The 56,798-nt window shown below is 60.2% G+C and carries 52 protein-coding genes and 2 pseudogenes (1 of these 54 running past the window's edge); 24 read left to right on the plus strand and 30 right to left on the minus strand.

Annotation, left to right across the window (positions count from 1 at the left end):
* Nucleotides 1–98: 98 nt before the first annotated feature.
* The gene (locus ACQRAX_RS12125) at nt 99–1,028 is read left to right on the plus strand and encodes an AraC family transcriptional regulator (RefSeq protein ID WP_412039718.1); all 930 of its coding nucleotides are present in this window, start codon (nt 99–101) and stop codon (nt 1,026–1,028) included.
* Between the two features lie 75 nt (nt 1,029–1,103).
* On the opposite strand, the gene ACQRAX_RS12130 is transcribed toward ACQRAX_RS12125, so the two are convergent.
* Nucleotides 1,104–2,543, minus strand: a complete 1,440-nt coding sequence (locus ACQRAX_RS12130) for an aldehyde dehydrogenase family protein (protein ID WP_412039719.1) — start codon at nt 2,541–2,543, stop codon at nt 1,104–1,106.
* On the minus strand, nt 2,540–4,177 hold the full coding sequence (locus ACQRAX_RS12135; RefSeq protein WP_412039720.1) for a 5-guanidino-2-oxopentanoate decarboxylase: 1,638 nt from the start codon (nt 4,175–4,177) through the stop codon (nt 2,540–2,542). The genes ACQRAX_RS12130 and ACQRAX_RS12135 overlap by 4 nt, the downstream gene beginning before the upstream one ends.
* 114 nt (nt 4,178–4,291) lie before the next feature.
* Between ACQRAX_RS12135 and ACQRAX_RS12140 the strand changes: the two genes are divergently transcribed.
* Entirely contained in the window at nt 4,292–5,179 is an 888-nt protein-coding gene (locus tag ACQRAX_RS12140) for a LysR substrate-binding domain-containing protein (protein WP_412039721.1), read from the plus strand.
* Here ACQRAX_RS12140 and ACQRAX_RS12145 read toward each other — a convergent pair.
* Entirely contained in the window at nt 5,173–5,787 is a 615-nt protein-coding gene (locus ACQRAX_RS12145) for an NAD(P)-dependent oxidoreductase (protein WP_045185544.1), read from the minus strand. The genes ACQRAX_RS12140 and ACQRAX_RS12145 overlap by 7 nt on opposite strands.
* Before the next feature lie 30 nt (nt 5,788–5,817).
* Complete coding sequence (locus ACQRAX_RS12150; RefSeq protein WP_412039722.1) at nt 5,818–6,702, minus strand: MBL fold metallo-hydrolase; 885 nt, start codon at nt 6,700–6,702, stop codon at nt 5,818–5,820.
* A 105-nt stretch (nt 6,703–6,807) separates the two neighbouring features.
* Here ACQRAX_RS12150 and ACQRAX_RS12155 point away from each other — a divergent pair, with 105 nt between their 5' ends.
* Together ACQRAX_RS12155 and ACQRAX_RS12160 are read left to right on the plus strand one after the other, a co-directional pair.
* Nucleotides 6,808–7,716: a LysR family transcriptional regulator gene (locus ACQRAX_RS12155; protein ID WP_412039723.1), complete on the plus strand. Its 909-nt coding sequence runs from the start codon at nt 6,808–6,810 to the stop codon at nt 7,714–7,716.
* Between the two features lie 366 nt (nt 7,717–8,082).
* Entirely contained in the window at nt 8,083–9,537 is a 1,455-nt protein-coding gene (locus tag ACQRAX_RS12160) for an MDR family MFS transporter (RefSeq protein WP_412039724.1), read from the plus strand.
* Nucleotides 9,538–9,590: 53 nt separating this feature from the next.
* Here the strand turns inward: ACQRAX_RS12160 and ACQRAX_RS12165 are convergent, their stop codons facing one another.
* On the minus strand, nt 9,591–10,223 hold the full coding sequence (locus tag ACQRAX_RS12165; protein ID WP_412039725.1) for a TetR family transcriptional regulator: 633 nt from the start codon (nt 10,221–10,223) through the stop codon (nt 9,591–9,593).
* A 261-nt stretch (nt 10,224–10,484) separates the two neighbouring features.
* Here ACQRAX_RS12165 and ACQRAX_RS12170 point away from each other — a divergent pair, with 261 nt between their 5' ends.
* The 5 genes from ACQRAX_RS12170 to ACQRAX_RS12190 all read left to right on the plus strand — a co-directional run bounded on the left by ACQRAX_RS12170 (nt 10,485) and on the right by ACQRAX_RS12190 (nt 18,393).
* Nucleotides 10,485–11,636, plus strand: coding sequence for an efflux RND transporter periplasmic adaptor subunit (locus ACQRAX_RS12170; RefSeq protein WP_412039726.1), 1,152 nt, complete (start codon nt 10,485–10,487; stop codon nt 11,634–11,636).
* Between the two features lie 3 nt (nt 11,637–11,639).
* Nucleotides 11,640–14,795, plus strand: a complete 3,156-nt coding sequence (locus ACQRAX_RS12175) for an efflux RND transporter permease subunit (protein ID WP_412039727.1) — start codon at nt 11,640–11,642, stop codon at nt 14,793–14,795.
* On the plus strand, nt 14,792–16,246 hold the full coding sequence (locus ACQRAX_RS12180) for an AdeC/AdeK/OprM family multidrug efflux complex outer membrane factor (RefSeq protein WP_412039728.1): 1,455 nt from the start codon (nt 14,792–14,794) through the stop codon (nt 16,244–16,246). Before ACQRAX_RS12175 ends, ACQRAX_RS12180 begins: the two co-directional genes overlap by 4 nt.
* Nucleotides 16,247–16,515: 269 nt before the next feature.
* Nucleotides 16,516–17,763, plus strand: coding sequence for an OprD family porin (locus ACQRAX_RS12185; protein ID WP_412039729.1), 1,248 nt, complete (start codon nt 16,516–16,518; stop codon nt 17,761–17,763).
* 111 nt (nt 17,764–17,874) lie between these two features.
* Nucleotides 17,875–18,393: a DUF962 domain-containing protein gene (locus ACQRAX_RS12190; RefSeq protein ID WP_412039730.1), complete on the plus strand. Its 519-nt coding sequence runs from the start codon at nt 17,875–17,877 to the stop codon at nt 18,391–18,393.
* Nucleotides 18,394–18,432: 39 nt separating this feature from the next.
* On the opposite strand, the gene pcaC is transcribed toward ACQRAX_RS12190, so the two are convergent.
* The 9 genes from pcaC to pcaR form a co-directional block, all read right to left on the minus strand.
* On the minus strand, nt 18,433–18,825 hold the full coding sequence (gene pcaC, locus ACQRAX_RS12195) for a 4-carboxymuconolactone decarboxylase (protein ID WP_412039731.1): 393 nt from the start codon (nt 18,823–18,825) through the stop codon (nt 18,433–18,435).
* Nucleotides 18,826–18,835: 10 nt separating this feature from the next.
* Nucleotides 18,836–19,627: a 3-oxoadipate enol-lactonase gene (gene pcaD, locus ACQRAX_RS12200; protein WP_412039732.1), complete on the minus strand. Its 792-nt coding sequence runs from the start codon at nt 19,625–19,627 to the stop codon at nt 18,836–18,838.
* A gap of 10 nt (nt 19,628–19,637) precedes the next feature.
* Entirely contained in the window at nt 19,638–21,002 is a 1,365-nt protein-coding gene (locus tag ACQRAX_RS12205) for a 3-carboxy-cis,cis-muconate cycloisomerase (RefSeq protein ID WP_412039733.1), read from the minus strand.
* Between the two features lie 19 nt (nt 21,003–21,021).
* Nucleotides 21,022–22,311: an MFS family transporter gene (locus tag ACQRAX_RS12210; RefSeq protein WP_412039734.1), complete on the minus strand. Its 1,290-nt coding sequence runs from the start codon at nt 22,309–22,311 to the stop codon at nt 21,022–21,024.
* A gap of 119 nt (nt 22,312–22,430) precedes the next feature.
* A complete protein-coding gene (gene pcaF / locus ACQRAX_RS12215; RefSeq protein WP_412039907.1) occupies nt 22,431–23,636 on the minus strand; it encodes a 3-oxoadipyl-CoA thiolase in 1,206 nt (401 codons plus the stop codon).
* Nucleotides 23,633–24,412 carry a CoA-transferase subunit beta gene (locus tag ACQRAX_RS12220; protein WP_412039735.1) on the minus strand — a complete coding sequence of 260 codons (780 nt, stop codon included), beginning with the start codon at nt 24,410–24,412 and terminating at the stop codon, nt 23,633–23,635. Before ACQRAX_RS12220 ends, pcaF begins: the two co-directional genes overlap by 4 nt.
* Entirely contained in the window at nt 24,409–25,269 is an 861-nt protein-coding gene (locus ACQRAX_RS12225; protein WP_412039736.1) for a CoA transferase subunit A, read from the minus strand. Before ACQRAX_RS12225 ends, ACQRAX_RS12220 begins: the two co-directional genes overlap by 4 nt.
* Nucleotides 25,270–25,462: 193 nt before the next feature.
* On the minus strand, nt 25,463–26,812 hold the full coding sequence (locus ACQRAX_RS12230; RefSeq protein WP_412039737.1) for an MFS transporter: 1,350 nt from the start codon (nt 26,810–26,812) through the stop codon (nt 25,463–25,465).
* Between the two features lie 168 nt (nt 26,813–26,980).
* Nucleotides 26,981–27,856, minus strand: coding sequence for a pca regulon transcriptional regulator PcaR (pcaR, locus tag ACQRAX_RS12235; RefSeq protein ID WP_412039738.1), 876 nt, complete (start codon nt 27,854–27,856; stop codon nt 26,981–26,983).
* A gap of 581 nt (nt 27,857–28,437) precedes the next feature.
* Here pcaR and ACQRAX_RS12240 point away from each other — a divergent pair.
* Nucleotides 28,438–28,638, plus strand: a complete 201-nt coding sequence (locus ACQRAX_RS12240; protein ID WP_045185495.1) for a hypothetical protein — start codon at nt 28,438–28,440, stop codon at nt 28,636–28,638.
* Between the two features lie 326 nt (nt 28,639–28,964).
* Nucleotides 28,965–30,437, plus strand: a complete 1,473-nt coding sequence (locus ACQRAX_RS12245; protein ID WP_412039739.1) for an inorganic phosphate transporter — start codon at nt 28,965–28,967, stop codon at nt 30,435–30,437.
* A gap of 64 nt (nt 30,438–30,501) precedes the next feature.
* Here the strand turns inward: ACQRAX_RS12245 and ACQRAX_RS12250 are convergent, their stop codons facing one another.
* Nucleotides 30,502–31,986: a helicase HerA-like domain-containing protein gene (locus ACQRAX_RS12250; protein ID WP_412039740.1), complete on the minus strand. Its 1,485-nt coding sequence runs from the start codon at nt 31,984–31,986 to the stop codon at nt 30,502–30,504.
* A 312-nt stretch (nt 31,987–32,298) separates the two neighbouring features.
* On the opposite strand from ACQRAX_RS12250, the pseudogene ACQRAX_RS12255 reads away from it, so the two are divergent.
* The 5 genes and pseudogenes from ACQRAX_RS12255 to ACQRAX_RS12275 form a co-directional block, all read left to right on the plus strand.
* A pseudogene (locus ACQRAX_RS12255) lies at nt 32,299–33,177 on the plus strand (HAMP domain-containing protein); the annotation flags it as partial.
* 261 nt (nt 33,178–33,438) lie between these two features.
* Nucleotides 33,439–34,035 (plus strand): annotated as a pseudogene (locus ACQRAX_RS12260) (methyl-accepting chemotaxis protein); the annotation flags it as partial.
* A 193-nt stretch (nt 34,036–34,228) separates the two neighbouring features.
* A complete protein-coding gene (locus ACQRAX_RS12265; RefSeq protein ID WP_412039741.1) occupies nt 34,229–35,350 on the plus strand; it encodes a glycosyltransferase family 4 protein in 1,122 nt (373 codons plus the stop codon).
* A complete protein-coding gene (locus tag ACQRAX_RS12270; protein ID WP_412039742.1) occupies nt 35,343–36,116 on the plus strand; it encodes a DUF2334 domain-containing protein in 774 nt (257 codons plus the stop codon). The genes ACQRAX_RS12265 and ACQRAX_RS12270 overlap by 8 nt, the downstream gene beginning before the upstream one ends.
* Nucleotides 36,113–37,117 (plus strand): lysylphosphatidylglycerol synthase transmembrane domain-containing protein, encoded by a 1,005-nt coding sequence (locus ACQRAX_RS12275; protein WP_412039743.1) that lies wholly within the window; start codon nt 36,113–36,115, stop codon nt 37,115–37,117. Before ACQRAX_RS12270 ends, ACQRAX_RS12275 begins: the two co-directional genes overlap by 4 nt.
* Here the strand turns inward: ACQRAX_RS12275 and ACQRAX_RS12280 are convergent.
* Nucleotides 37,092–37,265 (minus strand): hypothetical protein, encoded by a 174-nt coding sequence (locus tag ACQRAX_RS12280; RefSeq protein WP_412039744.1) that lies wholly within the window; start codon nt 37,263–37,265, stop codon nt 37,092–37,094. The two genes, ACQRAX_RS12275 and ACQRAX_RS12280, sit on opposite strands and share 26 nt — an antisense overlap.
* 24 nt (nt 37,266–37,289) lie before the next feature.
* A complete protein-coding gene (gene purU, locus ACQRAX_RS12285; RefSeq protein ID WP_412039745.1) occupies nt 37,290–38,141 on the minus strand; it encodes a formyltetrahydrofolate deformylase in 852 nt (283 codons plus the stop codon).
* Between the two features lie 314 nt (nt 38,142–38,455).
* On the opposite strand from purU, the gene mvaT reads away from it, so the two are divergent.
* Nucleotides 38,456–38,833, plus strand: coding sequence for a histone-like nucleoid-structuring protein MvaT (mvaT, locus tag ACQRAX_RS12290; protein WP_412039746.1), 378 nt, complete (start codon nt 38,456–38,458; stop codon nt 38,831–38,833).
* A 71-nt stretch (nt 38,834–38,904) separates the two neighbouring features.
* Here mvaT and sbcB read toward each other — a convergent pair whose 3' ends face one another.
* The 3 genes from sbcB to ACQRAX_RS12305 form a co-directional block, all read right to left on the minus strand.
* A complete protein-coding gene (gene sbcB / locus ACQRAX_RS12295) occupies nt 38,905–40,335 on the minus strand; it encodes an exodeoxyribonuclease I (protein WP_412039747.1) in 1,431 nt (476 codons plus the stop codon).
* A 61-nt stretch (nt 40,336–40,396) separates the two neighbouring features.
* The gene (locus ACQRAX_RS12300; protein WP_412039748.1) at nt 40,397–40,756 is read right to left on the minus strand and encodes a PilZ domain-containing protein; all 360 of its coding nucleotides are present in this window, start codon (nt 40,754–40,756) and stop codon (nt 40,397–40,399) included.
* Between the two features lie 125 nt (nt 40,757–40,881).
* A complete protein-coding gene (locus tag ACQRAX_RS12305) occupies nt 40,882–41,268 on the minus strand; it encodes a tetratricopeptide repeat protein (protein ID WP_412039749.1) in 387 nt (128 codons plus the stop codon).
* 204 nt (nt 41,269–41,472) lie between these two features.
* On the opposite strand from ACQRAX_RS12305, the gene pyk reads away from it, so the two are divergent.
* Nucleotides 41,473–42,924 (plus strand): pyruvate kinase, encoded by a 1,452-nt coding sequence (pyk, locus tag ACQRAX_RS12310; RefSeq protein ID WP_412039750.1) that lies wholly within the window; start codon nt 41,473–41,475, stop codon nt 42,922–42,924.
* 43 nt (nt 42,925–42,967) lie between these two features.
* Here the strand turns inward: pyk and ACQRAX_RS12315 are convergent, their stop codons facing one another.
* Nucleotides 42,968–43,906: an iron-sulfur-binding ferredoxin reductase gene (locus ACQRAX_RS12315; RefSeq protein WP_412039751.1), complete on the minus strand. Its 939-nt coding sequence runs from the start codon at nt 43,904–43,906 to the stop codon at nt 42,968–42,970.
* 268 nt (nt 43,907–44,174) lie between these two features.
* On the opposite strand from ACQRAX_RS12315, the gene ACQRAX_RS12320 reads away from it, so the two are divergent.
* Entirely contained in the window at nt 44,175–45,698 is a 1,524-nt protein-coding gene (locus tag ACQRAX_RS12320; RefSeq protein ID WP_412039752.1) for a fumarate hydratase, read from the plus strand.
* A 72-nt stretch (nt 45,699–45,770) separates the two neighbouring features.
* On the opposite strand, the gene ACQRAX_RS12325 is transcribed toward ACQRAX_RS12320, so the two are convergent.
* From ACQRAX_RS12325 to ACQRAX_RS12350, 6 genes are all read right to left on the minus strand, one after another.
* Nucleotides 45,771–46,352: a DJ-1/PfpI family protein gene (locus ACQRAX_RS12325; protein WP_354364730.1), complete on the minus strand. Its 582-nt coding sequence runs from the start codon at nt 46,350–46,352 to the stop codon at nt 45,771–45,773.
* 66 nt (nt 46,353–46,418) lie between these two features.
* On the minus strand, nt 46,419–47,576 hold the full coding sequence (locus tag ACQRAX_RS12330; RefSeq protein WP_412039753.1) for a phospholipase D-like domain-containing protein: 1,158 nt from the start codon (nt 47,574–47,576) through the stop codon (nt 46,419–46,421).
* Nucleotide 47,577: 1 nt separating this feature from the next.
* The gene (locus ACQRAX_RS12335; RefSeq protein ID WP_412039754.1) at nt 47,578–48,159 is read right to left on the minus strand and encodes a YceI family protein; all 582 of its coding nucleotides are present in this window, start codon (nt 48,157–48,159) and stop codon (nt 47,578–47,580) included.
* 45 nt (nt 48,160–48,204) lie between these two features.
* The gene (locus tag ACQRAX_RS12340) at nt 48,205–48,495 is read right to left on the minus strand and encodes an amidase (RefSeq protein WP_412039755.1); all 291 of its coding nucleotides are present in this window, start codon (nt 48,493–48,495) and stop codon (nt 48,205–48,207) included.
* Entirely contained in the window at nt 48,492–49,592 is a 1,101-nt protein-coding gene (locus ACQRAX_RS12345; protein WP_412039756.1) for a serine hydrolase domain-containing protein, read from the minus strand. The genes ACQRAX_RS12340 and ACQRAX_RS12345 overlap by 4 nt, the downstream gene beginning before the upstream one ends.
* Before the next feature lie 43 nt (nt 49,593–49,635).
* Nucleotides 49,636–50,523: an acyl-CoA dehydrogenase gene (locus tag ACQRAX_RS12350; RefSeq protein ID WP_412039757.1), complete on the minus strand. Its 888-nt coding sequence runs from the start codon at nt 50,521–50,523 to the stop codon at nt 49,636–49,638.
* 133 nt (nt 50,524–50,656) lie between these two features.
* Between ACQRAX_RS12350 and olsB the strand changes: the two genes are divergently transcribed.
* A complete protein-coding gene (gene olsB, locus ACQRAX_RS12355; protein WP_412039758.1) occupies nt 50,657–51,412 on the plus strand; it encodes an L-ornithine N(alpha)-acyltransferase in 756 nt (251 codons plus the stop codon).
* Entirely contained in the window at nt 51,412–52,200 is a 789-nt protein-coding gene (locus ACQRAX_RS12360; RefSeq protein ID WP_412039759.1) for a lysophospholipid acyltransferase family protein, read from the plus strand. Before olsB ends, ACQRAX_RS12360 begins: the two co-directional genes overlap by 1 nt.
* Here ACQRAX_RS12360 and ACQRAX_RS12365 read toward each other — a convergent pair.
* Complete coding sequence (locus tag ACQRAX_RS12365; protein WP_412039760.1) at nt 52,197–52,778, minus strand: ACP phosphodiesterase; 582 nt, start codon at nt 52,776–52,778, stop codon at nt 52,197–52,199. The genes ACQRAX_RS12360 and ACQRAX_RS12365 overlap by 4 nt on opposite strands.
* Nucleotides 52,779–52,931: 153 nt before the next feature.
* On the opposite strand from ACQRAX_RS12365, the gene ACQRAX_RS12370 reads away from it, so the two are divergent.
* From ACQRAX_RS12370 to ACQRAX_RS12380, 3 genes are read left to right on the plus strand one after another with little or no spacing between them, the layout of a single operon-like run.
* The gene (locus ACQRAX_RS12370) at nt 52,932–53,234 is read left to right on the plus strand and encodes an ArsR/SmtB family transcription factor (protein WP_412039761.1); all 303 of its coding nucleotides are present in this window, start codon (nt 52,932–52,934) and stop codon (nt 53,232–53,234) included.
* Between the two features lie 13 nt (nt 53,235–53,247).
* Nucleotides 53,248–54,417: an MFS transporter gene (locus tag ACQRAX_RS12375; protein WP_412039762.1), complete on the plus strand. Its 1,170-nt coding sequence runs from the start codon at nt 53,248–53,250 to the stop codon at nt 54,415–54,417.
* Between the two features lie 17 nt (nt 54,418–54,434).
* Complete coding sequence (locus tag ACQRAX_RS12380; RefSeq protein WP_412039763.1) at nt 54,435–55,484, plus strand: alkene reductase; 1,050 nt, start codon at nt 54,435–54,437, stop codon at nt 55,482–55,484.
* 42 nt (nt 55,485–55,526) lie between these two features.
* Here ACQRAX_RS12380 and ACQRAX_RS12385 read toward each other — a convergent pair whose 3' ends face one another.
* Nucleotides 55,527–56,369, minus strand: a complete 843-nt coding sequence (locus ACQRAX_RS12385; RefSeq protein WP_412039764.1) for an ATPase — start codon at nt 56,367–56,369, stop codon at nt 55,527–55,529.
* 88 nt (nt 56,370–56,457) lie between these two features.
* On the minus strand, nt 56,458–56,798 hold the 3' end of the coding sequence (locus ACQRAX_RS12390; RefSeq protein WP_412039765.1) for an NAD-dependent epimerase/dehydratase family protein. Its footprint extends 655 nt past the window's final position; the window shows 341 of its 996 coding nt (coding positions 656–996); its start codon lies beyond the right edge, outside the window; the stop codon is at nt 56,458–56,460.

Genomic DNA, 56,798 nt, shown 5'->3' on the forward strand with positions numbered 1-56,798 from the left:
GGGGGGTTGCTGGATCAGGCAAGCGGGCGACAGTATTCTGCTAGCGCCACTGCTTGCACAAACCTATGCTGCACAGGTCCTTGTCTGGAAGTACCGCGATGTCTATCCCCACCTGCGATCGGCAGATTCTCGATCCCGCCCTGGAGCAGCAGCGCCTGGAGCTGGCCGACCTAGTGCGTCGTCATGCGCCACACAGCAGCAATGTCGAGTCGGCTATCGAAGACCTGTTCGTGGTCAGTTACCAGGAAAGCGTGCGCTCAATGCCAGCGCTGGCTCAACCGGCCTTGTGCATCCTCGCCCACGGCAGCAAGGAAATCTGTCTGGGGGATGAACGTTACATCTATGACCCGTTGCACTACATGGTGCTCTCGGTGGCCTTGCCGATCAGTGGCGTGTTGCTTGAGGCAAGCCCGGAGAACCCGAGCCTAGGGGTGCGAATGAACATTGACCCGGCGCAGATCAATAGCTTGATTGCCGAAGCCGGGCCGATGGGCGTTCCGGCGCAGCCTTCGGGTCGCGGGCTGTATGTCGAGCGCACAGATCCGCTGTTGCTCGATGCCTTGCTGCGTTTGATCCGCCTGCTCGACACACCGAAAGACATCGCGGTGTTAGCGCCGTTGATTCGTCGGGAAATACTCTACCGCTTGCTGCGGGGGCCGCAAGGCTATCGGTTCTACGAAATTGCCATGTCCAGCAGCCAGACCCATCGGGTTTGCCAGGCGATTGAATGGCTCAACCAGCACTTCCATCGCCCGCTGCGTATCGATGACCTGGCCCGTGAAGTGAACCTCAGCAGCTCGACCCTGCATCACCGCTTCAAGGCGGTGACTTCGATGAGCCCGTTGCAGTACCAGAAGCAGTTGCGTCTGCAGGAAGCGCGACGGCTGATGCTCAATGATGGGCTCGAAGCTGCAGTGGCCGGGTATCGGGTGGGCTATGAGAGCCCATCGCAATTCAGCCGTGAGTACAGTCGACTGTATGGCGCGCCGCCCGCGCGGGATCTAGCGCGGTTGCGCAGTGCACTGTAGACCGGCACCGACAAAGACGCCCTCCTGTGGGAGCCGGACTTGCCGGCGATGGGCTGCAAAGCAGCCCCGAATACACTACCGCGCTGTCACCACATGCTTGATTTCCTGAAAGGCACTCAACCCCCAAGGCCCAAGTTCGCGGCCAATACTGCTCTGCTTATAGCCACCCCAGGCCGTCTGCGGAAAAATCACCTGGGGTGCGTTGACCCACACCAAGCCTGCCTCAAGTGCGTTGGCCACCCGCTGCGCTGCGCCCAAATCCCGGCTTATGACGCTGGCAACCAAGCCAAACTCACTGTCATTGGCCAGGGCCACCGCCTCGGCCTCGCTGGCCACCGAGCGTACACACAACACAGGACCAAAGATTTCCTCACGCCACAGCGCACTGTCCAACGGCACCTCGGTAAACACCGTAGGGCTGATGAAGTACCCGCACGGCAGTTCAGCCGGGCGTGAACCACCGCAAAGCAATTGCGCGCCAGCGTCCAGCCCGGCAGCAATGTGTTTGTGCACACGCTGATACTGCGCGTGGTTCACCAGTGGGCCCATGTCACTTTCGCCGGCAAGCGGATCACCCAGTCGAATCGACTCGGCCTGGGTCTTGAGCCGGACGATAAAGTCCGCATACAAGGCCTCCGCCACCAACACCCGACTGGTGGCCGAGCACATTTGCCCGGCATTGAAAAAGCCGCCCAGGCAGGCCAGTTCCACCGCCAATTCGAGGTCCGCTTCCTCCAGCACCAACAAAGAGGATTTGCCGCCCAATTCCAGGCTCACGCCCTTGATCGTCTCGGCGGCACGCTGCATGACCTGCACGCCAACCGTATTGCTCCCGGTGAAGGAAATCTTGGCGATTCGTGGATCTGCCGCCAGCGCCGCACCTACCGCAATCCCGGTGCCGCAGACCAGGTTGAACACTCCGTCCGGCAAACCGGCCTCAGCAATCACCGCGACCAGTTCCAGCTCTGCCAGTGGCGTGACTTCAGACGGTTTCAACACTACGCAGCAACCGGCAGCCAAGGCCGGCGCGAGTTTCCATGCGGTGGTGACCATGGGGAAGTTCCACGGCACAATCAACCCGACTACACCGCATGGCTCGCGCCGTAACCGTGCTACAAAATCGTCAGTGGGCAACGCCACCGCACAGTCCTGTCCGGCGTCGAAACCGTCGGCAAGGTCGGCGTAATAGCAGAAGGTGGCAATGACATCGTCCACATCCAGCTGCGCTTCGGCCAACGGCTTGCCGTTGTTGCTGGCCTGCAAAGTGACCAGACGCTCGCGACGTGCCTCGACCCCCTCGGCAATCGTGCGCAGCACCTTCGCCCGCTCACTACCGGTACTGCTCGACCAGCCGCTGAACGCCTTGCGCGCGGCCAGGGTCGCACGCGCCACCGCTGCGCCGTCGCCGCCGGCCACTTCAGCCAACTGTTGTTCGTTGCTTGGGTTTATCACGCTAAGCGGGCACGGGCCGTGCTGCCAGACACCTTCGATATAAACACCGGCAAGCTTCATCATGCGGGTACCGCCTGCTGCCATTGGTTCTGGTCGATTTCAATCAGGCTCGGCCCCCTGCGGTCGCAGGCTTGACGTAGCGCTTCACGTAGCTGCTCCACATCGCCTACGGCTTGGGCTGCACAGCCCAAGGCCTTGGCCACGCCGATAAAGTCCGGGGTGTAAATGTCCACACCCACCGGCTCGATGGCGCGGTTGACCATGTATTTCTTGATTTCCTCGTAGCCCTGGTTGTTCCACAACAGCACGATCAGCGGTACCTGCGCCTCGGTGGCACTGGCCAGCTCCGGCAAGGTGAACTGCAGGCCGCCGTCACCGATCAGGCAGATGACCGGCGGGCGCGCTTCGATTGCTTGAGCACTGCCCAACCAGGCGCCCATCGCCGCCGGCAAGGCGTAACCGAGCGTGCCGTAGCCGGTGGAGGCATTGAACCAGCGCCGTGGCTGGTCCATGTCCAGGGTCAGGTTGCCGGTGTAGACCGGTTGGGTCGAGTCGCCCACCAGCACCGCGTTCGGCAGGGTCTCGAGCAAGGTTTTGAGCATGCGCGTCTGGCTGTGCATCGGCAGGTCCCAGTCGGCCAGCAACCGCTCGCGCAAGCAAGCTGCGCGGCTGGCGCCCCACTCGGTACTGCGTACCGGTGCCAGTTGATCAGCCAACGCGACCAACAGGGCATCGGTGGCCACTGTGGCGTCTGCTACCAAGGCAATTTCCGGCGGATAGTTACGTACGGTCTGGTCTGGATCGATGTCGATGCGCAGCAAGCGACCTGGGATCTCGAAGCCACCTTTGAAGGTCACGTCATAGTCGGTTTCGGCAAGTTCGGTACCAATCGCCAAGACCACATCCGCTTCGGCCACCAGCTCACGGGTTGCCACCAGCGACTGGGTGGAACCGATCTGCAGTGGATGGTTGGCGGGCAATACCCCCTTGGCGTTGATGGTCAGTGCCACGGGTGCCTGCAGGTATTCCGCCAGGCGGGTCAGCGCCGCACTGGCAGCAATCGAACCACCACCGGCGAGAATCAACGGACGCCGGGCGCTGGCCAACAGGGCCGCCATCTGCGCCACTGGCGCCGGTGCGGCGCCAGCACGGGCAATTCGTACCGGGGTGCTGGCCAGCAGATGGTCAGCGTCCTCGACCAGTACATCCAGGGGAATCTCGATGTGCACGGGACGTGGGCGGGCCCCCTCGAACACGGCGAAGGCGCGAGCCAACACCACTGGCAGGTCATCAGCGCTCATTAATGTGTGAGAGAACGCCGCGACGCCGGCAACCAGGCCACCCTGGGCCGGCAGCTCGTGCAGTTTGCCGCGCCCGCCCCCCAATTGATTGCGCGACTGGACGCTGGAGATCACCAGCATCGGAATCGAGTCAGCGTAAGCCTGGCCCATGGCGGTAGTGATGTTGGTCATGCCTGGGCCGGTGATGATAAAGCAGACGCCCGGTTTGCCACGGGTACGCGCATAGCCGTCAGCCATGAAGCCGGCACCTTGCTCGTGGCGTGGGGTAATGTGGCGGATAGAAGAACGTGCCAGCCCGCGGTAGAGCTCGACGGTATGTACGCCAGGAATGCCGAAGACATGGTCAACACCATAGCCTTCAAGGAGTTTGACCAGTACTTCGCCACAAGTTGCCATGTTCGCCTGCCTGTTATTGTGCTGAAACCAGGCGTTATTGGACCGCTGCCTCGCTACCGGCACAATGCAAAAAAGCTCATACTAGCCATGTCCTCAGATCATGGCTTATACCCGATGAAACGCCTGCCGCCGTTGCCCGCCCTGCATACCTTTCTGGTCACGGCCCAATGCTGCAACTTCACTCGCGCCGCGCAATTGCTGCACATCACCCAAGGCGCAGTCAGTCGTCAGATTGCCGGGCTTGAAGAGCACCTGGGTTATGCGTTGTTCCTGCGCCAGGCCCGTGGCCTGAGCCTGACCCGCGAAGGCCAGGACTGGTTGCCACGGGTGCAGCAGGTGTTCGCGTTGATCGAGGAAGGCGTGCAGCACGTCGGTGCACGCAGTGCCATCTTGCAACTCAAGGCGCCGACCTGCGTGATGCGCTGGCTGTTGCCACGGCTGATGGAGTGGCAGGCGCTGCGCCCGGAAGTGCCAGTGGAACTGACAACTACGGTGCAGCACGGCGTGGACTTTCGTCGGGAAGTATTCGATGCAGCAGTGGTCTATGGCGCCGCGCCCCAAAATGGATTGCACACGCTAAAGTTGTTCGATGAGCAACTGACTCCGGTGTGTGCCCCGCAGCTACTGGCAGGCCCTGTGCCTTTGCGGCTGTTAGCGGACCTTGAGCAACACATGCTGCTGCACCCGACCCGCGACCAGCACGACTGGAACGTCTGGCTGAATGCGGCCGGCGCGGCCCTGCCCCGGCACGGCAAGGCCCAACATTTCGAGACCTTGGACATGGCCATGTCCATGGCCTCTCAGGGTACCGGAGTGGCGATAGGCGACTGGTCGCTGATCGGAGATGACCTCAGTTGCGGGCGCCTGGTAGCACCCTTCCCGCTCAAGGTCAGCACCGGTCAGGCCTACTACCTAGTCCGCCCGCAGGGAGCATCGTCAACAGCCCTGACCGAGTTGCTCGACTGGCTGTGCGATCAGGCCACAGGTGCCAGGGCTCAGTAACCGACCGTAAAACGCTGACGCGAATGGGCAGGCTTTTCCACTTCGTCGAGCATAGCAATTGCGTAGTCGGCAAAGCTGATCCAGCTCTTGCCATCGTCACCGATCAGCAAGTGATCCTTACCGAGGTGATAACGGCCGGTACGCGCGCCTTCAACGAACTCGGCCGACGGTGACAGGAAGGTCCAGTCCAGTTCCTTCTCCTGACGCAAGGTATCGAGGTAATGCCCACCGGCAGTGGCCTCGGCTTTATACGCTTCGGGAAAGTCCGGGCTATCGATCACTTTGTGCCCCGAAGGCAGTTGCAGGCTGCCCGCCCCTCCGACCACCAGCAGTCGCTTGACCCCGGCTTTCTTCGCCGGCTCGATAATGGCCTGTGGCTTGATGCCGGAGAAGTGTGCAGCACTAAGCACCACATCATGTCCGCTCAACGCCAGTTCCAATGCAGCGCCATCGTTGACATCCAAGGCTACGGTAGTCACGCCGTCACGCCCCTGCAGCGTGGCCGGATTGCGTGCGATGGCGGTGACGCGGTGGCCACGGCGCAGGGCCTCTTCCAGCAACTGGCTACCGGCACGGCCGGTTGCCCCGATGATTGCGATCTTGCTCATAGCAATGCTCCTGTCAGGATTGAACAACACTTACCACTTCATTTCGCCCTTGGCGACCTTGGCACTGAGCGCCAGCGAGCTCTCTTCGCCGAGGTTCGGGTAACGCTTTTTCATCGCTGCGATCAGTTCGGCGGCGTTGTCAGCCTTGGCGGTTTCCTCGTCGAAGGCACGGATGTAGTCTGCGCTGAAGCGCACGGCTTCAAGTGACTCGCCGGGCTGGCCCAGGTAGTGCCCTGGCACCACCACCTGTGGCTTGAGCTGTTCAATGCGGTTGAGGGTCGCCAGCCAATCCTGGTGCGATTGCGCCGTCTGGGTGTCGGCCATCCATACGTGCAGGTTATTGGCCACCACCACGCCGCCGACCACCGCTTTGATTGACGGAATCCAGACAAAACTGCGATCCGGTTGCGGACCGTCCAGGCCAAGCACTTCAAGGCTTTGCCCTTCCAGCTTCAACTGATTGCCTGAGAGCACCTGCGGGACGACCAGTTGCGCAGGCTTGTCCGCCCCCATCTGCGGCCCCCAATAGGCCAGTTTGGCAGCCATGGTCTGTTTGATATGGGCAACCGTTGCCGCAGACGCAACGACTTTGGCCTGGGGATAGGCATCGGTCAGGGTCTGCAGGCCGAAGTAGTAATCCGGGTCACCATGACTGATATAGATAGTGGTCAACCGCTTGCCACTGGCGCGAAGTTTGTTCAGCACCTGCTCGGCCTGGGCTTTGCCGAATTGGGCATCCACCAGGATGGCATCGTGCTGGCCGCTGACGATTACCGAGCTGACCGGGAACAAGGCCGCACTGCCGGGGTTATAGACATCCAGTTGCAGCGGCTGCTCGGCGGCCTGAACCTGGGCCAAGGCCCCAAGGGTGGCGAACGCCAGAAAAAAACCGCGCAGGGACAATGAACGACGCATCAAGGCAATTCCTGTGAGAGAGGCAATGTGCAACAGCTTAGTTGCACGAACCAAGGCAAAAAATGCGATGCTGGGACATAGTTTGTTTCTGAAATCGGGCAAATCATGGATCGTCTGAAAGCAATGCGGGTCTTCGTTAGTGTGGTGGACCTTGGCAGCCAGTCCGCTGCAGCTGATCACCTTGACCTGTCGCGCCCGATGGTCTCCCGCTACCTGGCGGAGCTGGAGGACTGGGTCGGCGCACGCCTGATGCAACGCACTACTCGCCGTCTGAGCCTGACAGCGGCCGGCCAGGAAACCCTACCGCGTTGCCGACAGATGCTCGAGCTTGCCGGCGACCTGCAAGCAGCCGTCAGCGCAGGGGACGAAACGCCGCGGGGTGAGCTGCGTATCAGTGTCAGCACCTCATTCGGCCAGGCCCAGTTGATGGATGCCATCGCCGCTTACGTCAAACGCTACCCTGGGGTGAAGATCGATTTGCAGATGCTCGATCGCACGGTGAATTTGGTGGATGAACGCATCGACCTGGCGATCCGTACCAGCAACGACCTGGACCCTAACCTGATCGCCCGTCACTTGAGCGTGTGCCGCTCAGTGATCTGCGCCTCCCCGGCCTACCTGCGCGAACACCCGGCGCCGTTGCACGTCGAGGAACTGGCGCAGCACAACTGCCTGACCCACTCCTACTTCGGCAGGAGCCTCTGGCACTTCGAGGTGGACGGCGAAACGCTCTCGGTGCCGGTGCAAGGCTCTATCAGCGCCAACGAAGCGATGGCCTTACAGCGGGCGGCGCTGGCCGGTGCCGGTATCGCCATGCTGCCTACCTACCAGACCGCAGCGGCACTGCGCAGTGGCGAGCTGGTACGCCTGTTGCCCCAGGCTAAACCCCAGGAGCTCAACCTCAACGCCGTCTACACCTCACGCAAGCACATGCCTGCGACTTTGCGCAGCATGCTCGACTTTCTCGCCGAGCGCTTCCCCGCTGAGCCGGAATGGGACCGCGACCTGCTCTAGCCCGACAACTTCGGCAAAGCTGGCCTATGCTTTAAATAGCACCTGTGCAGGTTGAAAGAGGTGAGCATCATGGGCCTCAAATCCAGAAAATGCGCTGCCGTCTGTGCCATCGCCGCCGTCGTCGGGTTGTATGCCACTGCGGCTTACCGGGTTGAACAGGCCCGTCACCAGCCATACTCCGCCGCCAGTTGCAGCCTGGCCCATTGCGTGCCCCACACTGCAACCCTGAGTGCCCTGAGGTAAGGCAATGCGCAATCTTCATCGCGCACGCATCAAAGCAGACGCTTAGCAAGCTATCGAGTACACTGACCAGCACCTGCTTTCGCAGCACAGCCTGCGAAATAACCCTGCCTTTCGAGCTGGCCCGTGACGCAACTGAACACTCCGCAACCGGTCCTGCGCAGCGTGCTTGTCGCGTTGATGCTGGCGATTTTTCTCGGTGCACTGGACCAGACTATCGTCGCCGTGTCGATGCCGGCAATTTCTGCGCAATTCAATGATGTTGGCCTGCTGGCCTGGGTGATCTCCGGCTACATGGTGGCCATGACCGTGGCCGTACCGATCTACGGCAAACTCGGCGATCTGTACGGCAGGCGGCGAATGATTCTGACCGGCACCGCACTGTTCACCTTGGCTTCACTGTTCTGCGCCTTGGCACAGAACATGGAACAGTTGGTGCTGGCTCGTGTGCTGCAAGGCATCGGCGCTGGCGGCATGGTCTCGGTCAGCCAGGCAATCATCGGCGACTTTGTCCCACCGCGTGAGCGCGGCCGCTATCAAGGCTATTTCAGCAGCATGTACGCCTTGGCCAGCGTCACCGGACCGGTGCTCGGCGGATACCTGACCGAGTACCTGTCCTGGCGCTGGGTGTTCTGGCTGAACCTGCCGCTGGGGCTGGTGGCCTGGTGGGTGACCCGCCGTGCGTTACGTACGCTGGCAGTGCCACAGCGTCAGGTGCAGGTCGACTACATGGGCGCGGCGTTGTTGATTTTCGGTCTGGCAAGCCTGTTACTGGGCATCACCTTGATCGGTCAGGGTCACCCTTGGCACTCCTCGCAGGTGAGCGTCCTGCTGCTATCTGCGCTAGGCGGATTACTGGTGTTTGTCTTGCACGAACGCCGGGCGCCGGAGCCGTTGCTGCCGCTAAAACTGTTCACAAATCCGGTTGCCACTTTGTGCTGGTGCACGCTGTTCTTCACCAGTTTTCAGGCCATTTCCCTGACCATGTTGATGCCGCTGCGCTATCAGAGCATTACCGGTGCCGGTGCCGACAGCGCCGCCCTGCATCTGTTGCCGTTGGCCATTGGCTTGCCGATCGGGGCCTATTGCGGTGGCCGCCTGACCAGTTTCACCGGTCGCTACAAGCCACAGATTCTGGGAGGTGCCCTGCTGATGCCGTGTGCCATTGTCGGCATGGCCTTCACCGCGCCTCAGGCAGCCTGGCTCAGTGGCCTGTTCATGGTCTTGACCGGTATTGCCTCGGGTCTGCAGTTTCCCACCTCGCTAGTCGCTACCCAAAGCGCCGTAGACCCTCGAGATATCGGCGTGGCCACCAGTACCAGTAACTTGTTTCGCTCGCTCGGGGGTGCCATGGGGGTTGCTTGCATGTCGGCGCTGTTACTGGCGATGCTGCCGCAGGGAGGCCTGAGCATGACGGGCGATGCCTTGCTAGGCAGCCTCCAGGCCGGCGAACCGAGCGCGCAGATGCATGAGGAATTGCTACGGACATTTCGTCATCTATTGCTCGGCAGTGCTATGGTGTCTCTGCTCGGGCTGACAGCGGCATTGGCGTTGCCTGACAGACAACTACGCGGGCGGTAGTAGGATCGAAGTGAAGGCCGTGGAAACAATTCATCACAAACCTTCACAAATAGTCATTTGCGCAAGGCCGGGCTCAAGCGCAGCATATCCAGCCCGGTATCGACCCACAGCTCAGCTTCACCCAATAGGTCGAAGCTCTCCGGCAGCAACAGCCAGCGACGGATCAGGCCGTCTATATAGGCATAGATCGCCAGCGCCGCACGCTCAGGGTCTACATCTGCGGGTAACTGCCCGCGCTTGACTGCATTGCCCAGCGATAACGCGATATGGGCATGACACTCCACTGTCGAGGTCTGTCGTTGTTGGCGGATTTCACACATATCATCGGTGAACTCGCATTTGTGATGCAGAATTTCATTGATTCGTCGGGTTTTCGGGTCAAGTACCACTTGGTGCATCAACTGGACCAGCAGCTTGCGCATGCAGCCGAGCGGATCAAGCTCCTCTTCGCTTTCACTGGCGCGGGCCAAGGCATCGAGCGGCTCGTGCAAACTGTCGAGCATGGCTTCGACCAACGCGGCTTTGTCGTTGAAGTGCCAATAGATCGCACCGCGGGTAACCCCCGCCAGCTTGGCAATATCAGCCAGCGTGGTACGCGCTATCCCGCGCTTATAGAAGGCCTTTTCCGCAGCTTCGAGAATCTGGGCGCGGGTTTCCTGGGCTTCTTCTTTGGTTCGACGGACCATGGCAGTACCACCTCATCACGACCCAGGCACGTCTTTAGGCACCTGGGAGCTAGGCCGGATCAGCCTCTGACAGGCTGTTACCGGAGGGTTAAATTCAAGGCTTGCGACGAGCCAAGGCATCGTCGCCAAGGTATTTACAAACAACCATGAATGTAAGTATATTCCTTAGCAAGCTATTTATCCACTCGACAACATTTTTTCTATTCGCACACTTTCCCTTTATTCTTGAGCGTCTTCAGCTCTTGCGACCCGAGGATCTTCATGCAATTCAAGCCAGCTGTTACCGCTCTGGTATCCGCCGTCGCCCTGGCAACCCTGCTCAGCGGCTGTAAAAAGGAAGAGGCCGCGCCTGAAGCGCAAGCCCCTCAGGTCGGCGTTGTTACCCTGCAAACCCAGGCCTACACCCTGACGTCCGACCTGCCTGGGCGCACTACCGCCTACCGCATCGCCGAAGTTCGTCCGCAAGTTAACGGCATCATTCTCAAGCGCCTGTTCAAAGAAGGTACTGAGGTCAAGGAAGGTCAGCAGCTGTACCAGATTGACCCGTCGGTGTACGAGGCGACGCTGGCCAGTGCCCAGGCCAACCTACAGTCGACCCGTTCGCTGTCCGAGCGCTACAAGCAGCTGGTAGCTGAACAAGCGGTCAGCCGTCAGGAATACGACGACGCACAAGCCAAACGTTTGCAAGCTGAAGCGTCCCTGCGTAGCGCCCAGATCGACCTGCGTTACACCAAAGTCCTGGCCCCGTTGAGTGGCCGTATCGGTCGTTCTGCAGTCACCGAAGGCGCGCTGGTCAACAACGGCCAGGCTGACGCCATGGCGGTCATTCAGCAGCTTGACCCAATCTACGTCGACGTCACCCAGTCCTCGGCCGAGCTGCTCAAGCTGCGCCGTGAGCTGGAAAGCGGTCAGTTGCAAAAGATTGGTGAAAACGCCGCCAAGGTCACCCTGACCCTGGAAGATGGCAGCACTTACCGTCAGGAAGGCCGTCTGGAGTTCTCCGAAGTCTCGGTAGACCAGACCACCGGTTCGGTGACCCTGCGCGCCGTGTTCCCCAACCCCGAGCACAACCTGCTGCCGGGCATGTTCGTACACGCGCGCCTCAAAGCCGGGGTCAACGCCCAGGCGATCCTCGCCCCACAGCAAGGTGTTACCCGTGACCTGAAGGGCCAACCCACTGCCCTGATCGTCAACAAAGAGAACAAGGTCGAGCTGCGCCAGCTCAAGGCCAGCCGTACCGTTGGTAATGAGTGGCTGATCGAAGAAGGCCTTAACGCCGGTGACCGGGTGATCACCGAAGGCCTGCAGTTCGTACGGCCGGGCGTTGAGGTCAAAGTCAGCGAAGCTACCAACGTCAAGCCTGCTCTGCCAACCCAGGCCAATGCAAAACCTGCAGGGGCCAAAGGGGAGTAAACCATGTCGAGATTCTTTATCGATCGCCCGATCTTTGCTTGGGTGATCGCCTTGGTGATCATGTTGGTCGGCGCTTTGTCGATCCTCAAGTTGCCAATCAACCAGTACCCGAGCATTGCGCCACCGGCCGTGGCAATCTCCGTGACCTACCCGGGCGCCTCGGCGCAGACCGTGCAGGACACCGTGGTACAGGTGATCGAGCAGCAGCTCAACGGTATCGACAACCTGCGGTATGTCTCGTCGGAAAGTAACTCCGACGGCACCATGACCATCACCGCGACCTTCGAACAGGGGACCGACTCCGACACCGCTCAGGTCCAGGTGCAGAACAAGCTGAACCTGGCCACCCCGCTGTTGCCGCAAGAAGTACAGCAGCAGGGTATCCGCGTTACCAAAGCCGTGAAGAACTTCCTGTTGGTGATCGGCCTGGTTTCGGAAGATGGCAGCATGACCAAGGACGACTTGGCCAACTACATCGTTTCCAACATGCAAGACCCGATTTCGCGGACCGCCGGTGTCGGTGACTTCCAGGTTTTCGGTGCCCAGTACGCCATGCGGATCTGGCTGGATCCGGCCAAACTGAACAAGTACCAGTTAACCCCGGTTGACGTGCGCACCGCTGTGGCGGCGCAGAACGTTCAGGTGTCCTCCGGTCAACTCGGCGGCCTGCCCGCCCTGCCAGGTACCCAGCTCAACGCCACCATCATCGGCAAGACCCGCCTGCAGACTGCCGAGCAGTTCGAAAAGATCCTGCTCAAGGTCAACCGTGATGGCTCGCAAGTACGTCTGAGCGATGTTGCCACCGTCGGACTCGGCGGTGAAAACTACGCGGTCAGCGCTCAGTTCAACGGCAAGCCGGCTTCCGGCCTGGCGGTCAAGCTGGCGACCGGGGCCAACGCCTTGGACACCGCCAAAGCCCTGCGTAAAACCGTTGCTGACCTGGAACCGTTCTTCCCGGAAGGCATGAAGGTTGTGTTCCCGTATGACACCACGCCAGTGGTGACCGAATCGATCAGCGGGGTAATCCACACCCTGATCGAAGCGATCGTGCTGGTGTTCCTGGTGATGTACCTGTTCCTGCAAAACTTCCGCGCCACCATCATCACCACGATGACGGTTCCGGTCGTGCTGCTCGGCACCTTCGGTATCCTTGCCGCCGCAGGCTTCAGTATCAACACCCTGACCATGTTCGGCATGGTGCTTGCCATCGGTTTGTTGGTGGACGACGCCATCGTTGTGGTGGAGAACGTCGAACGGGTAATGGCCGAAGAGGGGCTATCACCGAAGGAAGCCACCAAAAAATCCATGGGCCAGATCCAGGGAGCGCTGGTTGGTATCGCCATGGTGCTCTCGGCGGTATTGCTGCCAATGGCGTTCTTCAGTGGTTCCACCGGGGTGATCTACAAGCAGTTCTCGATCACCATCGTTTCGGCCATGGCGCTGTCGGTACTGGTTGCCTTGATCTTCACCCCGGCGCTGTGCGCAACCATGCTCAAGCCGATTGCCAAAGGTGAACATCACGTTGCCAAACGCGGCTTCTTCGGCTGGTTCAACCGTAACTTCGACCGCAGCGTCCAGAGCTACGAACGTGGCGTAGGCAACATCCTGCGCAACAAAGCGCCGTACATGCTGGCCTACCTGCTGATCATGGTTGGCATGATCTGGCTATTCACCCGCATCCCTACCGCCTTCCTCCCTGAGGAAGACCAGGGCGTACTGTTCGCCCAGGTGCAGACCCCGGCCGGCTCCAGTGCTGAGCGGACTCAGGTGGTGATCGATGAGATGCGTAGCTACCTGCTTGATAAGGAAGCCGATACCGTTGCTTCGGTGTTCACCGTAAACGGCTTCAACTTCGCCGGTCGTGGTCAGAGCTCGGGTATGGCCTTCATCATGCTCAAGCCATGGGAAGAGCGTTCCGCTGAGAACAATGTGTTCAACCTGGCAGCCCGCGCTCAGCAGCACTTTTTCAGTTTCCGTGACGCAATGGTGTTCGCCTTTGCCCCGCCAGCGGTACTGGAGCTGGGTAACGCCACCGGTTTCGACGTGTTCCTGCAAGACCGTGCCGGTGTCGGTCACGAAAAGCTGATGGAAGCGCGTAACCAGTTCCTCGGCATGGCCGCCGAGAGCAAGATCCTCTCGGCAGTGCGTCCGAACGGCCTGAACGATGAGCCGCAATACCAGCTGACCGTCGATGACGAACGCGCCAGTGCCTTGGGTGTGACCATCGCGGACATCAACAACACCCTATCGATTGCCTTGGGTGCCAGCTACGTCAACGACTTCATCGACCGCGGTCGGGTCAAGAAGGTCTACATCCAGGGTGAGTCCGCCTCGCGCATGAGCCCAGAAGACCTGCAGAAGTGGTACGTGCGTAATGGCGCGGGTGAGATGGTACCGTTCTCCTCCTTCGCCACTGGCGAATGGATCTACGGTGCGCCGAAGCTGGCGCGTTACAACGGTGTTGAGGCGATGGAAATCCTCGGCGCGCCAGCCCCTGGCTACAGTACCGGTGAAGCGATGCTTGAGGTCGAGCGCATCGCCGCGCTATTACCTAAAGGGATCGGTTATTCCTGGACTGGCCTTTCGTACGAGGAACGCCTGTCGGGCTCCCAGGCGCCAGCGTTGTACGCCCTGTCGCTGCTGATGGTATTCCTGTGTCTGGCTGCCTTGTACGAAAGCTGGTCGATCCCGATCGCGGTGATGCTCGTGGTGCCGCTGGGTATCATCGGTGCACTGCTGGCCACCAGCCTACGCGGTCTGTCCAACGACGTGTACTTCCAGGTGGGTCTGTTGACCACCATTGGTTTGGCGGCGAAGAACGCGATCCTGATCGTCGAATTTGCCAAGGAACTGCATGAGCAAGGCCGCAGCCTGGCCGATGCAGCGATCGAAGCCTGCCGGATGCGTCTGCGGCCGATCATCATGACCTCGCTGGCGTTCATTCTCGGCGTGGTACCGTTGGCTATCTCCACCGGTGCCGGCTCGGGCAGCCAGCACGCGATCGGTACCGGGGTAATCGGCGGCATGCTGACGGCCACCGTACTGGCGATCTTCTGGGTACCGCTGTTCTTCGTAACCGTGTCGTCTATGTTCACCGGTAAGAAGACTGAAGAAGAAGACGCCACACCTGAAACTCCACGCACAGAGGGTGGGCAATGAGTAAGTCCCTGTTGTCCTTGGCGGTAACCGCTTTCATTCTTGGCGGCTGCTCGCTGATCCCTGACTACCAGACCCCGGAATCACCGGTGGCCGCGCAGTGGCCGCAAGGCCCTGCCTATTCGCCGACCGAGTCGGCGGATGTGGCCGCTGCCGAGCAAGGCTGGCGTCAGTTTTTCCATGACCCGGCGCTGCAACAGCTGATCCAGACTTCGCTGGTCAACAACCGCGACCTCAAGGTCGCGGCACTGAACATCGATGCCTATCGGGCGCAGTACCGTATTCAGCGGGCTGACCTGTTCCCGGCAGTCAGCGCCAATGGCAGCGGCAGCCGTCAACGGATGCCAGACAACATGTCGCAGACCGGCGAGTCGGGGATCACCAGTTCGTACTCGGCGACGCTTGGCGTGAGCAACTATGAACTCGACCTGTTCGGTCGGGTTCGCAGCCTCACCGAGCAGCAACTGGAAATCTACCTGTCCAGTGAAGAGGCCCGACGCTCGACCCAGATCGCTCTGGTGGCCAGCGTTGCCAATGCCTACTTCACCTGGCAGGCCGATCAGGCTCTGCTCAAGCTGACCGAAGAGACGCTGAAAACCTACGAGCAAAGCTATGCGCTGACCTTGCGCAGCAATGAGGTGGGTGTCGCTTCGGCCCTGGACCTGAGCCAGGCGCGTACCTCCGTTGAAGGTGCGCGGGTCAAACTGGCGCAGTATCAGCGTCTGGTTGCCCAGGACCTGAACAGCCTGGCTGTACTGCTCGGCACCGGTGTACCTGCGAACCTGCCAGCGGCGCAAAGCCTGGACAGCGACCTGTTGGCTGAAGTGCCGGCCGGCCTGCCGTCCGACCTGCTGCAACGCCGTCCGGATATCCAGGAAGCCGAACACCTGCTCAAGGCCGCCAACGCCAACATCGGCGCGGCGCGCGCAGCGTTCTTCCCGAGCATCAGCCTGACCGCCAACGCCGGGACACTGAGCCCGGACATGAGCGGACTGTTCAACGGTGGTTCGGGTACCTGGTTGTTCCAGCCGCAGATCAACCTGCCGATCTTCAACGCCGGTGCCCTGCGTGCCAGCCTCGATTACTCGAAGATCCAGAAGGACATCAACGTCGCGAAATACGAGAAAACCATTCAGACCGCCTTCCAGGAAGTCTCCGATGGCCTCGCTGCGCGTAAAACCTTCAACGATCAGCTGCAGGCCCAGCGTGATCTGGTCGCCGCCAACCAGGACTACTACCGTCTGGCCGAGCGTCGCTACCGTATTGGTGTCGACAGCAACCTGACCTTCCTTGACGCTCAGCGTCAGCTGTTCAACACCCAGCAGTCGTTGATCAGTGATCGCCTGTCGCAGCTGGTCAGCGAGGTCAACCTGTACAAGGCCCTCGGTGGAGGCTGGTACGAGCAGACTGGTCAGGCGCAGCAGCAAGCTGCGGCTGAAACGCCGAAAGGCTGAGGCTGGTTTGTGGTTCAGGAGCCCACCCTTGCGGTGGGCTTTTTTATGCTGCGCGACGTTACCCGGACTCATTGAGGCAAAACTAACTAGTCAGTTAGTGTTCGATTATCGACCAATACCTGCTGTAACGAATTGATTCAAACCCCCTGCCACCGCACCATCTCTGGCAGCTTTTCCCGCTTTGCCTCCCAAAGACCGTAACCCAGCCTGTGACCTCGAATTGTCGCAGCGGATGGATTCGGCTTGAATAAAAACAAGAGACACCCAAGATGACCACACCCGCACGACACCTGCTTCCCGGCCTATTGGCCATGACTTGCACCCTCCCGGTTCTGGCCGCAGAAGGCGGCTTTGCCGAAGATGCCAAGGTCAACCTCAACCTGCGCAACTTCTACATCAACCGCAACTTCGTCGACCCGGCCAACGCCCAAGGCAAAGCTGAGGAGTGGACCCAAAGCTTCATTCTCGATGCCCGCTCCGGTTTCACCCAAGGCATCGTTGGCTTCGGCGTCGATGTACTTGGTCTGTACTCAGTCAAACTCGATGGCGGTAGGGGCACAGCGAATACCCAACTGCTGCCAATGCATGACGATGGGCGCCCTGCCGACGATTTCGGCCGCCTGGGCGTGGCGCTCAAGGCCAAGGTGTCCAATACCGAGCTGAAGGTTGGTGAATGGATGCCAGTGCTACCGGTCCTGCGCTCGGATGACGGCCGCTCGCTGCCGCAGACGTTCCGCGGTGGGCAAGTCACTTCCCAGGAAATCGATGGCCTCACCCTGTACGCCGGCCAGTTTCGCGCTAACAGCCCGCGCAACGACGCGAGCATGGAAGACATGTCGATGAATGGCAGGGCTGCGTTCACCTCCGATCGCTTCAACTTTGCCGGTGGCGAATACAGCTTCAACGACAAGCGCACCCTGATCGGGCTGTGGAACGCAGAGCTCAAGGACATCTACAGTCAGCAGTTCATCAATCTGGTGCATAGCCAGCCTTTGGGTGACTGGACGTTGGGCGCTAATCTCGGTTACTTCTTCGGCAAGGAAGACGGTGCCGAACGGGCCGGTGAGTTGGACAACCGCACGGCCTCGGCGCTGCTCTCGGCCAAGTACGGCAGCAATACCTTTTACATTGGCCTGCAGAAGGTCAGCGGTGACGATGCCTGGATGCGGGTCAATGGCACCAGTGGCGGCACCTTGGCCAACGACAGCTACAACTCCAGCTTCGACAATGCCAAAGAGCGCTCCTGGCAATTGCGTCATGACTTCAACTTTGCCGGTGTCGGTCTCCCCGGCCTGACCTTGATGAACCGCTATATCAGTGGCGATGATGTGCAGACCGCAACTGTCAACGACGGCAAGGAGTGGGCGCGCGAATCGGAGCTGGCCTATGTGATTCAGTCCGGCACGCTGAAAAGCCTGTCACTCAAATGGCGCAACTCGACCATGCGTCGTGACTTCAGCACCAATGCCTTTGACGAGAACCGTCTGATCATCAGCTACCCAATCAATATTCTCTGAGCCTTTGCGCAAAGGGGCACCGCGCTCGCTCGTGCTGACGAGCGAGCGCCAGCGGGCTATCCTGAAGGAACAGGATAGAGGCTCGCGCCCGTAGCCCCTAGGAGAACAATAATGAAAGACCTGGTCGAGCACCTCAGTCAATACGCGGCCTACCACCGCGACCCACGCAATATCGCCACCCACTTCGTTGGCATTCCCATGATCGTGCTGGCGGTGACTGTACTGCTGTCACGCCCAGGCCTCGAAGTGCTAGGTATCTGGTTGTCACCGGCATTGCTGGTGGCGCTGCTGACGGGTTGGTTCTACCTGCGTCTGGATCCGCAATTTGGCCTGATCATGGCCCTGCTCCTGGGCCTGTGCCTCTGGGCCGGACAAGTGCTGGCACTGCAAAGTACCCTGGTCTGGTTGAGCGCGGGGTTGGGGCTGTTTGTGCTTGGATGGGCGATCCAGTTTGTCGGGCACCACTATGAAGGGCGTAAGCCGGCCTTTGTCGATGATCTGAGCGGCTTGATCATCGGGCCGTTGTTTGTGGTGGCGGAGCTGGGGTTTCTGCTGGGAATGCGGCCGGCGTTGAAGCAGGCCATTGAGCGCAATGCCGGGCCTGTGGCTGTGCGGCAGAAGACTGCCTAGCAAACATCGCCGGCATTGCCGGCGACGAGGGGCTAAAGATCAGGCCCGCGATTCAACCCCCAATTCATCCCACACCGACTCGGCCAGGTGGAAGGTGGCGTTGGCCGCTGGAATGCCACAATAGATCGCGCTCTGCATCAGCACTTCCTTGATCTCTTCGCGGGTCACGCCATTGCTGGCGGCGGCGCGCAAGTGCAGCTTGAGCTCTTCGTTACGGTTCATGCCGATCAGCATGGCGATGGTGATCAGGCTGCGGGTATGACGCGGCAGGCCTGGACGGGTCCAGATGTCCCCCCAGGCATGGCGGGTGATCATCTCCTGGAACTCGCTGTTGAACGCGGTCAGGTTGTTCAGACTGCGATCGACATGGGCGTCGCCAAGCACCGCGCGACGCACTTTCATGCCTTCTTCATAGCGTTGTTTTTCGTCCACGAAATGCTCCTCAGCGGGCCAGCAGAAAATCGATCACCCGGCGGCTGAACGGCTCGCCGACTTCGACATTGGACAGGTGCGCGGCATGGAACTCAGCGTATTCAGCGCCCTCCACGTTTTCCTGAATGAACAGCCCACCCGCAGGCGGCGTTACCGCGTCGTGGCTACCGGAAATGACCAGCAGCGGCGCTTTGATCTCGCCCAGTTGCCCACGGAAATCGGCATCACGTACCGCGCCGCAGTTGGCTGCATAACCCTCTGGCGAGGTGACCGCGAGCATGTCGGTGATGCGCTTGGCCTGGAGAGGATTGCTCGACGCATAGCCCGGGGTAAACCAGCGCTCGATCGAAGCATCGCGCAGGCCAATCATCGCCGCCTGGCCATCACGCAAAACCATTTCGATACGTGGGTTCCAGGTATCCGCCGAGCCGATCTTGGCTGCCGTGTTGCAGACGATCAGGCGATTCAGGCGCTCGCCAGCATTGATTCCCAGCCACTGACCAATCAGGCCGCCCATGGACAGGCCGCAGAAATGCGCGCGCTCGATCTTCAAGGCATCAAGCAGTGCCAGTACATCCTGGCCCAGCTGTTCGATGCTGTAAGGGCCCGCGGTGACCAGCGAGCTGCCATGGCCACGGGTGTCGTAGCGCAGCACACGGAAATGCGCGGCAAACGCCGGCACCTGGGTGTCCCACATGTGCAGGTCGGTACCCAGCGAGTTGGACAGCACCAATACCGGCGCAGCTTCAGGGCCGTCGAGTTGATAGTTGAGTACGCCATCGGCGAGTTGTACCTGTGCCACTGTAGCCTCCTCAGGCATTGAAACGGTGATGTTCAGCCAACGCTCGCTCGACCCAGACGCGGGCTTGGCCAAGGTAGTGGGCTGGGTCAAGCAGACGATCGAGTTCGTCCGTCGAGAGTTCGGCACTAACCTGCGGATCGTCGCCGAGCACGGCGCGCAGGTGGCGTTGTTCAGCGACGGCGCGCTTGCAACAGGTTTCCAGCAAATGATGGGCAGTGTCGCGGCCCAGGCGCTGGGCGAGGACAATACTCACCGCCTCAGCCAGCACCAGGCCCTGGGTCAGGTCGAGATTCTGGCGCATGCGCGCAGTGTCCACCTGCAAGCCATCGGCAATGATCTGCGCCTGACGCAAGGCACCGGATACCAGGCAGCAGATTTCCGGCAGGGTCTCCCACTCGGCATGCCACAAGCCCAGGCTACGTTCGTGTTCCTGCGGCATGGCGCTCAACAGGGTAGAGACCAGGCCCGGCACCCGAGTTGCAGCGCCGATGAGCACTGCGGCTCCGACCGGATTTCGCTTGTGCGGCATGGTCGAGGAGCCGCCTTTGCCTGGCGCCGAAGGCTCGAACACTTCTGCCGCTTCGGTTTGCATCAACAAGCTGATGTCACGACCCAGTTTGCCCAGGCTGCCAGCAATCAGCCCAAGCACTGCGGCGAACTCCACCAGACGGTCGCGCTGGGTGTGCCAAGGTTGTTCCGGCAGCTGCAGGTTCAGTTGTTTGGCCAAAGCTTCAGCCACCGGCAGCGCCTTGTCGCCGAGCGCCGCCAGAGTCCCGGAGGCGCCGCCGAACTGCAAGGTGAGCAAACGTGGTTTGAGCTCCTGCAGACGCTGACGATGACGGGTCAAAGCACCGAGCCAGCCGGCGATTTTCATTCCCAGTGTCACTGGCGTGGCATGCTGCAACCAGGTGCGTCCAGCCAAAGGCGTGTCAGCATGGGCTTGGGCCTGGCGGGCCAAAGCATCAGACAGGTGTTGCAGGTCAGTCTCGATCAGGCTCAGTGCGGCGCGCAGTTGCAGGACCAGGCCGGTGTCCATTGCGTCCTGGCTGGTGGCGCCCAGGTGCACATACCGCTCCGCTTCAGGCACACCACTGGCGATCACCTTACCCAGGGCCTTGACCAGCGGGATAGCCGAATTGCCAGCACTGCCAATAGCCTCAGCCAGCGCGGCAAAATCATAGCGCTCGGCCTGGCAGGCAGTCTCGATAGGCGCTACCGCGACTTGTGGAATCAACCCCACTGCCGCTTCGGCGCGCGCCAGGGCAGCCTCGAAATCGAGCATGCCCTGTACCCGGCCACGGTCGGAAAACACTTCGCGCATGGCCGCTGCGGTGAAGTAGGCATCGAACAACTGATTGCCCGGTCGCGGGTTCATCTGCAAATCCTTCAACAGGTCAATGATCGTGGTGCAGGTACGCCGCCTGTTTGGGCAGGCGCAGGCTGAACAGGAAGGCAATCGCCATCATCGCAGTAACGTACCAGTAAAAGGTGTTTTCCATGCCCATAGACTTCAAGCCCAAAGCGACATATTCGGCCGAGCCACCAAACATCGCATTGGCCACTGCGTAGGCCAGCCCCACACCCAGCGCGCGAACCTGCGGCGGGAACATCTCGGCTTTGACCAGGCCACTGATCGAGGTATAGAAACTGACGATACACAGTGCAAAGGTAATCAGCACGAAGGCCAGAAACGGGCTAGTGACGGTTTTCAGCGCCATCAGGATCGGCACCGTGAACACGGTGCCCAAAGCGCCGAACAACAGCATCGAATTGCGTCGGCCAATGCGGTCGGAGAGCATGCCGAACAATGGCTGCATGCACATGTACAGGAACAGTACGCCGGTCATGATGAAGCTGGCGGTCTTGGCGCTCATGCCAGCGGTATTGACCAGGTACTTCTGCATGTAGGTAGTGAAGGTGTAGAAAATCAACGAGCCGCCGGCGGTGTAGCCAAGCACGGTGATGAACGCCGCCGAGTGGTGACGGAACAGCCCGGAAATACTCCCGGCCTCTTTATCATTACGGGTTTCAGCACTGCTGGTCTCTTCCAGCGAGCGGCGCAGAAACAAGGAAATCACCGCTGCAACGGCGCCGACCACAAACGGAATCCGCCAGCCCCAGGCCCGCAATTCTTCTTCGCTGAGCAGTTGCTGAAGTATCACCACTACCAGCACTGCCAACAGCTGGCCGCCGATCAGGGTCACATACTGGAACGAGGCAAAGAAACCACGCTGTCCGCGCAGGGCTACTTCACTCATGTAGGTGGCGGTGGTGCCGTATTCACCGCCCACCGACAAGCCCTGAAACAGGCGTGCGAGCAACAGCAATGCCGGTGCCCAGGCACCGATCGAGGCGTAAGTCGGCAAACAGGCGATAACCAGGGAGCCGGCGCACATCATCAACACCGAGATCATCATCGAATTCTTGCGGCCATGACGGTCGGCCACCCGGCCAAACAGCCAGCCACCAATAGGGCGCATCAGAAAGCCGGCAGCAAACACCCCGGCGGTATTGAGCAACTGCACCGTCGGATCGTCAGAAGGGAAAAAGGCTGGGGCAAAGTAAATCGCGCAGAAGGCGTAGACGTAGAAGTCGAACCACTCCACCAGGTTGCCCGAGGAAGCACCGACGATGGCGAAGATGCGCTTACTGCGTTCCTCACCGGTGTAATAAGCTGAAGTCATGACAGTTCACTCTTGGAGGGTTACTGGAGTCTAGACACAACCAGTAACACTCTCGTTCCACAAACAATCACCCCGACCACACGACCCTGCGTGGGGGCCGCCTGACCAGGGTCATTGAATTACACCCGCTCGATAGCCAGGGCCAGGCCCTGCCCTACCCCAACGCACATGGTCGCAAGGCCCTTGCGGCCGCCGGATTTTTCCAGCTGATGCATGGCCGTGAGAATCAGGCGTGCACCACTCATGCCCAGCGGGTGGCCGAGGGCAATGGCGCCACCATTGGGATTGACCTGCGGCGCATCATCAGCCAAGCCCAGTTCGCGCAGCACAGCCAGGCCTTGGCTGGCGAACGCTTCGTTGAGTTCGATGACATCAAAATCACTGATCGCAACCCCCAGACGCTCGGTCAGCTTACGCACCGCTGGCACCGGGCCGATGCCCATCACCCGTGGTGCCACACCGGCGCTGGCCATGCCGAGGACTCGGGCACGTGGGGTCAGGCCGTGTTTTTTCACCGCTTCTGCCGAGGCCAGAATCAGTGCTGCGGCTCCGTCGTTGACGCCCGAGGCATTCCCGGCGGTGACCGTCTTGTCCGGGCCGTTAACCGGCTTCAGGCGGGTCAGCGCCTCAAGGGTAGTGTCGGCCCGTGGGTGTTCATCCTGCTCGACGATGGTTTCACCTTTTTTATGGGCGATTCGCACCGGCACGATTTCTTCGGCGAAGAAGCCTGCCGCTTGCGCTGCGGCGGCACGTTGCTGGCTGCGCAGGGCGAAGGCGTCTTGATCAGTGCGTGAGACCTGATAGTCGTCGGCAACATTGTCGGCCGTCTGCGGCATTGCATCGACACCGTACTGGGCCTTCATCAACGGGTTGATGAAGCGCCAGCCGATAGTGGTGTCTTCGAGTTTCATGTTGCGCGAATAGGCGTTGTCAGCTTTACCCATGACAAAGGGAGCACGTGACATCGACTCGACGCCGCCAGCAATCGCCAATTCCATCTCGCCACTGGCAATGGCGCGGAAGGCGGTGCCGACGGCGTCCATGCCCGAGGCACACAGACGGTTGAGAGTAACCCCCGGCACGCTGTCCGGCAGGCCTGCCAGCAGCAGCGCCATGCGCGCAACGTTGCGGTTGTCTTCACCGGCCTGGTTGGCGCAGCCAAGGAAAACTTCGTCGAGCAGGTCCCATTGCACCTGTGGGTTGCGCTCGATTAGCGCCTTGATTGGCACCGCGGCCAAATCATCGGCGCGCACGCCGGCCAAGGCGCCGCCGAAGCGGCCAATAGGGGTGCGAATGGCATCGCAAATAAACACATCACGCATCAGGCTTCTCCTGGCGCTTGGCCGTGGGCAGCAGCCGTACGCGCTTCCAAATCACGCAAGGCGGTCAGTTCGACGTCGCTCGGCTCGCGCGTGGTTTGCACGTCGTCGGCAAAACGAATTGCCCAACCGGTAGCGGCAATGACCTGCTCGCGGTTCACACCTGGGTGGATCGAAGTAACGACGAACTCATGAGTGTCAGCTTCAGGCTCCATGATGCACAGGTCGGTGATGATACCGACCGGTCCTTCGCCAGGCAGGCCCAGGCGCTTACGCGAGTCACCGCCTTCGCCGTGGCCGACCGAGGTGATGAAGTCGAGTTTATCGACAAAGGCACGGTTGGATTGCTTGAGAATAATCAGCACCTGCTTGGCAGAACCGGCGATCTCCGGCGCGCCACCGGCGCCCGGCAGGCGCACTTTCGGCTGGTGATAATCGCCGACCACGGTGGTGTTGATATTGCCGAAACGGTCAACCTGGGCCGCCCCGAGGAAGCCGACGTCAATACGACCGCCCTGCAACCAATAGCGGAAAATCTCGCCGGTTGGCACTACGGTGTCAGCGGTTTCGGCCAACTCGCCGTCACCGATAGACAGCGGCAACACGCTTGGCTTGGCGCCAATCGGACCCGATTCGTAGATCAACACCACATCTGGCGAAGACGTCAGGCGCGCCAGGTTGGCGGCTTTGGAGGGCAGGCCGATACCGACGAAGCACACGGCACCATTGCGCAGACGACGGGCTGCGGCGACGGTCATCATTTCATTGGTGGAGTAGCTCATTGTGCAGCCTCCGAAGCGCTGGCCAGTTTTGCCTTGAATTCAGTGAAGTCGGCAGTGCCGCGAATGTACTCGTCGATCCAGGCGCTGAAGGATTCGCGACTGCGGGCAATCGGGTCCCAGGCCTGGTAGAAGCGGTTGTCACGCTCGTAGTAACCATGGGCGTAGGACGGATGCGCACCGCCTGGCACCAGGCACACTGCAGACAGCGCCCAGGTCGGCAACACACAGGCATTCATCGGTGCATTGAGGTCGTCGACAATCTCTTCGACAGTGACGATGCAACGCTTGGCCGCCAAGGCGGCTTCCTTCTGCACGCCAAGAATTCCCCACAGCAGTACGTTGCCCTTGCGGTCGGCCTTCTGCGCGTGGATCACGGTCACATCCGGACGCACCGAAGGCACGGCGGCGAGGACTTCACCGGTGAATGGGCAGGTGACGCTCTTGATCAGTGGATTGACCTTGGGCAGGTCGGAACCGGCGTAGGCGCGGAGCACCGCGAACGGTAGACCTGAAGCACCGGCGACATAAGCATTGGCCAGGTCAGCGTGGCTGTGTTCTTCGATCTCCATCGGCTGTGGCCACTGTTTTTCCACGGCATCGCGCAGTCGGTGCAGCGAACCTACTCCTGGGTTACCGCCCCAGGAAAAAATCAGTTTGCGGGCACACCCGGCACCGATCAGCTGATCATAGATCAGGTCTGGCGTCATACGGACCAGGGTCAGCTCTTTCTTGCCCTGACGAATGATTTCATGCCCGGCGGCAGTCGGAATCAAGTGGGTGAAACCTTCGAGGGCGACGCTGTCACCGTCGTGGACGAACTGCTTCACGGCGTCGTGGAGCGAGAGTATTTCAGCCATTGCAGACTCCTGGATATGCTGAGTCGAGGTCGGTGTGCAAGGCGCCTGGGGTGGCGCCGGTATGGGTTCAGATTAAGGCGGGGCTGGCAGCGCTACAATCCGATAATCGACTAACTGTTCGATTATCGAACCGATTGTTGTTCTGCTAAGCATCGCGAAGTAAGCCCACGATGCATCCTGTCCAGATGAGCAATCAGGTCGCGTCGGCGTGGCTGACCATGCCTTTGATGACCACTGCCACTGTGGCCAGCCCAGCCGGGATCACCAGAGCGGTAAGTACCTGTTCGAAGTTCCAGCCCAGGCCCAGCAACGTAGCGCCCATCCAGGCACCCAGAATGGCGCCGAAGCGGCCAATGCCAAGCATCCACGACACACCCGTGGCGCGCCCCTGAGTCGGGTAGAAGCGCGCAGCCAGTGATGGCATGGCCGATTGCGCGCCGTTGACGCACATGCCAGCTATCAGTACCAGGGTTGCCAACACGGTGATATTGCCCAGACTCTGCCCTACCGCGTAGGCAAACACCCCGGCCAGCAGGTAGAACACGCCGATCACCTTGTGCGGGTTGTAACGGTCCATCGCCCAACCCACCGCGACAGCACTGAGCACACCACCAAACTGGAACAAGGCACCGATGAAGGCGGCCTGCTCCATGCTCGCGCCACTGTCACGCATCAAGGTCGGCAACCAACTGGTCAGCAAGTAGACAATTACCAGCCCCATGAAATAGGTGAGCCACAACAACAAAGTGCCGACGCTATAAGTGCCGGAGAAGATCACTGCAAAAACGTTGCGGGCTTTGACGGTTTTCTGCTCAGGCACACTGAAGCTTGCTGCCTGTCCGACTATCGCCGGGTCAATGGGGGCCAGCGTTTTGCGGATCTTGTCGGTACCGCGATTGCGTACCACCAGGTAACGAGCCGATTCCGGCAACCACACCAGCAACACCACAGCCAGGATCAGCGGCAATACACCGCCGATCAGCAGCAGGCTGTGCCAGCCGAACGCGGGGATCAGCTTGGCGGAAATAAAACCGCCACCGGCCATGCCCAGGTTGAAGCCACAGAACATGCTGGTGACCAGCAACGACTTGTGCCGCTCAGGGGTGTATTCGGAAAGCAAGGTGGTGGCGTTGGGCATACCGGCGCCCAGGCCCAGGCCCGTCAGAAAGCGCAGCACCAGCAACTGGTCGACATTGGTGCTATAGGCCGAGGCCAGGCTGAAAGCACCAAACAATACTACCGCCCCTACCAACACCAGCTTGCGCCCAAAGCGATCAGCCAAAGGCCCTGAACCCAAGGCACCGAAGACCATACCGATCAACGCTGCGCTCATTACCGGGCCTAGACTGGCGCGATCAATGCCCCAGTCCTGCGACAGCGCCGGCGCAATAAAGCCCATCGCCGCGGTGTCCAGGCCATCAAGGAAAACAATCAGAAAACACAGAATCACCACCCGCCATTGATAGCGCGACAATGGTTGGTTATTGATGAAGGACTGCACATCAAGGCAGTTTCCAACAGCAGCAGCTTGGGGACTGTTCATTATTTTTATCCAGTAGGAGCGCGCGACTGTGCGGGTGCGCGCATGACGACACAGACGATCAGAATCGGTTGGGCAGGCTAACCGGTGCGCTGGACATTAATAAGAGCTCAGAAACGGCGCAATTCGATAAACGCATCTGTGTGCGTTTATCGAACAGGAAAGTGTGGCTCAGACAAACAACTGGGTACTCAGGTCACGACTGGCTGCCAGCATTATTGGCAAAAAGCGTTGTTCAAGCTCGGTACGGCTTACCCGCCCGGCATGGGTACTGACGTTCAGCGCCGCCAGTACCTGGCCGGAAGCATCGTAGACCGGCACGGCAATCGAACGCAGGCCTTGCTCCAGCTCCTGATCAACGACGCACCAGCCCTGTTGGCGAACTTGTTGCAGACATTCAAGCAGCGCTACCGGGTCATGAAGGGTACGGCTGGTTTTGGCTTGCAGGTCAGCATGCTCCAGGTATTCGTGCAGGGTCGCATCGTCCAGCGCGGCCAGCAGGATCCGCCCCATCGAAGTGCAATAGGCAGGCAGTCGGCCGCCGACGGAAAGGTCCACCGAAATCAGCCGCTGTACCGTAGCCGAACGCGCGATATAAAGGATGTCGTCACCTTCGAGGGTGGCCATGTTGCACGCCTCATGCAACTGATCGCTCATGCGGTCCAGGTAGGGCTGGGCCGACACCGCCAGCGGCGTCGAGGACAAATAAGCGTGGCCCAGGGTCAAGACTTTGGGCAACAGCGAATAGGTCCTGCCATCGGTGGTGGCATAGCCAAGCTTGATCAAAGTATGCAGGCAACGTCGCACCGCCGCCCGAGGGATCTCGGTACGGTGGCTGATCTGCGCGATGGTCAGGTGCCGCTTGCGCTCCTGGAATGCCTGAACCACCGCCAGGCCACGGGCCAACGAGGTCATAAAGTCGGGGTCACCGGTGAAGGCTTGAATCCGCCTGGCCGGTGAAGCGACGATGGGCGGCGCCAGCGATGCAAACGAACTGCGCACCTGATCGTTCAGTCCAGGCCCTTTGGGCGATGTTTCTTCTGTCATGGTTCACCTCGACATCACGGTCACTGGGGCGATTATCGAACCAACGACCGATAATCGCAATTGACCGCTACCCTCAATTGCTTATACCTTTCTACCGCCACAATGTGGCTTCTTGGAGAGACTGGTCAGGTACCCACCGTAGAAGTCCCAGGCACGGCCTTGCCCACGAAGCGAGGCCGTTTTTCCCCTCTCTGATGCGTTGACTACTCTTGCCGCCAATCGCTGGTGCAGTTTCTTGGGTACATTACAAAGCCGTAACAAAAGCGTGTCTTTGTTGTCACTATAAAAACAACAGCATTGATACACGGCTGCAACTTGCTTGCTATAATCAAGTTCCGTCCCCACTCCCTGGCAAGCTTTCGTCGGATCCAACCGACACTCGCCAGAACTCGTCGGGAACGGTACTGAAGCAAGTACCCCACGCTTGAACAAGGCGTTATTGGTATTCACCTGCTTATTCACAACCTACTGTTGCTGCGACAGTAACTACGCTCTGGCAGCGTAGCCACGTGAACGTTGCGCTCACTGCGCCACGCTCACGCGTTAACGCCAGAGTTTATTCACAACCAACAGGTAGCACTGTGACGAAAGATGAACTGCGCGCGGAACTTGAGCGCCAGGAACAACGTTACAAGGAAGTTTACGGCGGTGAAGTCACCACCTATGCCGCCCAACCCGACCCGGAGCGCAAGCCCTGGCGCAAACGCGCAAGCGTGCTTGACCAGGCCTTCGCCCAGGAACTGCAAAAGATCGAGAAAGAACTCAAGAGCGATGAACCGTAGCCGCTGTCGACCGGCGATGGCTAGTGGATGACCGGTACTTGAGAAAAAACCGTGGGGCTGATCGTTACAGCCCCCGACGCAGATCGTAATGGAATCTCACAAATTTCATACAAGCGTTTGAATTTTTAATGTAATCCGAGATTTGCTGTAAACCTTTATATTTTCTCGATTTTTACCGATTTTAGTCGACATTTCCTCGGCCATTCACGACACGTCCTGTCTCAGGAAAGCGCGTGAATGAGCAGAACCGATCAGCAGCGGGTGCATCGATTAACAGGGATTTCTGGCATAATCGCGCCCCCTTATGACCGGGTCAGAAAACCTTCATGATCGATTTATTCAGCGGACTTGATGCTTGGGTACTGGTGAGCTTGCTGCTCGCTTTGACCTTCGTACTCGCCTTCGAGTTCATCAATGGCTTTCATGACACCGCTAACGCGGTAGCTACAGTCATTTATACCAAAGCCATGCCCCCACACCTGGCGGTGTTCTTCTCAGGGGTGTTCAACTTCCTTGGCGTTCTGCTCGGTGGTGTCGGGGTGGCCTATGCCATCGTTCACCTGTTGCCGGTAGAAATGCTGATCAATGTGAACACCGGTCATGGATTGGCCATGGTCTTCTCCTTGTTGGCCGCCGCCATCGCCTGGAACCTCGGCACCTGGTACTTCGGTATTCCAGCCTCCAGTTCCCACACCCTGATCGGCTCGATCCTTGGTGTAGGCCTGGCCAACGCACTGATCAGTGATATTCCACTGGGCGACGGGGTCAACTGGCAGAAGGCTATCGACATCGGCATGTCCCTGGTGCTCTCGCCGATGGCCGGTTTTGCCGTAGCTGCGCTGGTGCTGCTGGGACTGAAATGGTGGCGCCCGCTGTCGAAAATGCACAAGACGCCCGAGCAGCGTCGCAAGCTCGACGACAAGAAGCACCCACCGTTCTGGAATCGCTTGGTGCTGGTAATGTCGGCCATGGGTGTGAGCTTTGTACACGGCTCCAACGATGGTCAGAAAGGTATTGGTCTGATCATGCTGGTGCTGATCGGCATCGTTCCGGCACAGTTCGTTCTTGATCTGAACAGCACTACTTATCAGATTGAGCGCACTCGCGACGCAACCTTGCACCTGAGCCAGTTCTACCAGCGCAATGAAGCGACCCTGGGTGAGTTCCTGGCCCTGGGCAAAGCCAAGAGTGGCGATCTGCCGGAGCAGTTCAGCTGCAATCCGCAGCAAACAGAACCGACCATCAATGCCTTGCTCGACTCGCTCAAGGGTGTAACCGAATACCGCTCGCTGACGCCAGAAAAACGCGTCGAAGTGCGTCGTTACCTGCTGTGCCTGGACGACACTGCGAAGAAGGTTGGCAAGCTGCCAGGCCTGCAGGCTCGCGAGAAAGCTGACCTGGACAAACTGCGCAAAGACCTGACTGCGACGACCGAGTACGCACCGTTCTGGGTGATTCTCGCCGTTGCCCTGGCCTTGGGCCTGGGTACCATGGTCGGCTGGAAGCGCGTGGTACTGACCATCGGTGAGAAAATCGGCAAGCAGGGCATGACCTACGCCCAGGGCATGTCGGCTCAGATCACTGCAGCGTGCGCCATCGGCATGGCCAACATCTTCAGCCTGCCGGTATCGACCACCCACGTACTGTCGTCGGGTGTTGCCGGTACCATGGTGGCGAACAAGAGCGGCCTGCAAGGCGGCACGGTCAAGACCATCCTGCTGGCCTGGATCCTGACCCTGCCTGCAACCGTGGCGCTGTCGGCTGGGCTGTTCTGGTTGGCGACCAAGTTCATCGTGTGAACTGCCCCGCAATGAAAAGGCGCCTTCGGGCGCCTTTTTTGTATCAACTTGGGATCTACGCCTATTACCGGCGTTTGCTACCGCCCAGCAGCGAGCCCATCAACCCACGCACCAACTGACGCCCGAACTGATTGGCTGCCTGGCGCATCGCTGACTTGATCGCCTGCCCTGCTGCGCTTTGGAGAAACTCCCCGGCTTGGTCGGCAAAGCTCTCTTCAGCTGCGCCAGGCGCTTGCTCGGGTGTGGCCTGCGGGGCGCCGCCCTTACGCTCAGTCAACATTTCATAAGCCGACTCGCGGTCCACCGGCTTGTCATAGCGCCCGACCAACGGTGAGCCGGCAATCAACGCCGCACGTTCAGCCTCGCTCAAGGGCCCAATACGCGACTGCGGCGGCGCGATCAACACGCGCTGGACCATGCCCGGGGTGCCCTTCTCTTGCAGGGTGCCGACCAACGCCTCGCCAATACCCAGCTCAGTCAGCACACTCAAGGTGTCAAAGTCAGGGTTGGGGCGGAAACCCTCAGCCACCGCCTTCAACGACTTCTGTTCCTTGGCAGTGAACGCACGCAGGCCATGCTGGATGCGCAAGCCCAACTGCGCCAGGACATCATCAGGCAGATCGCTCGGCGATTGGGTCACGAAGTACACCCCGACGCCTTTGGAACGAATCAGCCTTACCACTTGTTCCAGGCGATCCTGCAAGGCCTTGGGCGTGCCATTGAACAGCAGATGCGCCTCATCAAAAAACAGTGCCAGCAATGGTTTGTCGGCATCGCCACGCTCGGGCAATTGCTCGAACAGCTCTGCCAGCAACCACAGCAAGAAGGTCGCATAGACCTTGGGCGCCTCATGCACCAGGCGGCTGGCGTCGAGCAGATGGATGCGCCCGCGACCATCAGGATCAGGACGCAGCAAGTCCTCCAGTTGCAACGCCGGCTCACCGAACAATGCCTCGGCGCCCTGCTGCTCCAGGGTTGCCAGGCGCCGCAACAGGGCCTGGCTGGAACCGGTGGTCATCAGCGCACTGTCATCGCCGAGCAACTGCGGGTTGTCCTTGAGGTGTGCCAGCAGCGCCTTGAGGTCCTTGATATCGAGCAGCAACAAGCCTTCGCGATCAGCCACCTTGAACGCGGCATACAGTGCCGCTTGCTGGCTATCCGTCAGCTCCAGCAGGTTACCCAGCAACAACGGCCCCATTTCGCTGAGCGTGGTGCGCAACGGATGGCCGGATTGCCCGTGAATATCCCAGAGACTGACCGGGTACGCCTGCGGCCGATGTTCGAGCCAAGGCATGCCGGCGATGCGCTCGGCGACTTTACCCTGAGGGTTGCCAACCGCGCCCAGGCCGCACAGGTCGCCTTTGACGTCAGCGGCAAATACTGCCACTCCGGCATCACTGAAGGCTTCGGCCATGTGCTGCAAAGTCACGGTCTTGCCGGTACCGGTGGCACCGGCAACCAGGCCGTGACGGTTAGCCAGGCGCATCGCCTGGGCGACCGGTTGAGCGGCCAAATCAGCCCCGAGAATGAACTGCGAAGAGTCAGGCATGTTTTTACACCCTCTATTTAAGCTTTGGCTCGAATCGGCCGATATCTCATTAGCGATAGACCACCAGAAAGACAGGATATGCCCGACAAGGAAGGGGACCTGCACTGCTTTCAAACTGTTCTTTGTGCGAACGACCCGGATAATAAAACCTTAGCGGACCGACACGTTATGAACAAAAGCCTCCGATTCAGCCACAAGATCCTTCTGGCCGCTTCTCTGATCGTCATGATCGCGTTCACACTCTTTACTTTGTACAACGATTTCCTGCAGCGTAATGCGATTCGTGAGGATCTGGAAAGTTATCTCGCCGAAATGGGCGATACCACCTCGACCAATATCAAAAACCTGTTTGATGGTCGCATTCTGCTGGTGCAGAACGTGGCACAGAATATTGCCGCGTTTCCCCAGGCCGAAAACATCGGCACCCTGTTGGGCCAACAAGCGTTGGTCTCGAGTTTTCTGACTATTTACCTGGGTGACGTCAACGGTGGTTTCACCATCCGCCCGCAAACCAAGATGCCGGATGGCTATGACCCGCGTGCTCGGCCTTGGTACAAAGACGGTATGGCCGCCAATGGCCCGATCCTGACCGAACCCTATATTGACGTCAGCACCGGCAAAATGGTGATTTCGGTCGTTGCCACAGCAGCGCGCAATATCGGCGTGGTCGGCGGCGATCTGGCCCTGGACGGTCTGACCGAAATCATCAACTCGCTGAACTTCGGCGGCATGGGCTACGCCTTTCTGGTCAACGATCAAGGCAAGATCCTCGTCCACCCGGACAAGAACCTGGTGATGAAGTCGCTGTCGGACGTGTTCGCGCAGAACACCCCTCGCTTGACCAAGGAACTTAGCGAAGTACAACTCAACGGCGAAACCCGCCTGCTGACCTTCGCCCCGGTCAAAGGCCTGCCGTCGGCCAACTGGTACATCGGCCTGTCGGTCGACAAGGACAAAGCCTACGCAATGCTGAGTGAGTTCCGCACCTCGGCGGTGATTGCCACTCTGGTTGCCGTGGCCATCATCATCAGCCTACTCGGCCTGCTGATTCGCGTGCTGCTGCAGCCGTTGCACACCATGACTCGGGCCATGGAAGACATCGCCGAAGGTGAAGGCGACCTGACCAAACGCCTGGTCCTGCACAGTCAAGACGAGTTTGGCATCCTGGGGACTGCCTTCAACCGTTTCGTCGAACGTATTCACACCTCGATCCGCGAAGTGTCGTCGGCCACCGAACAGGTCAACGAAGTGGCCCTGCGCGTGGTCAGTGCCTCCAACTCGTCGATGGTCAACTCCGACGAGCAGTCCAACCGTACCAACAGCGTTGCCGCCGCGATCAACCAGCTCGGCGCCGCCGCCCAGGAAATTGCCCATAACGCTGCCCAGGCTTCGCAGCAGGCAAGCTCGGCCCGTCACTTGGCCGAAGAAGGCCAGCAAGTGGTCGATCGCAATATTGCCGCGATGAACCGCCTGTCGGACCTGATCTGCACCTCCAGCTCGCACATCGAGACGCTCAACAGCAAGACCGTGAACATTGGTCAAATTCTCGAAGTGATCACCAGCATTTCGCAACAGACCAACCTGCTGGCCCTCAATGCGGCAATCGAAGCGGCGCGGGCTGGTGAAGCCGGTCGCGGTTTCGCCGTGGTTGCCGATGAAGTGCGCAACCTCGCGCACCGCACCCAGGAATCGGCGCAGCAGGTGCAAAAGATGATCGAGGAGCTGCAGGTGGGTGCCCGCGAGTCGGTCGACACCATGGGCCAAAGCCAGCGCCACAGCCAGGACAGTGTCGAGATTGCCAACCAGGCCGGCGAGCGCCTGGGCAGCGTGACCCTGCGCATCGGTGAGATCGACGGCATGAACCAGTCGGTGGCCACCGCCACCGAAGAACAGACTGCCGTGGTCGAGGCGATCAACATGGACATCAACGAGATCAACATGCTCAACCAGGAAGGGGTCGAGAACCTGCAATCGACCTTGCGCGCCTGCACCGACCTGGGACAGCAAGCCAGCCGCCTGAAACAACTGGTCGGCAGCTTCCGTATCTGAGTGGGAGCTACAAGCTGCAAGTTTCAAGCTGCAAGAAGAAGCAAAGCCGTGCGCGGACCGCCTTTCTTGCAGCTTGCAGCTAGCCACTGCCGACTCCAATCGAACAAACTATCCTTCATAGAGGTCAACCTTAGGGCGCGTCTTCTGCGGTACAAACCGACAGACGACATACTCTGAAGACGATCTCGGAGGGATGCTGATCGTGCACATCGCTGACATCACCATGTTCTACGCCCCTGCCAGCGGCGGCGTGCGTACCTATCTTGATGCCAAACACCGCCGCTTGGGGCGCACCCCCGGTGTCCGCCACAGTCTGTTGATCCCAGGGGCCAGCCCCCAACATGCCAACGGCATTTACCAGGTTCCGGCCCCGGCCCTGCCGTTCGGCAATGGCTATCGCTTCCCTCTGCGTCTGGCCCCGTGGCGCAATGTATTGCAAGACTTGCAACCGGATTTGATCGAAGTTGGCGACCCGTATCTGACTGCCTGGGCAGCCCTGGATGCCCGACGTCAGCTTGATGTACCGGTTATCGGCTTCTATCACTCCGATTTGCCGCTATTGGTCAGCAACCGCATGGGCAACTGGTTCACCCCCAATGTCGAGGCCTATGTCAGCAAGCTGTATGGCAACTTCGACCGGGTCCTGGCCCCAAGCTTGGTAATGGCCCACAAACTGCGCGGCCTGGGTATCGACAATGTGCATGTGCAGCGCCTTGGCGTTGACCTTGAGACCTTTCACCCGCACCACCGCGACGCAGATCTGCGCCGGCAGTTGCACATCGCTGACAGCACCCACTTGTTGGTATTTGCTGGCCGCGGCTCGCGCGAGAAAAACCTGCCGGTACTGCTCGATTGCATGCAGCGCCTGGGCAAGCACTATCACCTGTTGCTGGTGGGCTCGCACATGCCTTCCAACGTGCCGGCCAATGTCAGTGTCATTAATCACTTCTGCCCAGCCCAGGAAGTCGCCCGCCTGCTGGCCAGCGCCGACGCTCTGGTGCATGCCGGTGATCAGGAAACGTTCGGTCTGATCATCCTTGAAGCCATGGCCAGTGGCATCCCGGTGATTGCCGTAGCGGCTGGGGCATTCGAGGAGCTCGTCAGCAACCGTTTCGGCCGTCTGTGCCAAGCCAATGATGGTCAGGCCATGGCGCGCGCGGTGCGTGAAGTCTTTGAGCAAGGCGCCGCACAACTGGGTCAGGAGGCACGCCGCCAGGCGGAGCAGCACTATGCCTGGGACAGCGTGGTCAGCGGATTGCTGGCCCACTACCGCGCCGTCCTCGGCCATGAACTGCCGGTGCGCGTCCATGCCTGATCCAGCCACTGCACCATCGGCCGGGTACGATCTGTTGCTGGTGCTGCATGACGTCGCCCCGCATACCTGGCCGGACTACCAACCTTTCGTTGAAGCAGTCGATGCCCTCGGCGACGTTCCCATGACCTGGCTAGTGGTGCCGAACTTCCACAAACGCGATGCACTGACCCTCGCCCCCGGCTTTCGGCGCATGCTTGGGCGGCGTTTACAGCGCGGCGACGAGCTGGCTCTGCATGGCTACTACCATGCCGATGACAGCCCACCGCCATGCTCAGTGCGGGATTACCTGATGCGGCGTATCTACACCCACGAAGGCGAGTTTTACAGCCTCGATCAAGACAGTGCCCTGCAGCGCCTGCACGCAGGGATGACAATGTTCCAGCGCTTTGACTGGCCGCTGGCCGGCTTCGTCGCCCCGGCCTGGCTGATGAGCGAAGGCACCCGCCAAGCGTTGCGCCGTTTGCCGCTGAAATACACCAGCGATCCGCGGTACCTCTACCAACTGCCGCAATTCACTCCGATCGCGGCCCCGGGATTGGTCTGGAGCGCCCGCAGCGCCTGGCGCCGGGGCTTGTCATGGCTGGCCTGCGAGCTGCAGGCCGTGCGCCTGGCCGAGGCGCCGGTCATTCGCCTGGGGCTGCACCCGATGGACATGCGTCATGGTTATTCCCGGCGCTACTGGATGAACACTTTGCAGCAGTTACTGGCTCAAGGTCGCACGCCGATGACCAAGTCCACCTGGCTCCGCGCCAGGCACACCGCGTGAACCGCCTACTGTGGCTAGGCCTGGCGCTGATCCTGGCGCTGCTGGTGCCTGTCGTGCTCGGCGGCAGCGATTTGCTGACACGTTTGCGCGCCTTTGACCCTGGCTTGATGTTTGCTCTACTCGGCATGATTCTGCTGTGCTGGATCATTAATGCCATCCGCCTGCGCTTGCTACTGGGCAACCAGGGCAACCACCTGGGGCGGATGCGCAGCCTGGGGGTGATCATTGCGACCGAGTTCGCCATCTGCACCACCCCGGCCGGTAGTGGTGGCCCGCTGACGCTGATGGCCTTGCTGGCCCGCGACCGCATCGGACCGGCACGCAGTGGTGCAGTGTTCGCCGCCGACCAGATCAACGACTTGCTGTTCTTTTTCTGCGCCCTGCTGGGCATCGCCGGTTACACCCTGTTCCATACCCTCAACCGCAGCCTGGAAGGCATGTTGCTAGCCAGTGCCCTGTTGATGATCGGGGCGCTGGCCGGCGTCGTGGCCCTGACGGCCTATCGGCGGGCACTACTGCGCCTGAGTGGTCGCCTGTTGCGTACACTGAAGATGTCTGCCCGCCGGCGCCGACGCTGGACACGTAAAGTGCTACATTTCTTTCGCGCGCTCGCTGAAACCTGGCGCTTGCCCAAGCGCACGTTGACCTTGGTGTTCGCCCTGACCTGTGTGCATTGGAGTTTGCGGTACAGCGTGTTGTACCTCGCCCTGCTCGGGCTAGGCGTGAACCTGCAATGGATACTCAGCTTTCTGGTGCAGATGCTGTCATTGAGCGCTGGACAGTTCAGCCTGTTGCCGGGCGGCGCCGGTGCTGCCGAGCTGACCTCGGCTACCCTGCTGACGCCGATGGTGGGGAAATCCACAGCGGCAGCGGCCATTGTGATCTGGCGAGCGGTGACCTATTACTTCTACCTGATTGTCGGTGGCCCGGTGTTTCTCTGCCTGCTCGGCCGACCGCTGCTGGAGCGCCTACGCCTCAGCTTGGCGCGGGATCGTCGCTAGTCGGCTGCAACTGCTCCCAGAGCTCGGCGGCACCGGGGAAATCGGTGCCATCCTCGCTGTCCAGGGCATCCGGGTCGAATCGGCTCAGGCAGCCCTCGCCGAGGGTTGGCGGGGCTTTGGAGGTTGCCTTGTCGAGGGGATCGGCCATGCTGCAACCTCCGTATCCTCGCGGTTAGTTGAACACCACGGTCTTGTTGCCATGCACCAGCACCCTATCTTCCAGGTGATAGCGCAAGCCGCGTGCCAGTACCATTTTCTCAACATCACGACCGAAACGGACCATGTCGTCGATGCTGTCGCTATGGCTGACCCGCACCACGTCCTGCTCGATGATCGGGCCGGCATCCAGCTCTTCGGTCACATAGTGGCAGGTCGCACCGATCAGCTTCACCCCACGCAACGACGCCTGGTGGTACGGTTTGGCACCAACGAACGACGGCAGGAAGCTGTGGTGAATGTTGATCACCTGTTGGGCATATTCCTGGCACAGTTGTGGCGGCAGGATTTGCATGTAACGCGCCAGTACCACGACATCGGCACCATGTTCCTTGACCAGGCGCGAGACTTCGGCAAACGCCGGTTGTTTGTCCTGCGGGTCGACCGGTACATGGAAGAACGGGATGCCATGCCACTCGACCATGCTACGCAGATCGTTATGGTTGGAGATCACGCAAGGAATGTCGCAATCGAGTTCTTTGGCATGCCAACGGTGCAACAAGTCAGCCAGGCAGTGCGACTCACGGCTGGCCATCAGCACCACGCGCTTCTTCTGGTCGGTGTCGGTGATCCGCCAGACCATGGAAAACTCTTCGGCAATCGGTGCAAACGCTTCGCGGAATGCCTCGATGCCGAACGGCAAGGTTTGCGCGCGAATTTCGTGACGCATGAAGAACCAACCGCTTTGCTCATCGGAATGATGGCTCGCTTCGTTGATCCAGCCGTTATAGGACGCCAGGAAATTACTGACTTTGGCGACGATGCCAACGCGGTCGGGGCAAGCAATCACCAGCCGGTAGGTGCGCATGAAAGGGACTCCAGATACTTCGCAAAGGCGCACATTCTAACCAGTGCCCGGAAAAACTGCAGTAGGCAATGCGCGCGTCCTGCCGCCTGCGCCTCGGGTGCCTGAGCGCAGGCGCAAAACGGCGGTAGCTAAGGCGTAGCGCTGAGTTAACTGTTGTCGACCAGTCTTAGTTTGTAAATTTTTTTTAATACAATTTATCGGAGCGATTTAAGCATTTAGCTGTTTATTGCCAAGTTTAATGTTTACTTGGCAGTAAGCACTGACTATTATTGCCCCACTGTCTACCTGATTTCCCTATTTCCAAGGATCACCCAATGTCCCTGATCAACGAATATCGCGCTACCGAAGAAGCCATCAAAGAACTGCAGGCCCGTCTGGCCAACCTGTCGAATGACGACAAGCTGAAGAAAGAGCTGGAGTTCGAAGGCAAACTGCGCAACCTGATGGGCGAATATCAGAAGTCGCTGCGCGATATCATTGCCCTGCTCGACCCAGATGCAAAATCGAGCAAAGCTCCGCGTGGTGCAGTTAAAACCACTGGCACCAAGCGCGCGCGCAAGGTCAAGCAGTACAAAAACCCGCACAACGGTGAAGTCATCGAAACCAAAGGCGGCAACCACAAAACCCTGAAAGAGTGGAAAGCCAAGTGGGGTGGCGATGTGGTTGAAAGCTGGGCAACCCTGCTGGGTTAATCAGCCGTCACTGCAACCTCGATTGCATTGATAAAAAACGCCAGCTTGCTGGCGTTTTTTTTGACCGTTGCTTACAGCCCCAATTGCAACTTCAACGCTTGGACGTGCGCTTGCCAATGGCCGAGCAATTCTCGCTGAGTTGCATCAGCCTGACCCCAGCACCCTTGCAGGACCTGCTCGAAATCCCCAAGCGTGTTAGGTGCACCCATCCGTGGGTCACTCAAACGCTGCTGACAGAACAGCCGCCAGCGCTGCAGTTCCTCGTCGTTCAAGGTGTCGATGAAATTGCGTGCACGATAACGGAACAACAACTCAGGCAAGCGCGGGTCATCGAACATCCAATGACCCTGGCCTAATTGGTGCGGTTCGACATTGCGTACTTGCTCACACAAGCGTCTATCGCGATCACCGATAAAGCCGTCATACAACTGCTGTTCGGGATCTTCGCATGGGGCAAACTCTTCCTCTGCGTAAAGCATTTGTAACTTATCTTGCCAGCTGTCCTGAGCCGCAATCAGCTGTGCCACCCGCGTTTCAAACAAGGACATATCCAGCCCCAAGCGCTGCTGATCTTGCCCACGTAATACATTGAGTGGGGCCACCACTGGACAGCGATTGATATGCACCAACTTCAAGGGCACGGGTAAGTGTCCTTCGGGCATTTCTTCGCGGCGCATGTATAAGCGCTGACGTAACGCGTCGCCCTCTTCCTGTAACAAAGGAAGTGGATCCATACCCAAGTCACAGACAATCAAGGCATTACGATTACGCGGATGCCACGCCAGTGGCAGGACCACCCCTAAATAACTGCGCGCCGCAGAGAAGCGTCCGGAAATATGCACCAGCGGTTGTAGCAGGCGAATTTGATCGAGCACTTTCTGTTTACTGCGCAATTGAAACAACCAGTCATACAGCTTCGGTTGGTGCTCGCGGATCAATCGCGCAAGGGCAATGGTCGCTCGCACATCACTGAGGGCTTCATGGGCTTGACCGTGATCGATGCCGTTGGCTGCTGTCAGCAATTCCAGGCGCAAGCTTACGCGCCCCTCCTGTTCGGGCCAGACAATGCCATCCGGGCGCAGGGCGTAGGCTGCACGCACTACATCAATCAGGTCCCAGCGGCTGTTGCCGCCTTGCCATTCGCGGGCATAGGGGTCGAAGAAGTTGCGGTACAAACTGTAGCGGGTAACTTCATCATCAAAGCGCAGGCTGTTGTAGCCCGCGCCACAGGTGCCCGGACGAGCCAGCTCGGCGTGCACTCGGGTCATGAACTCGGCTTCGCGCAAGCCCTGACTGGCCAATTGTGCCGGGGTAATACCGGTTACCAGGCAAGCGGCCGGATGCGGCAGAATGTCATCGCTGGGTTGGCAGTAAAAGTTAATTGGCGCTTCAATCTCATTGAGGTCGAGGTCGGTGCGCACACCGGCCACCTGCAGAGGCCGGTCATTGCGCGGATTGATACCGGTGGTTTCGTAGTCGTGCCAGAAAATGCTGGTGCTCACGGTGTCGTCCTGAACATAAGGTCGAGCAGAGTCTAGGGCTACTCGCCCGCGACGGCCAGCCTCAGGCCGAGGCGCCCAAAGGATAGAAACTGAAATAGTTGCGCAAGGCCCGCACCAGTTGTGCATATTCATAAGGTGCCTGCAGCAGCATGAAGCCGGCGTCGTAGTGACCCGGCGTCTCATCTTCATGGCACCACAGGCAACTGGCCGTGAGGTTGATCAGGTGCAGGTTGCCGCCGCAGCCCAGCACTTTCAATTGCAACTCAAAATCCGGGCCGACCAGCATCGGCAGCTGGCTAATCAGCATTAGGCCGTCTTCAGACACGTTACCCAAGTAGCCGATGGGCTGATCAGTAAAACGGTTGAAGACTTTAAGAAAGTAAGGGAGCTGATGACGCTCGATGCGGCGTTCGTCATGCATGGTCGAAATCGCTGTCGAAGACCCTTGAGCAGGGCCGCGCTAGTGCTGCTGAATCTACTCGAACTCAACCATAAGATTAGCCCACCCCGCCCCTGGCGTCGCAAGCGCCTTCGTACACTTTGGTATTAACGCCAAGGCGTGGTGGTTGTCGGCTGGGCAATCGCTGGCTCGCCGCTGCGGTAGTGTCCCAGTTGCTCCAAGGTCTGCAGGCGCGCGCGGGCGCGGTAGGCGTACTCGTTTTGCGGGTAGCGCGCGATGAGGTATTGGTACGTCTGGGCAGCGTCAACATAAAGCTTCTGACGCTCCAGGCACTGGCCGCGCAACATCGACACTTCAGGATGGATGAACGGTCGCGCACGGCTGCTGCGGTCGACCTGCGACAACTCGAGCATGACCTTGTCGCATTGGCCGCGGTCATAGGCGCGGTAGGCATTGTTCAGGTGGTGGTCCATTGACCAGCGGGTACAGCCAACGACACTGGTCGCCAGGGCTAGAACGATCAAGGCTCGCATGGGGGAATCTCCTCTATTGAGCGGTTTATCGGCGAGCTGGGCAAAATCTGTAGACCCCTATCGGCTCACATAGAATCTGCGTAATACAACAGCCCCCACCGTTCATATGCCCGCCTACTCACCACCAAGGTAGTGCAAAGGAACAATGACTACAGCCAAATTCCAGAGTAGCCTTTCGCTGCGCTTCACTATAGGAGTCTGTGCATGACCATCCGCCGTACCAAAATCGTCGCCACCCTTGGCCCCGCCAGCAACTCGCCGGAAGTTATCGAACAACTGATTCTTGCCGGCCTGGATGTTGCTCGCCTGAACTTCTCCCACGGCACGCCCGACGAGCATAAAGCGCGCGCCCGTTTGATCCGTGAGATCGCCGCACGCCTGGGTCGCCACGTCGCACTGCTCGGCGACCTGCAGGGTCCGAAGATTCGTATCGCCAAATTCACCAACAAGCGTATTGAGCTTAAAGTCGGTGATCGCTTCACCTTCTCCACCGCCCATCCGCTGACCGACGGCACCCAGGATATCGTCGGCATCGACTATCCGGACCTGGTCAAAGACTGCGGCGTTGGTGACGAGCTGCTGCTCGATGACGGCCGCGTGGTAATGCGTGTCGAAACCGCCACCAGCGATGCCCTGCACTGCTCGGTACTGATCGGCGGCCCGCTGTCCGACCACAAAGGCATCAACCGCAAAGGTGGCGGCCTGACCGCACCGGCGCTGACCGAAAAAGACAAGGCCGACATCAAGCTGGCGGCCGAAATGGACCTGGACTACCTGGCCGTGTCGTTCCCACGCGATGCCAGCGACATGGAATACGCCCGTCGCCTGCGTGACGAAGCGGGCGGCAGCGCCTGGCTGGTAGCCAAGATCGAACGCGCCGAAGCCGTGGCCGACGACGAAACCCTCGACGGCCTGATCGCCGCCAGTGACGCGGTGATGGTTGCCCGAGGTGACCTGGGTGTGGAAATCGGCGATGCCGAGCTGATCGCCATCCAGAAGAAGATCATTCAGCACGCCCGTCGCAACAACAAGGCAGTGATCGTCGCGACCCAGATGATGGAGTCGATGATCCAGAACCCGATGCCGACCCGTGCCGAAGTGTCCGACGTGGCCAACGCCGTGCTCGACAACACTGACGCGGTAATGCTGTCGGCCGAAAGCGCCGCTGGCGCCTACCCGATCGAAGCCGTCCAGGCCATGGCGCGGATCTGCCAGGGTGCGGAAAAGCATCCGACCAACCAGAAGTCCAGCCATCGTCTGCACACCCGTTTCGAGCGTTGCGACGAAAGCATCGCCCTGGCGGCCATGTACACCGCCAACCACTTCCCCGGCGTCAAGGCGATCATCGCCCTCACCGAAAGTGGCTACACCCCGCTGATCATGTCGCGCCTGCGCTCGCACGTGCCGATCTTCGCACTGTCACCGCACCGCGCCACTCAGGCCCGCGCCTCGATGTTCCGTGGCGTCTACCCGATTGCTTTCGACCCGGCTGCCCTGCCGGCGGAAAAAGTCAGCCAGGCAGCGGTCGACGAGCTGCTCAAGCGTGGTTTGGTCGAGCCAGGTGACTGGGTGATCCTGACCAAGGGCGACAGCTACCACACCATCGGTGGCACCAATGGCATGAAGATTCTGCATGTCGGTGATTCGTTGGTCTGACTCACGCTGGCAATGAAAAAACCGCAGCCTGTACTGCGGTTTTTTATGCATGGGCGATGAAGGTATCGACAAATAACTGGTTACGCGGCAACCCCGCCAGAAACAGCTGCCGGGAGAACTGCTCGATACTGGCGGCTGAACCACAAGCCAGCGCTACCGTCCGGCGAGACTGCAAACGCAGATCAGCCAGCCCCTGTGGCAACGTTTTTGGGGTTAGAAGCTCTATCTGCAGTTGCGGATAGTGCTCAGCAAGTACAGTCAGATCCCCCGCCATATAGTGCCCCTGACGGTCATGCGCCAAATGCAACACACGAATCGGCGCGTGGTGTTCCTGGCGCAACGCTTCACGCAAAATCCCCCACAACGGCGCGAGCCCCGTGCCTGCCGCCAGTAGCCATAGCGGACGCTCTTGCCAGTCGGCATCGTAGTGCAACGCACCACCATGCAACGCTCCCAGCCCCAGAACGTCACCGACTTGCAGCCGGCGCGCGGCATCACAGAACGCACCAGGCTGACGGCAATCGAGGTGGAAATCGAGAAAATCATCTTCGTTCGGCAGGCTGGCCAACGAATAAGGGCGGGCCACGCCATTAGCACTCCACAACACCAGGTGCTGCCCCGCCTGGTAGCGCAACGGACGCTCAGGTTGCAGGCGCAGGCGCAACACCTCGCTCCCCAACCAATCCAGACCACATACCCGAGCCGGCACGCCATCGCACTGCGGATCAAATACCGCCACCTGCAAGTCATCCACAACTTTGCATTGGCAAGCCAGGCGCCAGCCCTGCTCGCGTTTATCCGCACTCAAGGCATCGGGCAAGGCATCAACAGGCTGCCCCTCAAGGCAGCGCACCAGACAGGCATGGCAACTGCCAGCACGGCAACTGTAGGGCACCGAGCAGCCGCCAGCGTTGAGCGCATCGAGCAGGTTGCTGCCCGCCGGCACCGCCCAACAGCGCTCGCCCACACAGAGTTCAGGCATCGTTCATCTCCAGCTCATAAACACCATGGCCAACCGCCACTTTAGGGCTAAAGGCCGACGCTGGCACGCAAAAAGGGTGCCCGTCGGCAAGCGACCTTGGTCCAGACCACTCGCAGGTGTGCCGTGCACCGATGCGCGCTATACTGCCGCGCCTTTTTTGCGTCGGCCCGAGCGGGTCGGCGCACCGTGAAAGGTCGTTTCGACACCTCGGCCTGTCCGCGTCGGAATACCTTATTGAATGTTCCCGTCTTTAAGAGGAGCGCGCTGCATGACCGTGATCAAGCAAGACGACCTGATTCAGAGCGTTGCCGACGCCCTGCAGTTCATTTCGTACTACCACCCCGTTGACTTCATCCAGGCCATGCATGAGGCCTATCTGCGTGAAGAGTCGCCCGCTGCGCGTGACTCCATCGCCCAGATCCTGATCAACTCGCGCATGTGCGCCACTGGCCACCGGCCGATCTGCCAGGACACCGGTATCGTTACCGTGTTCGTGCGCGTTGGCATGGACGTGCGCTGGGATGGCGCGACCATGAGCCTGGACGACATGATCAACGAAGGCGTGCGCCGCGCCTACAACCTGCCGGAAAACGTCCTGCGCGCCTCGATCCTGGCCGACCCGGCAGGCGCGCGTAAAAACACCAAGGACAACACCCCTGCGGTCATCCACTACTCCATCGTCCCGGGCAACACCGTGGAAGTGGATGTGGCGGCCAAAGGCGGCGGTTCCGAGAACAAGTCGAAAATGGCCATGCTCAACCCGTCCGACTCGATCGTTGACTGGGTACTGAAGACCGTTCCGACCATGGGCGCTGGCTGGTGCCCGCCTGGCATGCTCGGCATCGGCATCGGCGGTACCGCCGAGAAAGCTGCGGTAATGGCCAAGGAAGTGTTGATGGAGTCCATCGACATTCACGAGCTCAAGGCCCGTGGCCCGCAGAACCGCATCGAAGAGATCCGTCTGGAACTGTTCGAGAAGGTCAATCAGCTGGGCATCGGTGCCCAGGGTCTGGGCGGTCTGACCACCGTGCTCGACGTCAAGATCATGGACTACCCGACCCACGCCGCCTCCCTGCCGGTGTGCATGATCCCCAACTGCGCCGCTACCCGTCACGCGCACTTCGTGCTCGACGGCTCCGGCCCTGCCGACCTGGAAGCACCCTCGCTGGATGCCTACCCGGAAATCGTCTGGGAAGCGGGTCCATCGGCCCGCCGCGTCAACCTCGACACCCTGACCCCGGAAGACGTGCAGAGCTGGAAGCCGGGCGAGACCATCCTGCTCAACGGCAAGATGCTCACCGGCCGCGACGCTGCGCACAAGCGCATGGTTGAAATGCTCAACCGTGGCGAAGCGCTGCCGGTGGACCTCAAAGGCCGCTTCATCTACTACGTCGGCCCGGTTGATCCGGTACGCGAAGAAGTGGTTGGCCCTGCCGGCCCGACCACCGCTACGCGGATGGACAAGTTCACCCGTCAGATTCTTGAGCAAACCGGCTTGTTGGGCATGATCGGCAAGTCCGAGCGTGGCCCTACTGCGATTGAGGCGATCAAGGACAACAAGGCCGTGTATCTGATGGCCGTCGGCGGTGCTGCCTACCTGGTGGCCCAGGCGATCAAGAAGTCCAAGGTTCTGGCCTTTGCTGAACTGGGCATGGAAGCGATCTACGAGTTCGAAGTCAAAGACATGCCGGTCACCGTAGCGGTCGACAGCAATGGAGAGTCGGTGCACATCACAGGGCCGGCGTTGTGGCAGAGCAAGATCGCTGAAAGTTTGGCGGTGGAAGTGAAGTAAGCCACTAAGGCTTGCTGAAACAAAAAGCGGCAGGGGTCACCCCCTGCCGCTTTTTTATTGTCCCGCGAATTTCTACAAAGTAATGCGGGTACCCAACAGCTGCAGAAACCCCGCCAACCACGCTGGATGCGCTGGCCAAGCTGGAGCCGAAGCAAGGTTACCTTGCACATGGGCCTGATCGACGCCAATCTCGACAAACTTCCCACCCGCCAGCCGCACTTCCGGAGCACATGCCGGATAGGCGCTGCACTCACGCCCTTCCAGTACCCCAGCGGCCGCCAGCAATTGCGCACCATGGCACACGGCCGCAATCGGCTTGCCGGCCTTATCAATGGCCTTGACCAACGCCAGTACCCGCTCATCGAGACGTAGGTACTCGGGCGCGCGGCCACCCGGGATGACCAGTGCGTCATAACCTTCGGCGCGAACCTGCTCGAAATCGAAGTTGAGGGCAAAATTGTGCCCCGGCTTTTCGCTATAGGTCTGGTCACCTTCAAAGTCATGAATCGCCGTACGCACCGTTTGCCCGGCCGCTTTGCCCGGGCACACCGCGTGAACGGTATGACCCACCATCTGCAGGGCCTGGAAGGGCACCATCACTTCGTAGTCTTCGACGTAATCACCCACCAGCATCAGAATCTTCTTCGCGGCCATGTCATCAACTCCTCGGGTGTAATGAAAGTCACAAGACACAATAGACCGTCCTGTTCACCGCGTAGATCAGTTGCGCCGATCCAGCAGATTAACCACCAACCGATCCAGCCAGCCCCACACTCGCTGCTGCACACGCTTCCACAACGGTCGGGCATGCCAATGGTCAAGATCGATACTTAGGCTCTGGGCGAAGTCGCGCTCAAAACTTGCCGCCACGGCAGCGGTCAACTGCGGATCAAGCGCCTCGACGTTGGCCTCAAGGTTGAAACGCAGGTTCCAATGGTCGAAGTTGCACGAGCCGATACTCACCCAGTCGTCCACCAGCACCATTTTCAGGTGCAGAAAGCACGGCTGGTACTCGTAGATTTTTACCCCGGCACGCATCAGCCGCGGATAGTAGCGGTGCCCGGCATAACGCACTGAAGGATGATCGGTTCGTGGACCGGTCAGCAGCAGACGCACATCGATACCATTGGCTGCCGCCCGGCGCAGGGAGCGACGAACCTTCCAGGTCGGTAAAAAGTAAGGGGTGGCTAACCAGATCCGGCGCTGACCGCTGTTCAGCGCTCGCACCAGCGACTGCAGGATGTCCCGGTGCTGACGAGCATCGGCATAGGCCACCCGGCCCATGCCCTGGCCGCTATCGGGCACATGGGGCAAGCGTGGCAGGCCAAAATGCGTCGGAGGCCGCCAGGCGGTACGGCGCAGATTGGCGCGCCACTGGCGATCGAAGAGCATCTGCCAGTCGGCGACCAGCGGCCCCTGCATTTCGACCATCACTTCATGCCACTCGCTGACGTCTTCGTTCGGCACCCAGAACTCATCGGTAACGCCTGTGCCACCGACCACCGCCCACGACTGGTCGACCAGCAACAGCTTGCGGTGATCCCGATACAGATTGCGCAGGCCACGGCGCCAGCGCAGGCGGTTGTACCAGCGCAACTCAACCCCGGCATCGAGCAGGCGTTGGCGCAAGCTTAAGGTGAAGGCCAGCGCGCCATAATCATCGAACAGGCAACGTACCTGAACGCCCCGCTCGGCGGCTTGCACCAAGGCCTGAACCATGGCCTCGGCACAAGCGCCCGCCTCCACCAAGTACAATTCCAGATCCACCTGATGCTCAGCTTGCGCGATCGCAGTGAGCATGCGTGGGAAAAACCTGGGGCCGTCGATCAATAACTCGAACCGGTTGCCATCTCGCCAGGGGAAGACGGGTCCGGCCATATCAGCGCGCCGTGAAGATCAGCACCGCACTCACCGGCACTGACGGGCTAATGGACTTGAGTCCGGCCATTTTGCGCAACGACTCCAGGCCCGGCACCAACTCGAAGTCTTCGGCACGCAGCATCAACGGTTCCAGGGTCACCACCTGGAAGCGGCGCTCATCCAGGCGCGTGGCCAACAGCAAAGCACTGTAGCTGTGCTCCTTGCCGCGCAGCTTGACCGTCACCGGCAAGCGCAGCTCGACCTGGGCACCATTGGCCAGGTCGTTGATCGGGCCCAGGTCGATCTGTGCCGTAACATGAGCTTCCGGGAAGCGAGCAAAGTCGAACAACTCCTTGCGCATGCGCTCGTCACGCAACGGCACACCGCTGTTGTTGGAGTCCATCTCGATCATCAGCTCGGCCGCACCCTTGCGGTCGACCTTGCCGTGCAGCACGAGAAATCGATGCACTTCGGCGGTGTCGCCATTTTTACTGGAGATAAAGGACAGGCGTGAAGACTCGCCATCCAGGTGCCAATTGGCCTGGGCCGAGAAGCTCGTCAGGGCGAGCACGACAAGCAGAAGACGGGGCAGAGAGAACATGAGAAATCCTGGAACACAGAAGCCGTCAACCTTACCCGGCTGCCCTCACGGCAGCAAGCCACAGCCCTCACGCGCGCCCTGCCAACGCGCACGGTGTTCAACCCCCAGACCCGCAGCGGTAACCAGCCGGTTTTGTTCCTCAAGGCGACTCAAAGGCAAATACTGGCGCACATAGGCCTGGCAATAAGGCACATCGAAACCCATGACGAATCGACAGGAGCAGTACTCCTTGGCCGAATAAGCACTGAGGATGCCCGGAAAGTCCGCCAGGGCATCACGTTCATACCAGCTCCAGGTACCTAACAGCAGTAACAGCACCAGCAGCAAACGCTTCATGGCTGCGCGCCGGACTGCGCCGCCAGCACGCGTTTTAGCAGCTCGTTGTGGCGCAACTGCTCATCGCGATCATCAGCGAAACGCACCACCACCATCTGCTCATCAGGCATTACATACAAGGCCTGGCCCCAATGCCCCAAGGCCGCAAAGGTGTCGGCCGGAACATCCGGCCAAGGCCGTTGACCATCAGGCAATGGCTGATTGAGCCACCAGTGGCCACCGGGGTTGGCCTCTCCAGGTTGGGCGACAGCCTTGGTAAACAGCGTGCGATTGAATGCCACCCAGTCCTTGGGCAGCAGTTGCTGCGACTGCCAGCGGCCGTCACGCAGCATCAGCAAGCCAATACGCGCCAGGTCGCGGGCACTCATGTACAGATAGGAGGAGCCCACCAGCGTGCCACTGGCGTCTCGCTCCCAGACCGCCGAGGTGATCCCCAAAGGGCTGAACAGGGCATCCCAGGGGTACTGCTGATAGCGCTCGGGCCCGACCATTGTGCGCAGCGCCGCCGCCAGCACGTTGCTGTCGCCGCTGGAGTAGAGAAAACGCTGCCCGGGCTCTACCGCCGCAGGCCGGGCGACGGTGTAGGCGGCCATATCCCCACGCCCTCGGGTGTAGAGCATGGGCACAACCGATGAATTGAGCGGTGCGTATTCGTAGTCTTCTTGCCAGTCCAGGCCGCTGGCCCAGTGCAGGAGGTCTTGCAGGCGAATCCTTGGGTGAGCTTGCATCGCCGGGTAGAAGCGCGCGACCGGGTCACTGAGTTCAAAGCGACCTTCATTGCGTGCCACCCCCAATAGCGTGGCCAGCACGCTCTTGCTGATAGACCAGGTCAGGTGCGACGTCTGCGCGGTGGTCGGGGCGGCGTAGTGCTCATAGACAATACGCCCTTGCTTGATCACCAGCAGGGCATCACTGCGAGCACCTTCACGGCTCTGCTCATCGCGCGCCGTAAAGGCATAGGCCTGCACCTGACGCCACGCGGGGCTGTTGCTATCCGCCGCCTGCGACCAGTCTGGAACCGGCCAGAGTTCTTCACTCTGGGCCGGGGTGCTAAGCACAACCAGGCTGAGCATCACCACCAACAGCGCTTGCTTCATGCCGAGTCACTCAAGGCCAAGGTGTTCCCAGCCTGGCAGTGCTTTATGACAAGCCGGCGTTTGCCCAGGCCTTGGCCAGGCGCTTGGCCCGCGCCGCGCTGGCAATCTCCAGCAGGCCCTGATCGCGCTGCCAAAGCGTTGCCCACTCGCCAGGCGTGTTACTCAACACCTGATTGATCTCGTCTTTGAGCGCAGCAAATTGGGCAAACAAGCCGCCCAGCAACAAATGACAGGCGCTGGAGTCGGCGCATTGCCGACTGCCCTCGGCGCAGCCACCGAGTAAACCAATCAGGCGTAACTGCAAGGCTTGCGGCCAAGCGTTGTCCTGACCGACGCCATACAGCCAGGCGCACAGAGCGCTGAGCACATACAGGTCTTCCAGAGAGCGGAAAGGTTTGACGTAGGCATCCCAACCATCGCCGGCCAAGCGCTCGCACAGTGCCTGGTCCAGATGCAAGCGAGCATGACCGACTTCCGGCATTAAAGGCAGTGGCGGCAGAGGCTCCAGACGCACCCCTGGCTCGCCGGGATAGACCACCGCCAGGCTTAGCTGTACCGCCTCGCCCGCGGCTTCGCTGCGCGCCGCCACCAGCAGCCAATCGGCATCCAAGCCGGCGGTGACGAAGTCCTTGCTGCCACTCAGGCGCAAGTCAGTCAGGCGCACCTGCATGTCGGCCGGCCGCACGCTACGCCGCTCACTGGCGCACAAGGCGCCAAGACTTGCCGGGGCGCTGGGCCAGAGCACGCGCAAGGCCGCCTGGTAACCCACCAGAAAGGCCAGCCCCGGGGTCGGCATGGCACGCGCGCCGAGCACCGCCAGCTCGAACGGGCTGACCGTGTCCAGACGCGCCAACAGGCTGCTGTAAGTCTCGGCCAGATTGTCTGCCAGAGGATGTCGTTGCGGATCGTTGAGTCGTTGCAGCCAGGCCATCGGAGCACTCCTTGAGGGCTGTCACACAAGCATCACCAAAGGGTCATGGGGGTGACACCGCATCTACCTAGGCTGAGCTTGCACAACAAAGCCGACCGGCCGCAACCCCATGGCTGGCTTATGGAGACTCGTAATGACTCGAATCGCTCGCTCTGGCGACAACAGCACTGAACGCCGTCTGCAAGCCGAACGCCTGGTCGGGCCAACGGCCCTGCAGGAAGCTCAGGCCCTTCGGTTCAGCGTGTTCAGTGGTGAATTCAAGGCCAAGCTCAAGGGCGCCGAACTGGGCCTGGACATGGATGACTACGACATTCACTGCCGTCACATCGGTGTGCGCGACCTCAGCAGCGGGCGCCTGGTGGCCACCACACGCCTGCTCGACCACCAGGCAGCCAGCAGCCTGGGGCGTTTTTACAGCGAAGAAGAATTCAGCCTGCATGGCCTTGGCGGTCTTCAGGGACCGATCCTGGAACTGGGCCGCACCTGCGTCGACCCGGCCTACCGCAATGGCGGCACCATCGCCGTGCTATGGGCGGAGCTGGCCGAAGTCCTCAACGAAGGTCGCTACAGCTACCTGATGGGTTGTGCCAGCATTCCCATGCAGGATGGCGGCGTTCAGGCCCACGCGATCATGCAGCGCCTGCGCGAACGCTACCTGTGCACCGAACACCTGCGTGCCGAGCCGAAGAAGCCGCTGCCCAACCTGGCCCTGCCAGGCAACGTCATCGCCGAAATGCCGCCATTGCTCAAGGCCTACATGCGCCTGGGCGCGAAAATCTGCGGCGAACCTTGCTGGGATGAAGACTTCCAGGTCGCCGACGTGTTCATTCTGCTCAAGCGCGATGAACTCTGCCCGCGCTATGCCCGCCACTTCAAGGCGGCAGTCTGATGCAGCGCTTGCGCGTCTTCGCACGCGTCCTGCGGGTGTTGCTGGTGGTGCTGTTTGGCTTAGGGATGGCGGCACTGTTCACGCTCTATGAGCGTCTGCGCATTCCGGCCTCGGCCGAACGCCGTCAACGCTGGTCGCAGCGATTCATGCGCACGCTGAGCAATGCCCTGCCGTTCAAGGTCCGCGTCATTGGCCAGTTGCCGCAACAGCCAATGCTCTGGGTCAGCAACCATGTGTCCTGGACCGACATCCCGCTGCTGGGCATGCTCACTCCGCTATCGTTCCTGTCCAAGGCCGAAGTACGCACGTGGCCGGTGGCCGGCTGGTTGGCACTCAAGGCCGGCACGCTGTTTATCCGCCGTGGTGGTAATGACAGCCAATTGCTGCGCACGCAGATCAGCCAGCATCTGCAACAGGCCCGCCCCTTGTTGATCTTCCCTGAGGGCACTACCACCGATGGTCGCAGCCTGCGCACCTTTCACGGTCGCCTGCTGGCCAGCGCCATCGACACGCAAGTAGCGCTGCAGCCGGTCGCCTTGCGTTACCTGCGCGACGGTCAGATCGATACGATTGCGCCCTTTGTCGGTGACGACGATCTGCTCTCGCACCTGATGCGCCTGTTTGCCCACGATTGTAGCGAAGTGCAGATCCAGTTGCTGGCACCGATCCCCAGTGCCGGAGAAGAACGTGCAGCCTTGGCGTTCAAGGCCCAACAAGCGGTGCAAGGCGCACTGTTCGGCGCCGACTCAAGCGCTTTGCAGCCACTGCGCCGGGCGAAAGCGGCCTAGGCTGGCGTCAGAGACTTTTTGGCGAAGGCCTGCAACTCGGGGTAAAAGGCGCGAAAGTCTTCCAGCAATGGCGCGTACAGGCCATCAACAAGTTCCAGGGCGCCATCCATCCCTTCGGGGCGTGACAAGCGCCGGGCGATGCCGCGAAAAACCTGATCCAGCACGGCAAACTCACGGTACGACCCCAGCCAGTCATCCGCGGCCATGTACGGCGCGATCTGTGCCAGCCTTGCGGGTAACTCTGCTTGCGCCGCGAGCACCTGATAGACCCTGCCGGTGAACTGCTCCAGTGGTTGTTCGGCATAATCCTGCCAATGCAACGCCAGGCAATGGTCGAAAAACACATTAAGGATTATCCCGGCATAACGTCGCCGCTCCCGGGGAAAACGCCCGAGGGACTGCAATACCAGCGGGTGACTGTCGGTGAACACGTCGATCTGCCGGTGCAAGCGGATCGCCGCTTCCAGCGGTAAGGGGAAGCGACCCGCCAACGGCCCTTTGACGAAATCGCCATAGAGGCTACCGAGCAATTGCTCGGGTTGTTGGCCGCCCAGATGAAGGTGTGCGAGATAGTTCATGGGCGCAGTCTAGCACCCGCGCCACCCATATCGTTATAACCCGATATAGCGATTTACACTGAGCTAAGAACCTCTTCATATTTGTATATCGCGAAATATCGATTTATATTTCGCCACATCGCGATATGCCGCTACACAACCATGAGCCCAACCATGCCTCTCGATCTCGACGAAATAATAAAAGCCCTGGCCCACCCAGTACGGCGAGAAATTCTCAACTGGCTGAAAGACCCCGACGTGCAATTCCCCGAGCAGCACCACAGCACCGAACACGGTGTCTGCGCCGGGCAGATCGACCAACGTTGCGGCCTGTCGCAGTCGACGGTTTCGGCCCACCTGGCCACCTTGCAACGCGCGGGCCTGGTCAGCAGCCAGAAGATCGGCCAATGGCATTTTTTCAAACGCAATGAGGAAACCATCCAAGCCTTCCTCAAGCAGATGAGCCAAGAGCTCTGACAAGGACCTTGCAATGCCCCTTTCGCTATTGATCCTGGCGCTCAGCGCCTTCGCCATCGGCACCACCGAGTTCGTCATCATGGGCCTGTTGCCCGATGTTGCGGCGGACCTCGGCGTGTCGATCCCCGGTGCCGGCTGGCTGGTGACTGGTTACGCCCTGGGCGTGGCCATTGGTGCACCGTTCATGGCCCTGGCCACCTCGAAGCTGCCACGCAAGGCTGCCCTGATCACGCTGATGGGTGTGTTCATCGTCGGTAACCTGCTGTGTGCGGTGGCCAGCGACTACAACCTGCTGATGCTGGCACGAGTGGTCACGGCCCTGTGTCACGGTGCTTTCTTTGGTATCGGATCGGTAGTTGCCGCCAGCCTGGTGCCGGCCAATCGTCGCGCCTCGGCGGTGGCCTTGATGTTCACTGGCTTGACCCTGGCCAACGTCCTGGGTGTACCCCTGGGCACCGCGCTGGGCCAGGAATACGGCTGGCGCTCGACATTCTGGGCAGTCACCGTGATCGGCGTAATTGCCCTGATCGGCCTGATCCGTTTCCTGCCGTTTCGCCATGACGAGGAAAAACTCGACATGCGCGCCGAACTCGCAGCCCTCAAAGGCGCAGGCATCTGGCTGTCGCTGTCGATGACCGTACTGTTCTCGGCATCGATGTTCGCCCTTTTCACCTATGTTGCACCGCTGCTGGGCGATGTCACCGGGGTTTCGCCACGAGGCGTGACCTGGACTCTGCTGTTAATCGGCGTTGGCCTGACGCTGGGCAACATCGTTGGCGGCAAGCTCGCCGACAAACGCCTGGGTGCCACGTTGGTCGGTGTGTTCGCCAGCATGGCCGTGATTTCCACCGTGCTGAGCTGGACCAGCGTTGCCCTGATCCCAGCTGAAATCACGCTGTTCCTTTGGGCCACTGCCGCCTTCGCCGCGGTGCCGGCCTTGCAGGTCAACGTGGTGACCTTCGGCAGTGCCGCACCGAATCTGGTTTCGACCCTCAATATCGGCGCCTTCAACCTCGGCAATGCCCTGGGTGCCTGGGTCGGCGGCACCGTTATCGCACAAGGACTGGGCTTGACCCGCGTGCCCCTGGCTGCTGCCGCACTGGCCGTGCTGGCGCTGATCGTCACCCTGATCACCTTCAGCCAGCGCGGCGCCAAACCCGAGCTGGCCCCTGCTACTCACTGATAAGCCATGAGGTACCTATGACGACTATTTTCGATCCGATCACCCTCGGCGACCTCGAATTGCCGAACCGCATCATCATGGCCCCGCTGACCCGCTGCCGCGCCGACGAAGGCCGGGTGCCAAACGCGCTGATGGCCGAGTACTACGTACAACGTGCCAGCGCCGGGCTGATTCTCAGCGAGGCGACCTCGGTGACGCCAATGGGCGTCGGCTACCCGGACACCCCTGGGATCTGGTCCAACGACCAGGTGCGCGGCTGGACCAACGTGACCAAAGCCATCCATGCTGCCGGTGGACGAATTTTCCTGCAGCTGTGGCATGTCGGACGTATCTCGCACCCGACTTATCTCAACGGTGAAACCCCGGTAGCGCCGAGCGCGATTCAGCCCAAAGGCCACGTCAGCCTGGTGCGTCCGCTAGCCGACTACCCGACCCCACGGGCCCTTGAAACCGAGGAAATCGCCGATATCGTCGAGGCTTACCGCACAGGCGCCGAGAATGCCAAGGCTGCCGGTTTTGATGGCGTAGAAGTGCATGCTGCCAATGGTTACCTGCTTGACCAGTTCCTGCAGAGCAGCACTAACCAGCGCGACGACCAGTACGGTGGCTCGCTGGAGAACCGCGCACGGTTGCTGCTGGAAGTCACCGATGCGGTGATCGAGGTGTGGGGCGCGCAGCGCGTCGGTGTGCACCTGGCGCCACGGGCCGATTCTCATGACATGGGTGATGTCAATCTAGCTGAAACCTTTACCTACGTTGCCCGGGAGTTGGGCAAGCGCGGGATTGCCTTCATCTGCTCGCGGGAGAAGGAAGCTGACGACAGCATTGGTTCGTTGATCAAAGAAGCATTCGGCGGCTCGTACATCGTCAACGAGCGCTTTACCAAAGCCAGTGCCAATGCATTTGTGGCTAGCGGCCGGGCGGATGCGGTGGCCTTTGGTGTGCCGTTCATCGCCAACCCGGACCTGCCAGCGCGCCTGGCAGCGGATGCGCCATTGAACGAAGCGCGCCCTGAAACCTTCTATGCCAAAGGGCCGGTCGGTTACATCGACTATCCGCGGCTGTAGGTCTTGTGCTGGCTCCCACAAAATAGTCGACCCAAATGCCCTTCAAGGCTGGGCGTTGATCTGACGCTGCAGGTTCTGCACCTGGCTTTGCAGGGTGTTGATGTTGCGGGTCATCTGGCCACGGAAGGCGTCAAACTCGGCAACTGATGCGCCCGACGCCACAGGCGCCGTCGGACGGTTCTCCTGTTCGCTCTTGAGAACAATCAGGTCCTGCTCCAGGCGCTGGATAGCTGCACTGGGGTTGCCTTGCTTCTTCAACGCCGCAACGTCGGCAGACAAGCTGCTGATCTGGCTGTCGAGTTTGCCACCATCTACCTGGGCCGCTTTCAGTGCCGCCAATTCGCTGTTCACTGCTTTGAGTTGGCTCTGCAATTCGGCCTGCAACTTGGCTGTGGCGGCCTGTTGCTCACTGGCCTGGGCCAACACTTGCTCCAGACGCTTGCCCAAATCGCCCGTTTGCCCGGCGACGCCCTGCTGCTGTTTACCCTGTTCGAGCAGGTTGGCCTGCAACTGTTTGATCTGCAGTTTCAAGGCTTCGCTGCCACTGTTGACGCTGGACTCGCTGGCATCGACCTTGCCACTGATTGCCTGCAAGCGCCCCGCAGCCTCTTCACTGATACGGGCAAAGCTTTCCTGGGTCGCAACCAATTGCTGCTCCATCAATGACACTTGCTGGAAGCTCCACCAGCCAAGGCCCGCCAGGGCTATGAAAGACGCCCCCAAGAGCGCCCACAACGGTCCGGTACTGGCCGCTCGAGGGGCCTTGCGGGCACCAGCAACCAGCGGCCCACGAGCTGGCGGCAATGGCTCAAAGTCATCGTCATCGCGTGCACGGGCACGCAGGGTCGGGACATTGTCGAAATCGTCTTGAGCATCGTTACGCATGGGAGCCTTCAACCGCCGTAATAGCAAATGGGCACTAGTATAAACCGCTTATACAGCGCACTGATCGACCGCAAAGCTGGTTGCGGGTTCACTGCTGCTGGTCTTGGGCCTTCCACCAGCCGCAAAATTCATCCAACGCTGACCACAGGCTGACCGTGGGGTGGTAGTCCAACAATTGCCGAGCACGGCTGATATCCAGGGTGAAATCCTTGCTCATGGCTTGCATGGCCAGGCGCGACAAGGTCGGCTGCGGGCGTCCAGGCCAGAGCATGCACGCCCCTTCGTTGAGCGCGGCCAAGCTGTAGGCGAGGCCGAAGGAGCGGTAGCGGGTGACTTGTGGTAAGTGCATCTGGCGCATCACGTAGTTGACCACATCCCAAATGGGCAACGGATGGCCGTTACTGATGTTGTAAGCCTGCCCCAAGGCCT

This window comes from Pseudomonas sp. UM16 (genome assembly GCF_050312595.1).
Classification (GTDB): domain Bacteria; phylum Pseudomonadota; class Gammaproteobacteria; order Pseudomonadales; family Pseudomonadaceae; genus Aquipseudomonas.

Bases quoted from the DNA above. Each gene is read 5' to 3' on its own strand.
- ACQRAX_RS12125 (WP_412039718.1), top strand. From the start codon at position 99: ATGTCTATCCCCACCTGCGATCGGCAGATTCTCGATCCCGCCCTGGAG.
- ACQRAX_RS12130 (WP_412039719.1), bottom strand. From the start codon at position 2,543: ATGATGAAGCTTGCCGGTGTTTATATCGAAGGTGTCTGGCAGCACGGC.
- ACQRAX_RS12135 (WP_412039720.1), bottom strand. From the start codon at position 4,177: ATGGCAACTTGTGGCGAAGTACTGGTCAAACTCCTTGAAGGCTATGGT.
- ACQRAX_RS12140 (WP_412039721.1), top strand. From the start codon at position 4,292: ATGAAACGCCTGCCGCCGTTGCCCGCCCTGCATACCTTTCTGGTCACG.
- ACQRAX_RS12145 (WP_045185544.1), bottom strand. From the start codon at position 5,787: ATGAGCAAGATCGCAATCATCGGGGCAACCGGCCGTGCCGGTAGCCAG.
- ACQRAX_RS12150 (WP_412039722.1), bottom strand. From the start codon at position 6,702: ATGCGTCGTTCATTGTCCCTGCGCGGTTTTTTTCTGGCGTTCGCCACC.
- ACQRAX_RS12155 (WP_412039723.1), top strand. From the start codon at position 6,808: ATGGATCGTCTGAAAGCAATGCGGGTCTTCGTTAGTGTGGTGGACCTT.
- ACQRAX_RS12165 (WP_412039725.1), bottom strand. From the start codon at position 10,223: ATGGTCCGTCGAACCAAAGAAGAAGCCCAGGAAACCCGCGCCCAGATT.
- ACQRAX_RS12170 (WP_412039726.1), top strand. From the start codon at position 10,485: ATGCAATTCAAGCCAGCTGTTACCGCTCTGGTATCCGCCGTCGCCCTG.
- ACQRAX_RS12175 (WP_412039727.1), top strand. From the start codon at position 11,640: ATGTCGAGATTCTTTATCGATCGCCCGATCTTTGCTTGGGTGATCGCC.
- ACQRAX_RS12180 (WP_412039728.1), top strand. From the start codon at position 14,792: ATGAGTAAGTCCCTGTTGTCCTTGGCGGTAACCGCTTTCATTCTTGGC.
- ACQRAX_RS12185 (WP_412039729.1), top strand. From the start codon at position 16,516: ATGACCACACCCGCACGACACCTGCTTCCCGGCCTATTGGCCATGACT.
- ACQRAX_RS12190 (WP_412039730.1), top strand. From the start codon at position 17,875: ATGAAAGACCTGGTCGAGCACCTCAGTCAATACGCGGCCTACCACCGC.
- ACQRAX_RS12205 (WP_412039733.1), bottom strand. From the start codon at position 21,002: ATGAACCCGCGACCGGGCAATCAGTTGTTCGATGCCTACTTCACCGCA.
- ACQRAX_RS12210 (WP_412039734.1), bottom strand. From the start codon at position 22,311: ATGACTTCAGCTTATTACACCGGTGAGGAACGCAGTAAGCGCATCTTC.
- ACQRAX_RS12220 (WP_412039735.1), bottom strand. From the start codon at position 24,412: ATGAGCTACTCCACCAATGAAATGATGACCGTCGCCGCAGCCCGTCGT.
- ACQRAX_RS12225 (WP_412039736.1), bottom strand. From the start codon at position 25,269: ATGGCTGAAATACTCTCGCTCCACGACGCCGTGAAGCAGTTCGTCCAC.
- ACQRAX_RS12230 (WP_412039737.1), bottom strand. From the start codon at position 26,812: ATGAACAGTCCCCAAGCTGCTGCTGTTGGAAACTGCCTTGATGTGCAG.
- pcaR (WP_412039738.1), bottom strand. From the start codon at position 27,856: ATGACAGAAGAAACATCGCCCAAAGGGCCTGGACTGAACGATCAGGTG.
- ACQRAX_RS12245 (WP_412039739.1), top strand. From the start codon at position 28,965: ATGATCGATTTATTCAGCGGACTTGATGCTTGGGTACTGGTGAGCTTG.
- ACQRAX_RS12250 (WP_412039740.1), bottom strand. From the start codon at position 31,986: ATGCCTGACTCTTCGCAGTTCATTCTCGGGGCTGATTTGGCCGCTCAA.
- ACQRAX_RS12265 (WP_412039741.1), top strand. From the start codon at position 34,229: ATGCTGATCGTGCACATCGCTGACATCACCATGTTCTACGCCCCTGCC.
- ACQRAX_RS12270 (WP_412039742.1), top strand. From the start codon at position 35,343: ATGCCTGATCCAGCCACTGCACCATCGGCCGGGTACGATCTGTTGCTG.
- ACQRAX_RS12280 (WP_412039744.1), bottom strand. From the start codon at position 37,265: ATGGCCGATCCCCTCGACAAGGCAACCTCCAAAGCCCCGCCAACCCTC.
- purU (WP_412039745.1), bottom strand. From the start codon at position 38,141: ATGCGCACCTACCGGCTGGTGATTGCTTGCCCCGACCGCGTTGGCATC.
- mvaT (WP_412039746.1), top strand. From the start codon at position 38,456: ATGTCCCTGATCAACGAATATCGCGCTACCGAAGAAGCCATCAAAGAA.
- ACQRAX_RS12300 (WP_412039748.1), bottom strand. From the start codon at position 40,756: ATGCATGACGAACGCCGCATCGAGCGTCATCAGCTCCCTTACTTTCTT.
- ACQRAX_RS12305 (WP_412039749.1), bottom strand. From the start codon at position 41,268: ATGCGAGCCTTGATCGTTCTAGCCCTGGCGACCAGTGTCGTTGGCTGT.
- pyk (WP_412039750.1), top strand. From the start codon at position 41,473: ATGACCATCCGCCGTACCAAAATCGTCGCCACCCTTGGCCCCGCCAGC.
- ACQRAX_RS12315 (WP_412039751.1), bottom strand. From the start codon at position 43,906: ATGCCTGAACTCTGTGTGGGCGAGCGCTGTTGGGCGGTGCCGGCGGGC.
- ACQRAX_RS12320 (WP_412039752.1), top strand. From the start codon at position 44,175: ATGACCGTGATCAAGCAAGACGACCTGATTCAGAGCGTTGCCGACGCC.
- ACQRAX_RS12325 (WP_354364730.1), bottom strand. From the start codon at position 46,352: ATGGCCGCGAAGAAGATTCTGATGCTGGTGGGTGATTACGTCGAAGAC.
- ACQRAX_RS12330 (WP_412039753.1), bottom strand. From the start codon at position 47,576: ATGGCCGGACCCGTCTTCCCCTGGCGAGATGGCAACCGGTTCGAGTTA.
- ACQRAX_RS12335 (WP_412039754.1), bottom strand. From the start codon at position 48,159: ATGTTCTCTCTGCCCCGTCTTCTGCTTGTCGTGCTCGCCCTGACGAGC.
- ACQRAX_RS12340 (WP_412039755.1), bottom strand. From the start codon at position 48,495: ATGAAGCGTTTGCTGCTGGTGCTGTTACTGCTGTTAGGTACCTGGAGC.
- ACQRAX_RS12345 (WP_412039756.1), bottom strand. From the start codon at position 49,592: ATGAAGCAAGCGCTGTTGGTGGTGATGCTCAGCCTGGTTGTGCTTAGC.
- ACQRAX_RS12350 (WP_412039757.1), bottom strand. From the start codon at position 50,523: ATGGCCTGGCTGCAACGACTCAACGATCCGCAACGACATCCTCTGGCA.
- olsB (WP_412039758.1), top strand. From the start codon at position 50,657: ATGACTCGAATCGCTCGCTCTGGCGACAACAGCACTGAACGCCGTCTG.
- ACQRAX_RS12360 (WP_412039759.1), top strand. From the start codon at position 51,412: ATGCAGCGCTTGCGCGTCTTCGCACGCGTCCTGCGGGTGTTGCTGGTG.
- ACQRAX_RS12365 (WP_412039760.1), bottom strand. From the start codon at position 52,778: ATGAACTATCTCGCACACCTTCATCTGGGCGGCCAACAACCCGAGCAA.
- ACQRAX_RS12370 (WP_412039761.1), top strand. From the start codon at position 52,932: ATGCCTCTCGATCTCGACGAAATAATAAAAGCCCTGGCCCACCCAGTA.
- ACQRAX_RS12375 (WP_412039762.1), top strand. From the start codon at position 53,248: ATGCCCCTTTCGCTATTGATCCTGGCGCTCAGCGCCTTCGCCATCGGC.
- ACQRAX_RS12380 (WP_412039763.1), top strand. From the start codon at position 54,435: ATGACGACTATTTTCGATCCGATCACCCTCGGCGACCTCGAATTGCCG.
- ACQRAX_RS12385 (WP_412039764.1), bottom strand. From the start codon at position 56,369: ATGCGTAACGATGCTCAAGACGATTTCGACAATGTCCCGACCCTGCGT.